General features: G+C 74.3%; 54 protein-coding genes, 1 tRNA gene, 1 pseudogene and 1 riboswitch. Of the genes and pseudogenes, 18 read left to right on the top strand and 38 right to left on the bottom strand.

The genetic code is table 11. From position 1 onward, the window contains the following. Window positions 1–117: 117 nt before the first annotated feature. From FHL79_RS07695 to FHL79_RS07685, 4 genes are all read right to left on the bottom strand, one after another. A complete protein-coding gene (locus FHL79_RS07695) occupies window positions 118–3114 on the bottom strand; it encodes a helix-turn-helix transcriptional regulator (RefSeq protein WP_171058069.1) in 2997 nt (998 codons plus the stop codon). A 44-nt stretch (window positions 3115–3158) separates the two neighbouring features. Continuing rightward, window positions 3159–3287 (bottom strand): hypothetical protein, encoded by a 129-nt coding sequence (locus FHL79_RS26115; protein ID WP_281283860.1) that lies wholly within the window; start codon window positions 3285–3287, stop codon window positions 3159–3161. 133 nt (window positions 3288–3420) lie between these two features. After that, window positions 3421–4713 carry an MFS transporter gene (locus FHL79_RS07690; RefSeq protein ID WP_138758019.1) on the bottom strand — a complete coding sequence of 431 codons (1293 nt, stop codon included), beginning with the start codon at window positions 4711–4713 and terminating at the stop codon, window positions 3421–3423. Window positions 4714–4786: 73 nt separating this feature from the next. Next, on the bottom strand, window positions 4787–5308 hold the full coding sequence (locus FHL79_RS07685) for a DUF7282 domain-containing protein (RefSeq protein ID WP_138758018.1): 522 nt from the start codon (window positions 5306–5308) through the stop codon (window positions 4787–4789). 141 nt (window positions 5309–5449) lie between these two features. Here FHL79_RS07685 and FHL79_RS07680 point away from each other — a divergent pair, with 141 nt between their 5' ends. Continuing rightward, entirely contained in the window at window positions 5450–6871 is a 1422-nt protein-coding gene (locus FHL79_RS07680) for a glucose-6-phosphate dehydrogenase (protein WP_246080488.1), read from the top strand. 278 nt (window positions 6872–7149) lie between these two features. Here the strand turns inward: FHL79_RS07680 and FHL79_RS07675 are convergent, their stop codons facing one another. Continuing rightward, on the bottom strand, window positions 7150–7890 hold the full coding sequence (locus FHL79_RS07675) for a phospholipid scramblase-related protein (RefSeq protein ID WP_138758017.1): 741 nt from the start codon (window positions 7888–7890) through the stop codon (window positions 7150–7152). Between the two features lie 43 nt (window positions 7891–7933). Between FHL79_RS07675 and FHL79_RS07670 the strand changes: the two genes are divergently transcribed. Then, a complete protein-coding gene (locus FHL79_RS07670) occupies window positions 7934–8560 on the top strand; it encodes an HD domain-containing protein (protein WP_138758016.1) in 627 nt (208 codons plus the stop codon). Here FHL79_RS07670 and FHL79_RS07665 read toward each other — a convergent pair. Next, complete coding sequence (locus FHL79_RS07665) at window positions 8532–8807, bottom strand: DUF4031 domain-containing protein (RefSeq protein ID WP_138733872.1); 276 nt, start codon at window positions 8805–8807, stop codon at window positions 8532–8534. The genes FHL79_RS07670 and FHL79_RS07665 overlap by 29 nt on opposite strands. Before the next feature lie 17 nt (window positions 8808–8824). Here FHL79_RS07665 and FHL79_RS07660 point away from each other — a divergent pair, with 17 nt between their 5' ends. Next, window positions 8825–9163, top strand: coding sequence for a VOC family protein (locus tag FHL79_RS07660; RefSeq protein WP_138758015.1), 339 nt, complete (start codon window positions 8825–8827; stop codon window positions 9161–9163). Then, complete coding sequence (locus FHL79_RS07655; protein WP_138758014.1) at window positions 9160–10155, top strand: Gfo/Idh/MocA family protein; 996 nt, start codon at window positions 9160–9162, stop codon at window positions 10153–10155. The genes FHL79_RS07660 and FHL79_RS07655 overlap by 4 nt, the downstream gene beginning before the upstream one ends. Here FHL79_RS07655 and FHL79_RS07650 read toward each other — a convergent pair. After that, a complete protein-coding gene (locus FHL79_RS07650) occupies window positions 10113–10952 on the bottom strand; it encodes a DUF72 domain-containing protein (RefSeq protein ID WP_138758013.1) in 840 nt (279 codons plus the stop codon). The two genes, FHL79_RS07655 and FHL79_RS07650, sit on opposite strands and share 43 nt — an antisense overlap. A gap of 24 nt (window positions 10953–10976) precedes the next feature. On the opposite strand from FHL79_RS07650, the gene FHL79_RS07645 reads away from it, so the two are divergent. Continuing rightward, a complete protein-coding gene (locus FHL79_RS07645) occupies window positions 10977–11336 on the top strand; it encodes a VOC family protein (protein ID WP_138758012.1) in 360 nt (119 codons plus the stop codon). A gap of 75 nt (window positions 11337–11411) precedes the next feature. Further along, a pseudogene (locus FHL79_RS26585) lies at window positions 11412–11744 on the top strand (hypothetical protein); the annotation flags it as partial. Here the strand turns inward: FHL79_RS26585 and groL are convergent. From groL to thrC, 3 genes are all read right to left on the bottom strand, one after another. Further along, window positions 11668–13296, bottom strand: a complete 1629-nt coding sequence (groL, locus tag FHL79_RS07635; protein WP_138758010.1) for a chaperonin GroEL — start codon at window positions 13294–13296, stop codon at window positions 11668–11670. The pseudogene FHL79_RS26585 and the gene groL overlap by 77 nt on opposite strands. A gap of 270 nt (window positions 13297–13566) precedes the next feature. Beyond that, window positions 13567–13767: a cold-shock protein gene (locus tag FHL79_RS07630; RefSeq protein WP_138758009.1), complete on the bottom strand. Its 201-nt coding sequence runs from the start codon at window positions 13765–13767 to the stop codon at window positions 13567–13569. A 229-nt stretch (window positions 13768–13996) separates the two neighbouring features. After that, complete coding sequence (thrC, locus tag FHL79_RS07625) at window positions 13997–15292, bottom strand: threonine synthase (RefSeq protein ID WP_138758043.1); 1296 nt, start codon at window positions 15290–15292, stop codon at window positions 13997–13999. Between the two features lie 18 nt (window positions 15293–15310). Further along, window positions 15311–15438: riboswitch (SAM riboswitch) on the bottom strand. Window positions 15439–15497: 59 nt separating this feature from the next. Here thrC and FHL79_RS07620 point away from each other — a divergent pair. Beyond that, the gene (locus FHL79_RS07620) at window positions 15498–16319 is read left to right on the top strand and encodes an HAD family hydrolase (protein WP_138758008.1); all 822 of its coding nucleotides are present in this window, start codon (window positions 15498–15500) and stop codon (window positions 16317–16319) included. Between the two features lie 40 nt (window positions 16320–16359). Here FHL79_RS07620 and FHL79_RS07615 read toward each other — a convergent pair whose 3' ends face one another. The 5 genes from FHL79_RS07615 to rarD form a co-directional block, all read right to left on the bottom strand. Continuing rightward, a complete protein-coding gene (locus FHL79_RS07615) occupies window positions 16360–17250 on the bottom strand; it encodes an ABC transporter permease (RefSeq protein WP_246080486.1) in 891 nt (296 codons plus the stop codon). Next, window positions 17247–20111, bottom strand: a complete 2865-nt coding sequence (locus FHL79_RS07610; RefSeq protein ID WP_138758007.1) for an alpha/beta fold hydrolase — start codon at window positions 20109–20111, stop codon at window positions 17247–17249. The genes FHL79_RS07615 and FHL79_RS07610 overlap by 4 nt, the downstream gene beginning before the upstream one ends. A 47-nt stretch (window positions 20112–20158) precedes the next feature. Continuing rightward, window positions 20159–21748 (bottom strand): LytR C-terminal domain-containing protein, encoded by a 1590-nt coding sequence (locus FHL79_RS26110; protein ID WP_138758006.1) that lies wholly within the window; start codon window positions 21746–21748, stop codon window positions 20159–20161. A 23-nt stretch (window positions 21749–21771) separates the two neighbouring features. Beyond that, window positions 21772–22131: a DUF3263 domain-containing protein gene (locus FHL79_RS07600; protein WP_138758005.1), complete on the bottom strand. Its 360-nt coding sequence runs from the start codon at window positions 22129–22131 to the stop codon at window positions 21772–21774. A gap of 78 nt (window positions 22132–22209) precedes the next feature. Then, a complete protein-coding gene (rarD, locus tag FHL79_RS07595; protein WP_138758004.1) occupies window positions 22210–23124 on the bottom strand; it encodes an EamA family transporter RarD in 915 nt (304 codons plus the stop codon). A gap of 158 nt (window positions 23125–23282) precedes the next feature. On the opposite strand from rarD, the gene FHL79_RS07590 reads away from it, so the two are divergent. The 3 genes from FHL79_RS07590 (at window position 23283) to FHL79_RS07580 (ending at window position 25951) form a co-directional block, all read left to right on the top strand. Continuing rightward, window positions 23283–24935 carry a Na+/H+ antiporter gene (locus tag FHL79_RS07590; protein WP_138758003.1) on the top strand — a complete coding sequence of 551 codons (1653 nt, stop codon included), beginning with the start codon at window positions 23283–23285 and terminating at the stop codon, window positions 24933–24935. A gap of 49 nt (window positions 24936–24984) precedes the next feature. After that, the gene (locus FHL79_RS07585) at window positions 24985–25383 is read left to right on the top strand and encodes a DUF5313 family protein (protein WP_138758002.1); all 399 of its coding nucleotides are present in this window, start codon (window positions 24985–24987) and stop codon (window positions 25381–25383) included. Window positions 25384–25540: 157 nt separating this feature from the next. Then, a complete protein-coding gene (locus FHL79_RS07580) occupies window positions 25541–25951 on the top strand; it encodes a Rieske (2Fe-2S) protein (RefSeq protein ID WP_218938368.1) in 411 nt (136 codons plus the stop codon). 46 nt (window positions 25952–25997) lie between these two features. Here FHL79_RS07580 and FHL79_RS07575 read toward each other — a convergent pair whose 3' ends face one another. The 4 genes from FHL79_RS07575 to FHL79_RS07560 form a co-directional block, all read right to left on the bottom strand. After that, a complete protein-coding gene (locus tag FHL79_RS07575; RefSeq protein WP_138758001.1) occupies window positions 25998–26219 on the bottom strand; it encodes a dodecin in 222 nt (73 codons plus the stop codon). 89 nt (window positions 26220–26308) lie between these two features. Beyond that, window positions 26309–27115, bottom strand: a complete 807-nt coding sequence (locus FHL79_RS07570; RefSeq protein WP_138758000.1) for an LLM class flavin-dependent oxidoreductase — start codon at window positions 27113–27115, stop codon at window positions 26309–26311. After that, window positions 27112–28083 (bottom strand): Gfo/Idh/MocA family protein, encoded by a 972-nt coding sequence (locus FHL79_RS07565; RefSeq protein ID WP_138757999.1) that lies wholly within the window; start codon window positions 28081–28083, stop codon window positions 27112–27114. Before FHL79_RS07565 ends, FHL79_RS07570 begins: the two co-directional genes overlap by 4 nt. Before the next feature lie 72 nt (window positions 28084–28155). Next, window positions 28156–28227: transfer RNA gene (locus tag FHL79_RS07560), tRNA-Thr, on the bottom strand. Window positions 28228–28307: 80 nt separating this feature from the next. Between FHL79_RS07560 and FHL79_RS07555 the strand changes: the two genes are divergently transcribed. Then, window positions 28308–29174: an NAD(P)-dependent oxidoreductase gene (locus FHL79_RS07555; protein ID WP_138757998.1), complete on the top strand. Its 867-nt coding sequence runs from the start codon at window positions 28308–28310 to the stop codon at window positions 29172–29174. A gap of 22 nt (window positions 29175–29196) precedes the next feature. On the opposite strand, the gene FHL79_RS07550 is transcribed toward FHL79_RS07555, so the two are convergent. Next, the gene (locus FHL79_RS07550) at window positions 29197–29853 is read right to left on the bottom strand and encodes a hypothetical protein (RefSeq protein WP_138757997.1); all 657 of its coding nucleotides are present in this window, start codon (window positions 29851–29853) and stop codon (window positions 29197–29199) included. A 251-nt stretch (window positions 29854–30104) separates the two neighbouring features. On the opposite strand from FHL79_RS07550, the gene FHL79_RS07545 reads away from it, so the two are divergent. Together FHL79_RS07545 and FHL79_RS07540 are read left to right on the top strand one after the other, a co-directional pair. After that, window positions 30105–31601, top strand: a complete 1497-nt coding sequence (locus FHL79_RS07545; RefSeq protein ID WP_138757996.1) for a S1C family serine protease — start codon at window positions 30105–30107, stop codon at window positions 31599–31601. 76 nt (window positions 31602–31677) lie between these two features. Next, window positions 31678–32973: a DUF445 domain-containing protein gene (locus tag FHL79_RS07540; protein ID WP_138757995.1), complete on the top strand. Its 1296-nt coding sequence runs from the start codon at window positions 31678–31680 to the stop codon at window positions 32971–32973. A 78-nt stretch (window positions 32974–33051) separates the two neighbouring features. On the opposite strand, the gene FHL79_RS07535 is transcribed toward FHL79_RS07540, so the two are convergent. Genes FHL79_RS07535 through FHL79_RS07510 form a run of 6 tightly spaced genes read right to left on the bottom strand, consistent with a single transcriptional unit; the run spans window position 33052 to window position 37551 of the window. Beyond that, window positions 33052–33429 (bottom strand): cupin domain-containing protein, encoded by a 378-nt coding sequence (locus FHL79_RS07535; protein WP_138757994.1) that lies wholly within the window; start codon window positions 33427–33429, stop codon window positions 33052–33054. After that, window positions 33426–34406, bottom strand: coding sequence for a 23S rRNA (guanosine(2251)-2'-O)-methyltransferase RlmB (rlmB, locus tag FHL79_RS07530; protein WP_246080484.1), 981 nt, complete (start codon window positions 34404–34406; stop codon window positions 33426–33428). The genes FHL79_RS07535 and rlmB overlap by 4 nt, the downstream gene beginning before the upstream one ends. Beyond that, on the bottom strand, window positions 34388–35785 hold the full coding sequence (gene cysS / locus FHL79_RS07525) for a cysteine--tRNA ligase (protein WP_138757993.1): 1398 nt from the start codon (window positions 35783–35785) through the stop codon (window positions 34388–34390). The genes rlmB and cysS overlap by 19 nt, the downstream gene beginning before the upstream one ends. Then, window positions 35782–36285 (bottom strand): 2-C-methyl-D-erythritol 2,4-cyclodiphosphate synthase, encoded by a 504-nt coding sequence (gene ispF / locus FHL79_RS07520; RefSeq protein WP_138757992.1) that lies wholly within the window; start codon window positions 36283–36285, stop codon window positions 35782–35784. The genes cysS and ispF overlap by 4 nt, the downstream gene beginning before the upstream one ends. A 13-nt stretch (window positions 36286–36298) precedes the next feature. After that, on the bottom strand, window positions 36299–37030 hold the full coding sequence (gene ispD / locus FHL79_RS07515; protein ID WP_138757991.1) for a 2-C-methyl-D-erythritol 4-phosphate cytidylyltransferase: 732 nt from the start codon (window positions 37028–37030) through the stop codon (window positions 36299–36301). A gap of 38 nt (window positions 37031–37068) precedes the next feature. Beyond that, window positions 37069–37551: a CarD family transcriptional regulator gene (locus tag FHL79_RS07510; RefSeq protein WP_014738821.1), complete on the bottom strand. Its 483-nt coding sequence runs from the start codon at window positions 37549–37551 to the stop codon at window positions 37069–37071. Window positions 37552–37686: 135 nt separating this feature from the next. On the opposite strand from FHL79_RS07510, the gene FHL79_RS07505 reads away from it, so the two are divergent. Next, window positions 37687–38553 carry a UbiA family prenyltransferase gene (locus FHL79_RS07505; RefSeq protein WP_246080483.1) on the top strand — a complete coding sequence of 289 codons (867 nt, stop codon included), beginning with the start codon at window positions 37687–37689 and terminating at the stop codon, window positions 38551–38553. Here the strand turns inward: FHL79_RS07505 and FHL79_RS07500 are convergent. Further along, window positions 38550–40127, bottom strand: coding sequence for a cryptochrome/photolyase family protein (locus FHL79_RS07500; RefSeq protein WP_218938367.1), 1578 nt, complete (start codon window positions 40125–40127; stop codon window positions 38550–38552). The two genes, FHL79_RS07505 and FHL79_RS07500, sit on opposite strands and share 4 nt — an antisense overlap. Window positions 40128–40231: 104 nt before the next feature. Between FHL79_RS07500 and FHL79_RS07495 the strand changes: the two genes are divergently transcribed. From FHL79_RS07495 to disA, 3 genes are all read left to right on the top strand, one after another. Beyond that, window positions 40232–40816: a copper chaperone PCu(A)C domain-containing protein gene (locus FHL79_RS07495; RefSeq protein ID WP_138757989.1), complete on the top strand. Its 585-nt coding sequence runs from the start codon at window positions 40232–40234 to the stop codon at window positions 40814–40816. Between the two features lie 66 nt (window positions 40817–40882). Continuing rightward, on the top strand, window positions 40883–42253 hold the full coding sequence (gene radA / locus FHL79_RS07490; protein ID WP_246080481.1) for a DNA repair protein RadA: 1371 nt from the start codon (window positions 40883–40885) through the stop codon (window positions 42251–42253). Between the two features lie 114 nt (window positions 42254–42367). Beyond that, window positions 42368–43450: a DNA integrity scanning diadenylate cyclase DisA gene (gene disA / locus FHL79_RS07485; protein WP_138757988.1), complete on the top strand. Its 1083-nt coding sequence runs from the start codon at window positions 42368–42370 to the stop codon at window positions 43448–43450. 78 nt (window positions 43451–43528) lie between these two features. Here the strand turns inward: disA and FHL79_RS07480 are convergent, their stop codons facing one another. Next, window positions 43529–44227 carry a MucR family transcriptional regulator gene (locus FHL79_RS07480; protein ID WP_138757987.1) on the bottom strand — a complete coding sequence of 233 codons (699 nt, stop codon included), beginning with the start codon at window positions 44225–44227 and terminating at the stop codon, window positions 43529–43531. Between the two features lie 171 nt (window positions 44228–44398). Between FHL79_RS07480 and FHL79_RS07475 the strand changes: the two genes are divergently transcribed. Further along, entirely contained in the window at window positions 44399–45307 is a 909-nt protein-coding gene (locus tag FHL79_RS07475; protein WP_138757986.1) for an HhH-GPD family protein, read from the top strand. A 24-nt stretch (window positions 45308–45331) separates the two neighbouring features. Here FHL79_RS07475 and FHL79_RS07470 read toward each other — a convergent pair whose 3' ends face one another. The 10 genes from FHL79_RS07470 to FHL79_RS07425 form a co-directional block, all read right to left on the bottom strand. Beyond that, window positions 45332–45544 carry a hypothetical protein gene (locus tag FHL79_RS07470; RefSeq protein WP_138757985.1) on the bottom strand — a complete coding sequence of 71 codons (213 nt, stop codon included), beginning with the start codon at window positions 45542–45544 and terminating at the stop codon, window positions 45332–45334. A 142-nt stretch (window positions 45545–45686) separates the two neighbouring features. Then, a complete protein-coding gene (locus FHL79_RS07465; protein ID WP_138735503.1) occupies window positions 45687–48230 on the bottom strand; it encodes an ATP-dependent Clp protease ATP-binding subunit in 2544 nt (847 codons plus the stop codon). 370 nt (window positions 48231–48600) lie between these two features. Beyond that, window positions 48601–48954 carry a histone-like nucleoid-structuring protein Lsr2 gene (locus tag FHL79_RS07460; RefSeq protein ID WP_026847317.1) on the bottom strand — a complete coding sequence of 118 codons (354 nt, stop codon included), beginning with the start codon at window positions 48952–48954 and terminating at the stop codon, window positions 48601–48603. Window positions 48955–49094: 140 nt separating this feature from the next. After that, complete coding sequence (lysS, locus tag FHL79_RS07455; RefSeq protein ID WP_138757984.1) at window positions 49095–50609, bottom strand: lysine--tRNA ligase; 1515 nt, start codon at window positions 50607–50609, stop codon at window positions 49095–49097. A gap of 10 nt (window positions 50610–50619) precedes the next feature. After that, window positions 50620–51432: a type III pantothenate kinase gene (locus FHL79_RS07450; protein ID WP_138757983.1), complete on the bottom strand. Its 813-nt coding sequence runs from the start codon at window positions 51430–51432 to the stop codon at window positions 50620–50622. Window positions 51433–51435: 3 nt separating this feature from the next. Beyond that, the gene (nadC, locus tag FHL79_RS07445) at window positions 51436–52371 is read right to left on the bottom strand and encodes a carboxylating nicotinate-nucleotide diphosphorylase (protein ID WP_138757982.1); all 936 of its coding nucleotides are present in this window, start codon (window positions 52369–52371) and stop codon (window positions 51436–51438) included. Further along, window positions 52368–54038 (bottom strand): L-aspartate oxidase, encoded by a 1671-nt coding sequence (locus FHL79_RS07440; protein WP_138757981.1) that lies wholly within the window; start codon window positions 54036–54038, stop codon window positions 52368–52370. The genes nadC and FHL79_RS07440 overlap by 4 nt, the downstream gene beginning before the upstream one ends. Then, window positions 54035–54448 carry an aspartate 1-decarboxylase gene (gene panD, locus FHL79_RS07435; RefSeq protein ID WP_281283859.1) on the bottom strand — a complete coding sequence of 138 codons (414 nt, stop codon included), beginning with the start codon at window positions 54446–54448 and terminating at the stop codon, window positions 54035–54037. The genes FHL79_RS07440 and panD overlap by 4 nt, the downstream gene beginning before the upstream one ends. Window positions 54449–54456: 8 nt before the next feature. Further along, a complete protein-coding gene (gene panC, locus FHL79_RS07430) occupies window positions 54457–55305 on the bottom strand; it encodes a pantoate--beta-alanine ligase (protein ID WP_138757979.1) in 849 nt (282 codons plus the stop codon). Next, window positions 55302–56240 carry a Rossmann-like and DUF2520 domain-containing protein gene (locus FHL79_RS07425; RefSeq protein ID WP_138758037.1) on the bottom strand — a complete coding sequence of 313 codons (939 nt, stop codon included), beginning with the start codon at window positions 56238–56240 and terminating at the stop codon, window positions 55302–55304. Before FHL79_RS07425 ends, panC begins: the two co-directional genes overlap by 4 nt. Between the last annotated feature and the right edge of the window lie 3 nt (window positions 56241–56243).

Raw genomic sequence — 56243 nt, 5'->3', positions numbered from 1 at the left:
CGTGGGCGCGGGTCCCCACGTCCGGCGTAGGGAAGGAAGTCGGACGATTGTGCTCTGCTCACCATGGTGAGCAGAGCACGAGCGTCCTGAGAGAACCTGCCGGTCGACTCGAGCGGGTCAGGACAACAAGCCGCGGGCGGCGGCCAGGGCGACCGCCTCGGTGCGGCCGGAGGCGCCGAACTTCGCCAGGATGTTGCTGACGTGCACGCTCGCGGTCTTCTCGCTGATGAACAGCTCCGCGCCGATCTGCCGGTTGGTCCGCCCCTGCGCCACCAGCGCCAGCACTTCGACCTCGCGCGGGGTCAGCACCGCCGAGGCCTCCGCCGCCCGCGGCAGCCCGGGCAGCTCCACCCTCCCCCGGCGGGCCAGCGCCTCGACCGCCGTGCGCAGCGGCACCGCCCCCAGCCGCAGCGCCACCTCGTGCGCCGCGGTCAGCTCGGCAGCGGCCCCGGACCGGTCGTCGGCCCCCAGCAGCGCCTCGGCCAGCCGGAACCGGGACCGCGCCTGCTCGAACACGTGCCCGTAGCCGAACAGCTCGACCACCTGCCGCCACGCCTCCGGCGACGCACTCCCGCGGAGCCGGCCCAGCTCCGCCTCCAGCCGCGCGCACCAGGCCTGCGCCTCCACCCCCAGCTCGCCGACGGCCGAGTCGTGCGCGCGCGCCGCCGTCCGCGCCAGCTCCGCGAGCGACTCGCCCTCGGCCAGCCAGCCGGCCAGCGCCTCCTGGTCGCCGCTCCCCCGGGCGGTGGCAGCCGCGTCGGCGACGGCGCCCACGGCGGTCGTCGCCAGCCGCACCGTCGCCGGCCGGTCCTCCCCCCACAGCGCGTGCAGCCGCGCGTCCGCCCAGCGCGCCCGGTCGGCCGCCGTCCGGGCGTCCCCGGCCGCCGCCGCCAGCTCGATCTCGGCCGAGACGGTGGCCAGCATCAACAGCACGTGCGAGTCCCACCGCGTGGTGAGGCCCTGCGCCCAGGCCAGCCGCTCGCGGGCGGCCGGGTCGCCCCGGCCGACGAGCACCAGCAGCCCGTCGGCGCGCACGTGCGCCGCCATGTCGGGCACCCGAGCGAGCTCGTCGGCCGCCGCCAGGCTGCCGTCCCAGTCACCGCCGGTGTAGCGGGCGATGATCTCCAGGTGGCGGAGCTCGGCGCCGTAGAACGACCACTCGACGCCCAGCGCCCGGGCGCGGGCCAGGCCGGCGCCCGCGTGCTCCAGCGTCTCGCCGACCCGGCCGGCCTCGTAGGCGACGATCGCCAGGCTGAACCACGCCCGGGTCTCGACGTCGGCGTCCCCGGACCGCTCGGCCCGCAGCCGCGCCTCGTGCAGCCGGGCACGCACGGTCGGCAGGTCGCCGGCACCCTCCACGCGGGCCAGCGAGACCGCGGTGTCGGCCCAGGCGCCGTCCAGCCCCAGGGCGTCGGCGGCGGCGAGCGCCTCGTCGGCCGCGGCGTCGCCCTCTGCGATGCGGCCCAGCGCGTAGAGCGTGCGGGCGTGGGTGGCCGCCGCCCAGGTGCGCACCACCGACGGCGGCTGCGCCGGCACCAGCTGCATCGCCCGCTCGACCTCGCGCAGCGCGTCGACGGTCTCCTCGATCCGGGTCAGCCCCTGGGCGAGGGTGTAGTGCACCCGCGCCCGCGCCTCCGGGTCGCCGTCGGGGCCGAGCAGCTGCTGCGCCGAGCGGAGCAGCGCCACCGCCCGGTGCAGCTCGCCTCCCGCCCGGGCCGCGGCGGCGGTGTCCAGCAGCAGCGCCCACTGCTCCCGCCCGGCGCGCTCGGCGGCGTCGGGCACGGCGGTCCACAGCGCGAGCGCGGCCTCCAGGTGCTGCAGCTGCTCGGCCGGCGCACCGACCCGCCGGGCGGCGGCGGCCGCCTCCAGCGAGGCGCTCAGCGCACCGGGCAGGTCGTTGCTCTCCCGGGCGTGGTGCGCCCGCTCGGCGGCGGTGCCGGCGGCGGGGTGCGCGGTCAGGTGGGCGGCGACCTCGGCGTGCAGGCGGACCCGCTCCCCGGGCAGCAGGTCGGCGAGCACCGCCTCGCGCAGCAGTGCGTGCCGGAAGCGGTAGCGGCCGTCGTCGGAGACGACCAGCAGGTGGTGGTGCACCGCCTCGCCCAGCGCCCGCTCGGTCTCCTCCGGGGACTGCCAGGAGACAGCGGAGACCAGCTCGTGGCGCACCTGCCGGCCCGCCACCGCAGCGACCCGCAGCACCTGCTGGGCCGCTGGGCTCAGCTGCTCGACCCGGGCCAGCAGGACGTCGGTCAGGCCCATCGGCAACGCCTCGCCGGCCAGCCCGGCCGCCAGCAGCTCCTCGGCGTAGAACGCGTTGCCCTCGGCCCGGGCCACGACGTCGTCCACCGTGCCCTCGGCGACGCCACCGGAGGTGGCCGCCAGCCCGCGGACGAGCGCGCCGACGTCGGCGTCGGGCAGGGGCTCCAGGACCAGCCGTTCGACGCCGGGGAGCCGGACCAGCTCGGCCAGCAGCGGCCGGAGCGGGTGCCGCCGGTGCAGGTCGTCGGCGCGGTAGGAGACGACGACGGTGATCGGCTCGTCGACCAGCCGGGCCAGCAACCGGGCGAGCAGGTAGCGCAGCAGGTCCCGGCTGGAGCGGTCCGCCCAGTGCAGGTCCTCCAGCACGACGAGCAGCGGCCGGCCGGCGGCGACCTCGGCCAGCACCGCGGCGACCGCCTCGAACAGCTGCAGCCGGCCGTCGTCGGTCGGCGGGCGCAACGCGCCCCGGCCCAGCGGGCTGCCCCGGTCGGGGTCGTCCTCCTGCGGTCCGGGAACCGGCGCGCCCGGCCGGCCGGTGAGCAGCCCGGCCAGCACCGGGTGGCCGGCCAGCACCGGGCTCAGCTCGGGATCGGCCGCGACCGGGCGCAGCAGGTCGACGAAGGGCAGGTACGGCAGGCCGACGTCGCCGAGGTCCACGCAGTGCCCGGTGAGCACCCGCACGCCGCGCTCGGCCGACCGGCGGGACAGCTCGTCGAGCAGCCGGGTCTTGCCGACGCCGGCGTCCCCGGCGACCAGCACGGCCGAGGGGCGGCCCCCGACCGCACGGTCGACGTGCGCCATCAACCGGGCCAGCTCGTCGGCACGGCCCACCAGCGGACCCTCGTCCCAGCGCGGCATGCTCCCGATCGTGGCAGAAGCCGGTGACAGGTCCGGGCGCACGCTCAGCGCGTCCGCCGCCGCCGCGACGTCCAGGAGCCGCGCCGGCTGCCGGTGGCGAAGGCCTGCGCGATGCGCTCGCGGCGGTAGGCCAGCTCGGCCTCCAGGGCGGGGTTGGGGTAGTTCGGGGTCATGACCGTCTCCTCGTCTCGTCCGGGTGGGACGAGGACGACGGTCGTCCTGAGGGGGCACCCCGAACATCGGTCGACCGGGCAGTCCTGACGGGTCCCGCGCGTCTGAGGTCCCCGGGAGGACCTCAGACCGACCTCAGCGGAGCTCGCTCCCCCGGGTCTCGGGGAGGGTGAGGATCGCGCAGAACGCCACGACCGCGGCCACGGCGACGTACCAGAAGAACCAGAGCGGGTGGTCGGCCTCGGACAACGCGGTGATGACCAGCGGCGCCGTCCCGCCGAAGACGGCGACCGTGAGGTTGTACCAGGCGCCGATCCCGGTGGCTCGCAGCTCGGTCGGGAACAGCTCGCTCATGATCGCCGGGGCGATGGAGGCCAGCAGCGCGTACAGCACCAGGCCGACGGTGAAGACCACGACCAGCGAGCCCAGGTTGTCCCGCACCAGGAACGACAGCGGGACGATGAGCACCGCGATCGCCGCCGACCACACCAGCATCTGCGGCTTGCGGCCGAACCGGTCCGACAGCGCCCCGAACGGGTAGCAGCACGCGATGAACAGAGCCGTGCCGATCGACAGGGCCAGGAAGACGTCGTTGGCGTCGGCGTCCCGGAAGTTGATCGCGAAGGGCGTCAGCGCGCTGAAGAACGTGTAGTAGGACAGCGTCGACAGCATGGTGAAGGCGCACAGCTGGAGCACCGCCCGCGGGTGCTCCTTGATGGTGAGCAGCAGCGGGTTCTTCGTCGCCCGCGCCTTGGCCGCGTTCTCCTCGAACTGGTCGGTCTCGCTGAGCGACCGGCGCAGCCACAGCCCCACGATCCCGAGCAGGCCACCGGCGGCGAAGGCGATGCGCCAGCCGTAGGACCGGAGCTGGTCGTCGTCGAGCACGTTGGTGAGCAGCACACCGAGCAGGGAGGCGACCAGCAGCGCGGTGCCGGTGGAGATGTAGAAGAAGGCGGAGTACCGGCCGCGGCGGGCCGGTGGGGCGATCTCGGCCAGGTAGGCCGAGGCGTTGGAGACCTCACCACCCAGCGACATGCCCTGGGCGATCCGGGCCAGCAGCAGGAGGACGGGCGCGAGCCAGCCCACCTGCTCGTAGGTCGGCAGGATGGCGATGACCAGCGAGCCGCCGGCCATCAGCAGGATGGTGAGCAGCATCCCGGCCTTGCGTCCGCGCAGGTCGGCGAAGCGGCCGAGCAGCCAGCCGCCCAACGGCCGGAAGAAGAACGCCAGCGCGTAGGCCGACGTGGTGCCGATCAGCGCCAGCGCCTCGTTCTCCTTGGGGAAGAACTGGGTGGAGAAGTAGACGAGGAAGGTCGCGTAGACCGTCCAGTCGAACCACTCCACCGCGTTGCCGATGCTGGCCGAGACCAGCGTGCGCACCGGCAACCGGTGCGGCTCGGGAGGTGCCTGCTGCACCGAGCCGGCCATGTGGACCCCTTTGCTGCGGACGGCGCTGTCCGGAACCACGCTAGTGACCCCGGGCACACGCGGCACCCCGAGGTCAGCGCAGCGAGTACTCGGCCCCGTCGTCGACTACGTCGCTGTCGTCCGAGGTGTCGTCCGAGCTGTCGTCGCCGGAGATCGGCTCGGGGACCGCCTGGTCGGCGCTCGGGTCGAACCCGCCGTCGCCGTCGGTGTCGGCGTACAGGGTCGCGGTGAGGTCGGTGTCCGCGGTCAGCGGCGCGTCCAGCGGCACCTCCGCGTCGTCCGTCGTCCCCACCTGGACCCGCACGGAGCCCAGCGGGACGTCCGACCCCTCGGCGGTGACGACGACGAACCCGCCCTGCGGTGCGGAGACGGTGTCGACGACGACGCTGCTGCCGTCGCCGGACTGGTCCTCGAACTCCAGGTCGGCCTGCTGGTCGCTGCCCGACTGGCCCTCCGGCGCGACGGTCGTCTCCCCGGCGGTCGCCGGCGAGGACGGCGGGGCGTCGCCCTCGGGCGCGTCGTCCCCGCAGCCGGAGAGCAGGATGATCGCTGCGGTTGTGGGTAGGACCAGCAGGGGACGACGACGTCGGGTCACCCTGCACTGCTGCCCGACCGTCCGTGGTCCCACACACAACGCAGTTGCTCCGCGGGTCGTCCACCTCATCGGCGTGGGGACTCACCGTCGGGCACACCGACCACCGAGGGCGCCGCAGCGGCGCCCAGCGAGAGGAGCACCGTGCCCCCCACCGGGACGAACGAACTGACCCCCACCGTGTTCGTGCTGTACGGCGCGACCGGCGACCTGGCCCGCCGGATGGTGCTGCCGGCCTTCTTCGAGCTGGCCCAGCACGGCCTGCTCCCCGAGGACTGGCGGCTGATCGGCAGCGGGCGCGGCGAGCGCACCGACGAGGAGTTCGTCGAGCACGTCCGCGGCGCGCTCGAGGAGTTCGGCCCCGACCCGGGCGACGGCCCGTGGGACGACTTCGCGAAGCGGCTGCGCTTCGCCGGCGGCGGCTTCACCGCCGACGACCCGGGCCAGCTGCTGGACGCCGTCGCCACCGCCCGGACGGAGGTCGGGGACGACGCCCAGCTCGTGCACTACCTCTCGCTGCCGCCCAAGGCCTTCACCGACTACACCCGGGCGCTGGGCGCCCACGGTCTCGGCGAGGGCGCCCGGGTCGTCTACGAGAAGCCGTTCGGCGCCTCCCCCGAGGGCTTCCGCGAGCTCGACGACCTGGTGCACTCGGTGTTCGACGAGGAGCAGGTCTTCCGGATCGACCACTTCCTGGGCAAGGAGGGCACCCAGGACCTGCACGCGCTCCGGTTCGCCAACGGCCTCTTCGAGCCCATGTGGAGCCGCGAGCACGTGGCGCAGGTGCAGATCGACGTCCCCGAGGACCTCGACGTCGCCGACCGGGCCGACTTCTACGACGCCACCGGCGCGACCCTGGACATGCTGGTCACCCACCTGTTCCAGGTCGCCGCCGAGGTCGCCATGGAGCCACCGGTCAGCTTCTCGGCCAACGACATCCTCTCCGCGCGCGAGTCGGTGCTGGCCGCCTTCCGCCCGCTGGCCCCCGAGGACGTCGTGCTGGGCCAGTTCGAGGGCTACCGCGAGCTGGACGGCGTGCCGGACGACAGCGACACCGACACCTACGTGGCCGCCCGGCTGTTCATCGACTCCGGCCGCTGGCGCGGCGTGCCGTTCCTGCTGCGCACCGGCAAGCGGATGGCGGCCAAGCAGCAGCGGGTCAGCCTGGTGCTGCACCGCCCGAAGGGCCCGGTCAACGACGTGCCCGCCAACGGCAACGTGGTCTCCCTGTCGCTGGCCGGCGCGGGTGCCGTCGACATCGACGTGATGGCCAAGAAGCCGGGCCCGGACCTGGCGATGGCGCCGGCGCGGGTCTCGCTGGACCTGTCGAAGATCCCCGGCGGTGAGCCGCTGGCGCCCTACGTCTCGCTCATCCACGACGTGCTGATCGGCGACCGGTCGCTGTTCACCACCAGCGAGGGCCTGGCGCAGACCTGGCGGGCGCTGCAGCCGGTGCTCGACCACCGCCCCCAGGTGCACCCGTACACCCCCGGTTCCTGGGGGCCCGCGGAGGCCAACGCGCTGACCGGCGAGCACGGCTGGCTGCTCGGGCAGACCGAGGCCTGACCGACATGGGAACGGCCCCCGTCCTGGTGGACGGGGGCCGTTCTGCGTCTGGGTCCGGACCGGACGCTGGTCGCCTCGCGGCGGTTTGCACATCCGCGGCTCCAGCCCCCGACCGAGGTCGGGGCGGTGTTCCACGGCGGCAGTTATCTAGTGGAGCCCGGGGACACAGGTCGCCCGGCCCGGACGTCTGCGACTCTACCCCTGGTGACGTGCTGCGGCGGCCCCGGCGCAGGGTCCCGCCGTGAGCCCGCGAACGGCGGGGGCGGCGGGGTCCTTCGTCAGTTGAACCCGCGGTCGTCCTGCTTCAGCGCGGTGTCGACGGTCAGCGCGCTGGCCAGCACCAGGCTGGCCAGCGGCTCCTCCAGCCGCTGGTGGACCTGGACGACGTAGTTGTCCGCGGTGGTGAACAGGGTGCGGGCGAACCCCTCCCACCTCTTGGTGATCCGGGCGACCTCACGCCCCGAGGCGTCACTGATCGCGAAGTCCCAGGCCCGCCAGTTCTCCGCCTGGATGGCCCCCACGAGCGCGCCGCCGACGACGAGGTCGAAGCGGATCCTGCCGAAGACGTTGGCCTGCACGATCTCCCCGACCGGCTCGCCGTCCGGCCGGGCCACCAGCACCCGGGACCTCACCACCTTGGCCGGCCGGGTGAGCACCAGCACCGGGCCGGCGGCGTCGCGGACCTCCAGGTGGTGGGTGAGGAACTGGTCCAGGTTCGACACCAGCCGGAACGCCTTCTTCAGCGAGCTCTGCCCGACCTGGGTCACCGCGCCGAGCTGCTGGCCGCCTCCGTCGAACACCGCGTACTCGTTGGTGAGCTCGATCAGCTTCGTCTTCTGGCTGACCACCAGGACCGGCTGCTCGAGGAGCACCGACCGACGCCGCTCCGGCGTGTACTGCACCGGCGCCGCCGCGGGGTGCTGGAGGTGGTCGGTCCAGCCCTGGCCGTCCCACCAGCGGGTGCCGGGGCTGCCGGCGGGGTCGGGGTACCAGCCCGGCGGGGGCGGTGGAGCGGTCATGGCCCGGGACGGTAACGACCGCCCGTCGTGCCAGACTCCAGGCGTGGCCGGCGTCGACTTCGAGCACTGGAGCGAGCTGGCCGGGGACTCCCCCACGTCCCGCACCGAGTGGGCCGCCGTCGTCGGCGCGTGGAGCGAGCCGCACCGGCGCTACCACGACCTCGCGCACCTGGCCGCGGTCCTCGGCATCATCGACTCCCTCGCCGGGGCCGCCGCCGACCCGGCCGCCGTCCGGCTGGCCGCCTGGTACCACGACGTCGCGTACGACCCGGAACGCAGCGACAACGAGGAGGTCAGCGCCGCGCGCGCCCGGATCGGGCTGGTCGGGCTGGTGGACGACGCGACGGTCGCCGAGGTGGAGCGCCTGGTGCTGCTCACCGCCGGGCACGACCCGCAGCCCGGCGACGCCGACGGCGCCGTGCTCTGCGACGCCGACCTCGCCGTGCTGGCCAGCCCGGCGCCGGCGTACGCGGCCTACGCGTCCGCGGTCCGGGAGGAGTACGGGCACCTCACCGACGCCGAGTTCACCGCCGGGCGGGCAGCCGTCCTGGAGCACCTGCTCGCGCTGCCCGCGCTGTTCCGCACCCCGGCGGCGGCCGAGCGGTGGACCGCTCCGGCGCGCGCCAACCTGGCCGCTGAGCTCAGCCTGCTGCGCGCGCGCCCTTCCTGAGCCGGAGCCCCGCCGCGAGCAGCCGCTGCAGCAGCTCCCGGCTGCCGACCGCCTCCGCGCCGGCGGCGACCGCCACCGCGTACAGCTCCTCCGGGACGTCGTAGTGGTCGCCCTGGAACGCCCGGCGCGGCATGCCCAGGTGCTCGGCCACGAAGGCGTGCAGCTCGTCGTAGTCGGTGTCGCTGACCAGGTGCGACCAGCGCCGCCCCCGCCACGGCCACACAGGGGTGTCGATCAGCACACTCACCGTGCCAGTCTGCCTGCATGACCTCCGAGGTGCGCGCCTCCCCGGTCCTGCCGGTGACCGACCTGGACCGGGCGCTGGCCCACTACGCCGCGCTGGGGTTCACCACCAGCCGGCACGACGACACCTACGGGTTCGCCGCCTGGTCCGGCCTGGAGCTGCACCTGACGCTCGACCCGGACGCGCCCGGTGCGGAGGTGTACCTGCACGTCCCCGACGCCGACGTGGTCGCCTCCTCGTGGGCCGGGCCCGGGACGACGACGCCCACCCCCAAGACCTGGGGCGTGCGCGAGGGGAGCCACGTCGACCCGGACGGCAACCTGCTCCGGTTCGGGTCCCCGCTAGCGTCTGCAGGATGACCGAGGAGATCCGCTGGGGAGTCGTGGGGCCGGGCCGCATCGCGGAGAAGGTGGTCGAGGACTTCGCCGTCGTCGACGGGGCCCGGGTCGTCGCAGTCGCCTCGCGGTCGCTCGATCGCGCGCAGGACTTCGCGGACCGGCACGGCATCGAGCGGGCGCACGGCTCGTACGCCGACGTGCTCGCCGACGCCGGGGTCGACGTCCTCTACGTCGCGACCCCGCACCCGCAGCACCACGCGATCGCCCTGGGCGCCCTGCGCGCGGGCAAGGCGCTGCTGGTCGAGAAGGCGTTCACCGCGACGGTGGCCGGCGCCCGCGAGGTGGTGGCGCTGTCCCGGGAGACCGGCGTCTTCGCGATGGAGGCGATGTGGACCCGCTTCCAGCCGGCCGTCGTCCGGCTCCGCGAGCTGATCGCCGACGGTGCCATCGGTGAGGTGCGCTCGGTGCAGGCCGACCTCGGCGTGCAGCGGGACTTCGACCCGACCGACCGGTTGTTCGCCCTCGAGCTCGGCGGCGGTGCGCTGCTGGACCTCGGCGTCTACGTCGTCTCCTGGGCGCAGATGCTGCTGGGCGACCCGGACACCGTCACCGCGACCGGGTCCCGCTTCCCGACCGGCGTCGACGCGGAGGCCGCCCTGCTGCTCGGCTGGGCCGACGGCCGCTCCGCGACGCTGACGACCTCGCTGCGCAACGCGCTGCCCGGGCAGGCCCGGGTGTTCGGGACGGCGGGCTGGATCGACGTGCTCCCCCGCTTCCACCACCCGCAGACGGTCGTGCTGCACCGGGCCGACGCCGACCCGGAGGAGATCACGGTCCCCCAGCTCGGCGCGGGCTACGCGCACGAGCTGATCGAGGTCACCGAGTGCCTGCGGGCCGGGCGGTCCGAGAGCGCGGTGATGCCGCTGGCCGACACCCTCGCCGTCCAGCAGGTGCTGGAGGACGCCGCCGGTCAGCTGGGTGTGACCTTCGCCGAAGACGACGCCGTCCTCTGACGGGTCTTCGGCGGCGGCTTCGGCGGCCAGGCCGCCCCGCTGGCCTGCTCCATCGTGGGGACCCGGGTGTGCGTGCGGCCGGTCGCGCGGACGGCGCCGGCGAAGGTGACGGCGTCCACGGTGGCCGCGCCGCCGGGGTCGTTGTTGAAGTACACGAGGACGTCGTCGTCCCCGTAGGTGTCGGCGAGGCGCTGCGCCCACAGCTGCAGGGTCTCGGGGCGGTACCCCCAGCCCTCGGCGCCGGTGTGCAGCCGCAGGTAGCCCCAGTCCGCGGTGCGCCACAGCGGTGCGACCGGCTGTTCGGCGCGGTCGGCCCAGCACAGCGCCGCCTGGTACCGCTCCAGCAGGGCGCGCACGTCGTCGGTCCACCAGCTGTCGTGCCGCGGCTCCACCGCGACCCGGGTGCCTGGCGGGAACTGCCCGAGGCAGTCGCTGAGCAGGTCGACGTCGGCCTTGAGCGTGGGCGGCAGCTGCAGCAGGACGACGTCGAGCCGGTCCCCGAGGCCGGCGGCGCGCTCCATCAGCCGGGCGACGGGCTCCTCGGGCTCGCGCAACCGCTTGAGGTGGGTGAGGAAGCGCGAGGCCTTCACCGCCCAGCGGTAGTCCGGCGGGGTGCGGTCGCGCCAGGCCTCGAACGTCGTCTTCTCCGGCAGCCGGTAGAAGGCGTTGTTGCTCTCGACGGTGGCGAAGTGCGTGGCGTGGTGCTCCAGCCACAGCCGCTGCGGCAGCGCCGGCGGGTAGAAGCGGCCGCGCCAGTCGCGGTACTGCCACCCCGACGTCCCGATCACCACCGTCACGCCGACCGCCTACCCTGCTCGGCCATGACCGACTCCCCGGCCCGGTTCCTGGACCTGTGCATCGACGCCCTCGACCAGCAGGAGCTCGCGGACTGGTGGTGCGCGGCGATGGGCTACGTCCGGCGCGACCCCGACGACCGGGATCCCACCGGGCCGGTCGCGATCGTCGACCCGTCCGGGGCCGGACCGCGGATCTGGGTCAACCGGGTGCCCGAGCCCAAGACGGTGAAGAACCGCGTGCACCACGACGTCACCGGGGACACCGACGCGCTGCTCGCCGCCGGCGCCACCCTGGTGCGCCGCCGCGACGACGACGTCCACTGGGACGTGCTCGCCGACCCCGAGGGCAACGAGTTCTGCGTCTTCACCCCGGACGACGGATGACCCGGCGCGGTTTCGCGCGATCAAGCACGCGCGGTTTCGCGCGATCAAGCACGCGCGGTTTCGCGCGATCAAGCACGCGCGGTTTCGCGCGATCAAGCACGCGCGGTTTCGCGCGATCAAGCACGCGCGGTTTCGCGCGATCAAGCACGCGCGGTTTCGCGCGATCAAGCACGCGCGGTTTCGCGCGATCAAGCACGCGCGGTTTCGCGCGATCAAGCACGCGCGGTTTCGCGCGCGAAAGCCTCGAGGTGCCCCGGACGCCGACAGGGGCGGCCCCGCGAGTGCGGGACCGCCCCTGCCGGGCAGTGCTGGTGCTACGAGGTGGCTGGACTCAGAAGTCCATGCCGCCCATGCCGCCGTCGCCACCGGGCATGGCCGGGGCGTTCTTCTCCGGCTTGTCGGCGATGACGGCCTCGGTGGTGAGGAAGAGCGCCGCGATGGAGGCGGCGTTCTGCAGCGCCGAGCGGGTGACCTTGGCCGGGTCGATGATGCCGGCCGCGACCAGGTCCACGTACTCACCGGAGGCGGCGTTGAGGCCCCAGCCGGTCTCGGAGTTGCGGACCTTCTCCGCCACGACGCCGCCCTCGAGGCCGGCGTTGATGGCGATCTGCTTCAGCGGGGCCTCGAGCGCGACGCGCACGATGTTGGCACCGGTCGCCTCGTCACCCTCGAGCTCGAGCTTCTCGAACGCGACGGTGGTGGCCTGCGCCAGGGCGACGCCACCACCGGCGACGATGCCCTCCTCGACGGCGGCCTTGGCGTTGCGCACCGCGTCCTCGATGCGGTGCTTGCGCTCCTTGAGCTCGACCTCGGTCGCCGCGCCGGCCTTGATGACCGCAACACCGCCGGCCAGCTTGGCCAGGCGCTCCTGCAGCTTCTCGCGGTCGTAGTCGGAGTCCGACTTCTCGATCTCGGCGCGGATCTGGTTGACCCGACCCTGGATCTGGTCGGCGTCACCAGCGCCCTCGATGATCGTCGTCTCGTCCTTGGTGGTGACGAACTTGCGCGCCCGGCCCAGCAGGGACAGGTCGGCGTTGTCCAGCTTGAGGCCGACCTCCTCGCTGATGACCTGACCACCGGTGAGGATGGCGATGTCGGCCAGCATGGCCTTGCGACGGTCACCGAAGCCGGGGGCCTTGACGGCGACCGACTTGAACGTGCCGCGGATCTTGTTGACCACCAGGGTCGCGAGGGCCTCGCCCTCGACGTCCTCGGCGATGATCGCCAGCGGCTTGCCGGACTGCATGACCTTCTCCAGCAGCGGCAGCAGGTCCTTGACCGTGGAGATCTTCGAGTTGACGACCAGGATGTACGGGTCGTCGAGCACGGTCTCCATGCGGTCGGTGTCGGTGACGAAGTAGGCCGACAGGTGACCCTTGTCGAAGCGCATGCCCTCGGTGAGCTCGAGCTCGAGGCCGAAGGTGTTGCTCTCCTCGACGGTGATGACGCCTTCCTTGCCGACCTTGTCCATCGCCTCGGCGATGAGCTCGCCGATGGCCGGGTCCGCGGCGGAGATCGAGGCGGTGGCCGCGATCTGCTCCTTGGTCTCGACGTCCTTGGCGGTGGCCAGCAGGTACTCGGAGACCGAGGCGACGGCCTTCTCGATGCCCTTCTTCAGGGCCATCGGGTTGGCGCCGGCGGCGACGTTGCGCAGCCCCTCGCGGACGAGGGCCTGGGCGAGCACGGTGGCGGTGGTGGTGCCGTCACCCGCGACGTCGTCGGTCTTCTTGGCGACCTCCTTGACGAGCTCGGCCCCGATCTTCTCGTACGGGTCCTCGAGCTCGATCTCCTTGGCGATGCTCACACCGTCGTTGGTGATGGTGGGGGCACCCCACTTCTTCTCCAGCACGACGTTCCGGCCACGGGGGCCGAGGGTCACCTTGACGGCGTCGGCGAGGGTGTTCATCCCTCGCTCGAGTCCGCGGCGCGCCTCTTCGTTGAACGCGATCATCTTGGCCATGTGGTGATGTCCTCCGAGCGTGGATCGCTGCACGGCCGGGTCCGGTGCCCGCGACGGACGGCACCCGCGCCGTGGACGCTCCTGCGGCCCACGCGCTGGTACCTCACCGTTCCGACCTGATTGGCACTCAGGGGTGCCGAGTGCCAGCCCGAAGTCTGGCACTCGCCCTGTGCGAGTGCAAGAACGGGGGGTCCACGAGGCTTGTTCCCGGGCCCGGAGACGCAGCGAGGCCCGGTCCCCGACCGGGGACCGGGCCTCGACCTGCTGGTGTCAGGCGCCCTGGACGGCGTCCGCCTGCGGACCCTTCTCGCCCTGGACGACCTCGAAGCTGACCCGCTGGCCCTCTTCGAGGCTCTTGTACCCGTCCATCTGGATGGCCGAGTAGTGGACGAAGACGTCCTGGCCGCCGTCGACGGCGATGAAGCCGAAGCCCTTCTCGGCGTTGAACCACTTCACGGTGCCCTGTGCCACGTGTGCTCCCACGGTCGTGCGTGCGGACGACACCTCTTGATCGAGGAGCCGGGGTCTCGCTCTTCCGCCCGTCAGAACGAACGTGGAACTCGAACCGCGCGGAACGGTACAGGACACAAGACCCCAGGTCACCGGTCCGTTGCACGTCCCGTCACCCGATGTGGTAACGGGTTCTCCGGCCCCTCTGCAGGGGCCTGCGCCGAGCGTGGCGGGCAGCGGGGCCCTCGCATCAGCCGATGAGGCCGGCCTCGCGCAGCGACCTCAGCGACGGCTGCACGTGGTGCGAGGGGCCGACGACCGGGAGCAGCGGGTCGAGGGTCTTCAGTCCCTCACCGGTGTTCAGCACGACGGTCTCCTGCGCCGGGTCCAGCAGCCCGTCCTCGACCAGCTTGCGCAGCACCGCGGTGGTGACGCCGCCCGCCGTCTCGGCGAAGACGCCGGTCGTGCGGGCCAGGTCGCGGATGCCGGCGACGATCTCGTCGTCCCCGACCCGGCCGACCGACCCGCCGGTGCGACGGATCGCGTCCAGCGCGTAGGGGCCGTCGGCGGGGTTGCCGATGTTGAGCGACTTGGCGATCCCGGTCGGCTTGACCGGCTTCACGACGTCCCAGCCGTTGTCGAAGGCGGTGGCGATCGGGTCGCAGCCGGCGGACTGCGCGCCGAAGACCTTCCAGCCGGTGTCCTCGACGATGCCGGCGGCGACGAGCTCGCGCCAGGCCTTGTCGACCTTGGTGAGCAGCGACCCGGAGGCCATCGGGATGACCACCTGGGCCGGGATCCGCCAGCCGAGCTGCTCGGCGATCTCGTAGCCCATCGTCTTGGAGCCCTCGGCGTAGTAGGGCCGGACGTTCTGGTTGACGAAGGCGGTGTCCTCGAACTCGTCGGTCTCGGCCAGCTCGCTGGTCAGCCGGTTGACGTCGTCGTAGGACCCGTCGACGGCGATCAGCGCCTGCCCGTACACCGCGGACTGGACGATCTTGCCGGGCTCGAGGTCGCTGGGGACGAACACGAAGGAGGGCAGCCCCATCCGGGCGGCGTGCGCCGCGACGGAGTTGGCCAGGTTGCCGGTCGAGGCGCAGGCGATCTTGGCGTAGCCGAAGCCCCTGGCCGCGGTGGCGGCGAGGCTGACCACGCGGTCCTTGAAGGAGTGGGTCGGGTTGGCCGAGTCGTCCTTGACCCACAGCCCGCCGGTGATCCCGAGCTCGGCGGCCAGCCGGTCGGCCCGCACCAGCGGCGTCATGCCCGGGTCGAGGGTGACCCGGTCGGCCGGGTCGTGGCCGACGGGCAGCAGGGCCGCGTAGCGCCAGATGTTCTGCGGCCCGGCCTCGATCTGCTGGCGGGTCACCGCCCGCATGATCGCGGGGTCGTAGTCGACCTCCAGCGGGCCGAAGCACTCGGCGCAGGCGTGCTCGGCGATGAGCCCGAAGGTGGCGCCGCAGTTGCGGCAGACCAGGCCGCGGGCCGGGTTCGGGGGAACCGGGCCGCCTTCGGTCACATCTGCCTGGGCGGAACCGGGAGCGGTCATGGTCATACGACGACTACCTCCTCATCTTCCCCGCGCCGGGCCGTCGAGCCGCGCGGGACGGATGTGGCACCTCTCGTGCGCAGGGGTGCGCACGGCGGTTGCCGGGGCTTCATCGGGCCGTGTCCCTCTGCCCCTCTGGATGAGTGGAACGCGCCGAGCCTACCCGGGGCGGCGGGCCCGACCCGGAACCGGTCAGGATGACCGGGTGGCCACCCGCATCGTCTACACCGACCTGGACGGCACGATGGTCGGCCCGCGGGGGTCCTTCTGGCACACCGCCGGTCGCGCCCTCACCCCCACCCCGGCCGACGCCCTCCTCGAGCTGCACCGGGCCGGCGTCGTCCTGGTGCTGGTCAGCGGCCGGACACACGCCCAGCTGGTCGAAGCCGCGCGGATCTTCGCCGCCGACGGCGCGATCTCCGAGCTGGGGTCGCTGGTCAGCTGGTCCGGCGGCCGGGAGACGCACCTGCTGACCGGGGAGCTCCCCGAGCAGTACGCCGGGCGCACGCCGATGTCGGTGATGGCGGAGCTCGGCGTGGTCGAGGCGCTCACCGCCGCGCACCCCGGTCGGCTGGAGTGGCACGAGCCCTGGCACACCACGCACTCGGCCGACGCGCTGCTGCGCGGCCGGGTCGACGCCGCCACCGTCGACGGCTGGCTGGCCGAGCGCGGCTGGGGGTGGCTGACGATGAACGACAACGGCGCCGTCCCGGCGACCCCGCGGATGACCCTGGACGAGGACGCGCTGCCGCCGCACGTCTACCACCTCATGCCGCGCGGGATCTCCAAGGGGACGGCCATCACCTGGGACCTCGCCCGCCGCGGGCTGACCGCGGCCGACGCCGTCGCGGTGGGTGACAGCGTCAGCGACCTGGAGATGGCGGCGGCGGTGGGCCGGCTGTGGGTCACCGCCAACGGGGCGGCCGTCACCGGCATGGGCGAGCTGCTCGCCGCCGTCCCCAACGCCTCGGTGACCGACCGCCCCATGGGCGAGGGCTGGGCCCAGGCCGTGCTCGCCTCGCTCTAGCGGAGTGCCACGGGCGCGTTCTCCGCGCCGTGGCACTCCATCACGAGGTGACGTCCTTGCGGGCGAAGTGGCGGAAGGCCAGCGCGGTGAACAGCGCGGACCAGGCCAGCCCCTGGACGACGCCGCGGAACAGGTCACCGGAGTCGACCGGGGTCTGCAGCAGGTCGGTCCAGGCGAAGTTGAACGCCGTCGGGAACCAGTCGCGGATGCCGCCCAGCTGCTCCACCGCCTCCAGCACCGCGAACACGACGGTGGTGAACACCGCCCCGCCGACCGCCGCCAGCGGGGCGTCGGTCACGGTCGACAGCCAGAACGCCAGCGTGCCGACGACGAGCAGGTGGACGGCGAGGTAGCCGACCATGCCGACCAGCCGGACCAGCGCGGTGCGCTGCTCCAGCGCGACGCCCACCGGCGTCTGCACGTCCCCGAAGCCGTAGGCGATGCCACCGGCGACCAGCGCCACGACGACCAGCAGCACCAGCGCACCGACCGACATCACCAGCGCGGCCAGCCACTTCTGCCGGAGCAGCCGGGCGCGGGGCACCGGGGTGGCCAGCGCGTAGCGCAGCGACCCCCAGGACGCCTCGCTGGCCACCGTGTCGCCGAAGAACAGCGCGAACACCACGACCAGGAAGAAGCCGGCGGTGGCGAAGAGGGTGAACAGGGTGAGGTTCAGCCCGCTCGCCGTGGCGACGTCGACCAGGTTCACCCGGGCGTTCGCCTCGGCTTCCTCCGCGCCGCCCAGCGCCAGGGCGCCGATCAGGATCAGCGGCAGCGCGGCCATCAGCACCAGGACGCCGATGGTCCGGCGCCGCTTGAACTGCCGGCGGAGCTCGACGCCCAGCCGCAGCGTCCGCTCCGGCCGGTACCCCGCCGCCGCGCCGGTCCCCCGGCTCGCCATTGTGGCCACAAAGGCGTTCTCGTCGGTCATGACTCCCCCACCAGCGACAGGAACGCGTCCTCGAGACGGCGGCGCGGGCTGAGCTGGTCGACCGCGACGCCTGCCGCGACCAGCGCGGTCAGCGCCTCCGCGCGTCCGGTCGGCCCCAGGTCGACGACCAGCCCCTCGTCGGTGCGCTCCACCGGGCCGGTGCCGGGCAGGCCGGCGAGGACCTCGGCGGCGCGGTCGGCGTCGGCGTCGTCGGCGAGCCCGATGAGCACCGCCCCCCCGGTGCCGACGATCTCCTCGACGGTCCCCTGGGCGATCTTCGCACCCCTCGCCATGACGACGACGTGGCTGCAGGTCTGCTCGATCTCGGCCAGCAGGTGGCTGGAGACGATGACCGTGCGGCCGGTGTCGGCGTAGGAGCGGAGCACCTCGCGCATCGCGTGGATCTGCGGCGGGTCCAGCCCGTTGGTCGGCTCGTCGAGCACCAGCAGGTCGGGGAGGCCGAGCATCGCCTGGGCGATCGCCACCCGCTGGCGCATGCCCTGGCTGTAGCTGCGCACCCGCTTGTCGATCGCGGTGCCCAGCCCGGCGACCTCGATCGCCTCCTCCATGTGCGCGTCCGCGCGGGGGCGGCCGGTCGCCGCCCAGTACAGGTCGAGGTTGTCCCGGCCGGACAGGTGCGGCAGCAGCCCGGTCCCCTCGACGAAGGACCCCAGCCGGGAGAGCACCGGGGCACCGGGGCGGGCCGCGTGCCCGAACACCTCGATGCGGCCCTCCGTCGGGCGGATGAGGCCCATCAGCATCCGCAGCGAGGTGGTCTTGCCGGCACCGTTGGGGCCGAGCAGACCGAGGACCTGACCGCGGCGCACCTCGAAGGAGAGGTCCCGGACGGCGACGAACCCGTCCTTGTAGGCCTTGCTGACCCCGACGAAGCGCAGCGGCACGTCCTCCCCGTCGGGCGAGGTCACCGCCAGCCGCCGGTCCCGGCGGCGACCCAGCAGCCGGGCGGCCAGCCAGCCGAGCAGCGCGAGCGCAGCCAGCACCGCGAGCAGCACCCACCAGCGGGCCGAGCCGGCGGTCGCCTGGGTCTGGCCGGGGACCTCGGGCACGGCCAGCGAGGTGCCCGCGGTCAGCCCGACGCTGTCGACGGCCGCGTCGGCCGGCAGCGCGTACGCCTGGTCGGTCGAGGAGACCAGCAACCGCATCGTGTGGCCGACCTCGAAGCGGTGCACGATCCCGGGCAGCGTGACCGCGACCTGGGTCGGTGCGGTCGGGTCGGCGGAGAGCCCGGTCAGCGCCAGCGGCGCGACCAGGCCGCTGGGCAGCGTCATCGAGCCGTCGGGGCCGACGTCGTAGAGCTTGGCGAACAGCGTCGCCGTCCCACCGGGGGCGGCGACCTCGAGGGTGACCGTCGGCGCGCCGACCACGTCGACGGCGTCGGTGAGCTCGGCGCTGTCGAAGGCAGCGAACTGGCCGGGGATCTCCAGCGTCGTGCCGCCCAGCGCGGCGGTCACCCCGCCGAGACCGGGCAGGGTGGACAGCGCGGCGGGGCTCCCGCCCGGCGGGGTGACCACCGGCTGGGTCGGCCCCTGCACGGTCACCTCGGTGCGGCGCACCGGGTCGTCGTCGGCCAGCCCGGGGTAGCCGGCGGCGTCGACGGTCTGCTCCCCGCCCTGCACCGCGCCGACCCCGCTGCCGAGCCCGGTGGGTGCCGGGTAGCTGAAGCCGGTGCCCGGGTCGGGGCCGGTGCCGCGCAGGTGGTGGTCGAACCAGCCGGCGACCTGGTCCCGCAGGTCGGCGGTGACGGCGTCGGAGGCGGAGCTGTCGTGGCCGCCGGCGTACCAGACGACCTTGACCTCGGTGCCGTTCGCGGCGATGCCGCGGGCGTTCGCGTCGGCCTCGCCCAGGCCGAACAGCGAGTCCTGGGTGCCCTGCACCAGCAGGGTGGGTGCGGCGATCCGGTCCAGCACCGTGGCGGGGCTGCTGCGGTCCAGGACGGCGGCGACCTCGGGGGTGAGCCGGCCGGTGGAGGCCGCGGACTGGTAGGCCGCGCAGATGTCGGCGCGGAACCGGCCGCAGGTCAGCGCCTGGGTCACCGCTGCGGGGTCGACGGTCGAGAGGTCGGGTGCGGTGCCACCCCCACTGCTGCCGCCGAGCAGTCCACCGAGCACCCCGTCGCCGGTGGGCACCGACCCGGCGCCGAAGAAGAGCCCGGACCACAGCCGCTTGAAGACGCCGGCCGAGCCGGTCCGCGGGGTGGCCGCCGGCGAGGCGGCGTCGTCGACCACGCCGGCCTGGTCGGGGAAGAGCGCGGTGGTCAGCGAGTTCCAGGTGATCTGCGGGGCGATGGCGTCGACCCGCTGGTCGTAGGCGGCCGCCAGCAGCGCCAGCGCGCCGCCGTAGGAGCCGCCGGCGATGCCCACCCGGGGGTCACCGGGCTGGTCGAGCAGCACGTCGTCCCGTTCCGCGAGGACGTCGAGCAGCGTGCTGACGTCGGCCACCTCGTACCGCGGGTCGTCCAGCCCGATCTGGCCGGTGCTGGCGCCGAAGCCGCGCGCGGACCAGGCCAGGACGACGTAGCCCCGGACGGCGAGGTCGCGGGCGTCGCCGGCGACGGAGGCCTTGCTGCCGCCGAAGCCGTGCGCCAGCAGGACCGCGGGGGCCGGGTCGGCGGCGCTGGCCGACCCGGGCAGGTACAGCGTGGTGTCCAGCTCGACGGCGTCCGCGCCCGAGCCCGAGGGGACCCGCGCGACCTCGGTGCGCACGTCCGCCGCGGCCCGCGCTGACGGGGTGCCACCGGCGAGCACGCCGGCCACCGCCAGCAGGACGGTGAGGAGGACGACGAGCCCGGCGCGGCCGCCCGGGCGGGGACCGACCGTCGCCGGCCCTGCTGCGGTGCGCACGACGGCGGCAACGCACGGGGAGGCCCCGTGGTTCCGTCGGCGGGCGATCAGGGCTGCCAGTTCCCGGTGACGACGACGACCAGACCCGGGGCGGTCTCGCCCGGCACGTCGAAGTAGCGGGCCACGGGCCCGGTCACGTCGGGGAACTGCTCGGTCAGCTGGGCGGCCGCCTGCTGCTGCACCGTGTCGCCCTCGGTGTAGTAGACGGTGGTGGTGGCGACGTCCTCCACCGGTGACTTGCCGGTGCCGGTGACCTCCCAGCCGGCGGCGGAGAAGGCGTCGCCGATGTCACCGGCCAGGCCGTTGATCGAGGTGCTGTTCAGCACGGTGATCGGCGCGAACACCGGCCCGACCGGACTCGCGACGACCTCGGCCGAGGGGGCGGCGGTCTCCTGGCTCGGCAGCGAGGCCGCCGAGGTGGCGGGGGCGCTGCCGGTCACCGGGGTCTGCGCGGCCGTCTCCGTCGTCCCGGGCGAGGTGAACGACCAGAAGCCCAGCACGCCGACGGCGACCACGACCGTGGCGACCAGGCCCTGCACGACCCGGCTCGACGAGCGCCGCGGGGCGTCGTCCGGCTCGCTGCCACGGCCGGGACCGCTCTGCGCGGGGATCGCCGGACCGGTGGGCGGCCCGCTGCGCCGGCCGGACTTCTTCCGGGCGGTCTCGGCGGCCTGCCGCTCCAACCGGGCGGCGGCCCGGCCGCCCACCGGCACGTCGGCGCGCCGGCGGACCGGCTCGGCCGCCGGTCCGGCGACGTCGGGCTCCGGGAGGTCCTGTGCGGCCGGGGCTCCGCGGCCGGCCGGCGGTACCGCCGGGGCCGGCGGCCGGGCGGGCGGCTGTGCCGGGCGCGCCGGTCGCGCGGCGGGCGCGGCCGGAGAGGGCGAGGCCACCGCGGACGCGGGGGTCGGCGCCGCACGGCCGGCGACCGGCGTGGCGGGGCCCGAGCCCCACGGCGACTCGGCGGGGGCCTGCCCGGAGACGCGCTGGGTGACGTCGTACGGCGGCGGCGTGGGCGGGCCGGGCTCGGCCGCCCAGCTCGGCATGCCCGTGGTGCGTGGCGCGGCATCCGGCCGCGCGACGTCCCAGGCGGTGGCGCCCGCGGCGGTCGCGCCGGGGGACGTCGCTGCGGCGTCGTCCCGACGCGGCGACGGCGGGGCCGGGCGGCCGGCGCCCGCGATCGCCGGCGAGGCCACCGAGGTCATCGGCCCGGAGGCCGGCTGCGGGACGGCCGGCGCGGCCGGGCGGTCCTGGAGGGCCGGCTGCTCCAGGGGCCGGCGGCGCTCACCCGTCTCCGGTGGGCGACCCGGTGCGGCGGTCGGGTCGAGGTCCGTGCGGCGACGGCCGGCTCCGGGCGGCGGGCCCCCGGCGGGGCGGGCCGGCGGACGACGGATCATCGGGTCCTCGCCGGAGGGGAGCAGCCCCTCCCGGCGGCGGTCGGCCCGACCGGACGGCGGCAGCGTCGTCGGGCCGCCGGTCCTCGGCTCGGACGAGGAGGGGATCAGCACGCGGCGCAGGTCGGCGTCGGCGTCGGTCCGGGGTTCGCGCGCCGGCTGCCCCAGCCGCGCGGGCGCCTCGCCGTCGGGCCGCCGACCACCACCGGTCGCCGCTGGCGGGATCCCGTCACTGCCTGGTGCCACATGCCTCCCCACAGTGAGAGAGGCTAGTCGCGCAGGGGGTCGCTGCCCAGGACCCGGCCGGAGCGCTGCCGCTGGCGCGCCCCCCGCATCCGGCGCAACCGACGCACCAGCAGCGGGTCTGTCGCCAGCGCCTCGGGACGGTCGACCAGGGCGTTGAGCACCTGGTAGTAGCGGGTGGCGGACATCCCGAAGCGCTCCCGGATGGCCTCCTCCTTGGCACCGGCGAAGCGCCACCACTGGCGCTCGAAGGCCAACATCTCCCGTTCCCGGGCGGGCAGACCGGCGGCAGCGCCGTCCCCTGGCGCCCCACCCGTCCCGGCAGCCCCGGCGTCCGGGGCCGGTTGGGGGGTCGCGGCCCGGTCGTCCCGCAGCTCGCTGCTCATCAGGGGTCTGCCTCCGCCGGCGGTCATCGAATGACACGACGGTAGTCCGCCCCGGCGCGCAGCGGAGGGATGCCGTCCTCAGCTGCCGACGGTCACCGGCGCGGCAGCGTCCCTTCGGGTGCTGTGCGCCTGCCGCAGGCTGTCCGCGGTGAAGACGATCAACGCCAGCCAGACGATCGCGAACCCGACCAGCCGGGCCGGCGGCATCGGCTCGCCCAGGACGAACACCCCGATCGCCAGCTGGATCAGCGGGTTCACGTACTGCAGCAACCCGACCGTCGACAGCGGCACCCGGCGTGCCGCAGCGGCGAACAGCAGCAGCGGGACGGCCGTGGCGACACCGGAGGACGCCAGCAGCAGCCCGTTGCCGGCGCCCTCGTGCGCGAACGCGGCCGAGCCCTGCGCCTCGAGCACCACGAGCACCACCAGCGCGGGCAGGAAGACCAGCGCCGTCTCGACGAACAGCCCGGGCGCGGCCTCCACCCGGACCAGCTTCTTCATCAGCCCGTACAGACCGAAGGAGCCGGCCAGGGCCAACGCGATCCACGGCGGGTGGCCGTAGTCGACGGTGAGCACGACGACCGCGAGGGCGGCCAGCGCCACCGCCACCCACTGCAGCCGGCGCAGCCGCTCCCGGAACACCACCACCCCGAGCAGGACGCTGACCAACGGGTTGATGAAGTACCCGAGCGAGCTCTCGACCACGTGCCCGGAGTTCACCGCGAAGACGAACACCAGCCAGTTGACGACGATGAGCACCGCGGCCCCGCTGAGCACCAGCAGCGTCCGCCGGTCGGCGAAGGCGGCGCGGACCTGCGGCCACCCCCGGAGCCCGGTCAGCAGCAACCCGATGAACAGCAGCGACCAGGCGACCCGGTGGGCGACGATCTCCAGCCCGCCGGCCGGCTCCAGCAGCGGGAAGTACAGCGGGAACAGGCCCCAGAGCAGGTACGCGGCGAGACCGGCGGCCACCCCGGTACGGCGTTCGTCCACCGGGGGACCGTACGCCCCGCGCCGAAGGTGCTGAGCAGGGCTCACGACCCCCGTGGGGCCCGTCACGCCGTGCTCGTGCTGCCCGCCGCTCCGGCAGCCCGCACCATGGACGCCGACTTGCCCGGCGGACGCCGCCCGGCAACGGCGAGAGGTGGGGGATGGACGCGGCCGAACTGCTGCTGCTGGCACTCGGCGCGGTGGGGGTGGCGGCGGTGTCCCGGCGGATGGGCTGGCAGACCCCGCTGGTCCTGGTCCTGGTCGGCTTCGTCGTCAGCCTGGTGCCCGGCGTCCCCGAGCTGGCGATCGACGGCGAGCTGCTGCTGGCCACCGTCCTGCCGCCGCTGCTGTACTCCTCGGCGCTGGGGGTCTCCTACGTCGGCTTCCGGGCCCTCTTCCACCCGATCGCGCAGCTGGGTGTCGGCCTGGTGTTCGTGACCGCGATCGTGGTGGCCCTGGTCGCCCGGGTCGTCGTCCCCGGCCTGCCGATGTCGGTCGCCCTCGTGCTCGGCGCGATCGTCGCCCCGCCGGACGCGGTCTCCGCCGCCTCCATCGGACGCAAGCTGGGCCTCCCCCGGCCGGTGATGACCGTGCTCTCCGGCGAGAGCCTGATCAACGACGCCGCCGCACTGACCTTCTACAAGGTCGCGCTCGCCGGGGTGTTCGGTGCCAGCGGGAGCCTGCTCGGCGTCGACTGGAGCTCCGCGGCGGGCACCTTCGCCCTCGCCGTCGTCGCCGGCGTGGCCACCGGGCTGGCCCTGGGCTGGCTGGTGCACACCCTGCGGATGCGGCTGGACGACCCGGTCGTGGAGTCGGTGCTCGGGCTGATCGTGCCGTTCGCCGCCTACCTGCTGGCCGAGGAGCTGCACGGGTCGGGCGTGCTCGCCGTGGTGGCGGCCGGGCTGTACCTCGGGCACCGCGGACCGGAGGCCGGCTACGCCACCCGGCTGCAGGAGCGGCCGCTGTGGTCCTCCCTGGACCTGCTGCTGGAGGCCGTCGTCTTCGCCCTGATCGGGCTGCAGCTGCGCTACGTCCTCGGCGCGGTGCAGGAGTCCGACCGGTCCGACGCCTCCCTGCTGGCCGCCGCCGTCGCGGTGCTCGCCGTGGTCGTCCTCGTCCGGTTCGGCTACGTGTTCGGGTTGGAGCTGCTCCGCCGGTCCCCTCGCCCGTCGCGGTCCGGGCTCACCCGGCCGGAGCGACCGCCGTGGACCTACCAGGCGGTCATCTCCTGGACCGGGATGCGCGGCGTGGTGACCCTGGCCGCGGCCGCGGCGCTGCCGGTCGAGGTCGACGGAGCACCGCTCCAGGACCGCGGCGCCGTGCAGTTCCTCGCCTTCGCCGTCACCATCGGCACCCTGCTGGTGCAGGGCCTGACCCTGCCCCGGCTGATCCGGCGGCTCGGCGTGCAGGACCAGGACCAACCGCAACGGGACGCCGAGGAGGAGCTGCACCTGCAGGAGAAGTCCACCGAGGCCGCGCTGGCCCGGCTCGACGAACTGGTCGCCGTGCTGACGCCCCGGATCGGGGAGGACAAGGCCAGGGAGTGGGACGAGCGGATCCGGCGGCCCCTGCTCGCCCGGACCGAGACGATGCACCAGGCGGTCCGGGCCGACGAGGAGGAGCAGGCCCAGCGCGGACGTCGCCGGGCGCAGACCTTCCGCCGGGTGCGCCAGCAGGTCATCGAGGTGCAGCGCCAGGTGCTGATGGAGGAGCGCGACAAGGGCCACGTCGACGAGGAGGTGGTGCGCGCCGTGCTGCAGGAGCTGGACCACGAGGAGGCCGCCGGCGCCAGCTCCTGGGTCACCCGTTTCTGACCTCCGGGACGGGCCGCACGGGGGGCCGGGTGCGCCTACCGTTGGCTGTGTGGACGCTGGACGCCCGAACCCGGCCCAGTGGCTCTGGTACGCCTACGGCGGCGGCCTGCCGCGATCGCTGTCGCCCTGGGTGCTGGAGGACACCACCCGGCACAGCTGGGTGCTGCGGCACCTGCTGCGGGCGCTCGTGCAGCTCGCCCCGGTCGTCGCGCTGTGCCTGCTGCTGCCCCCGGTCGACTTCGGCGTCCGGCTGACCGCGGCCGGCGGCGGCCTGGTCATCGGCCTGCTGTTCTCCCTGGCGTACATGACCGAGACCACCGAGCACCGCGCGGTGAAGGCCGGCTGGCCGCCGGGGACCACCGCGGCACGCCGGGAGGAGCGCGCCGAGCGCGAGCGGCTGGAGCGGAACGCCCGCTACCGCTCGGGCGGCTCCGGCAGCTTTGATTAGGAAAGAGGTACGGATCCCGGCGCGAGCCGGTCGGCGTGACGAGTGGGGGCCGGAGGCTTCCGCGAGGAGCACCGGCAACAGCTCAACGCAGGCGGGGCACGGCTCCTGGTCGCGGTGCGGCCCGGAGGGTCGCCATGTGGTCGGGCACGATGTGCCGGTGGATCGCTGCTTCTCCCGCCGGGGTCTGCTGGTCGCCGGGGGTGCCGGCGTGGGGGTGGTCGCGCTCGCCGCGTGTGGTGGCGGGACCGACGTGCCCGAGCTCACCGGGGTGGGCCCGGGCGACGTCGTCGTGCCCCTGTCCGAGGTGCCTCTCGGCGGCGCCCACGAGGTGTCGGTCGACGGACGACGGGTGGTGGTCAGCCGGCCCGCCGAGGGGACCGTGGTCGCCTTCGCGGCGCGCTGCACCCACCAGGGCTGCACCGTCCGAGCCACCGAGGAGGGGCTGGTCTGCCCCTGCCACGGTTCCGTGTTCGACCTCGCCGACGGGTCAGCGGTGCAGGGTCCGGCCACCGAACCCCTGGCGCCGGTCGGCGTGGCCGTCCGCGGCACCGACGTCGTCCTCACCTGAGGAAGGACCCCCTCGCCCCCCACCACTCGCGAGCTCGTGCCGGCCCCTACGAGGACGCCTGGTCCTCGACGCGGAAGCCGATCTTCAGGGTCACCTGGTAGTAGGCCACGTCGCCGTCGACGACCTGGCCGCGGATCTCCGAGGTCTGGAACCACTCGATGTTGCGCACCGTCTGCGACGCCTTCTTCACGGCCGTGCGGATCGCGTCGTCGACGCTGGTGGGAGAGCTGCCGACGATCTCGCTCAGCCGGTACACGTGGTCGCTCATGGAGGTCCTCCTCGAGATCGGCTGCCCGAACGGCAGCAGTCGCCTGCGACCCTGGCACACCCCGCAGGCGGCCGCGCGTCGCGATCGGCTCAGCCGGGACCGGCCCGGACCACCCGCCGGACCTCGGCGAGGTCGAGGTCGTAGGGGCCCAGCCGGGTGAGCACCCAGGTCGCGCCGGCCGCGGCCCACGGCTGCGGGTCCTCCCCCACCGGCAGGTCCACGACGACGTCGAAGCCCGCCAGCCCCTCGGCCCGTGCCGCGGCGACCGTCTCGCGGACCTGCGCCAGCCCCACCGGCTCGGGCACCGAGATGACGAACGCGCCCTCGTGCCGGGCGGCCCGGCGCAGCGGCGCGGCGTTCGGCCAGCGCCCACCGATCCAGAACGGGATGCCGCCGGGCCGGGTCGCCGTGGGCAGGAACTGCACGCCGCGGGCCGTGAAGTGGGTCCCGTCGTGGTCGACCTCCGCGCCGGACAGCAGCCGGCGGAGCAGCTCCAGCCCTTCGTCCAGCCGGGCGGCGCGCACCCGCGGCTCGAGCTCCTCGCCGAACCGGGAGAGCTCCCCCACCCCGCCGTCGTCGCCGAGCCCGAACCCGAGCACCAGCCGGCCGTCGGACAGCTGGTCCAGCGCGGCGGCCTGCCGCGCCAGCACCTGCGGACGGCGCCGGGTCAGCGGCGTCACCATCGGGCCGAACCGGATCCGCGACGTGCGGACGGCGATCGCGGCGCAGCAGGTCCACGGGTCGGAGATCGCCGTGACCGGGTCGGCGTAGAGCAGGTGGTCCCAGAGGAAGACCCCGTCCCAGCCGGCCTCCTCCGCCTCTCCCGCGACCTCGGCCACCAGCCGTGGGTCGGCCAGCACGTCGAAGGGCGCGAGGAAGAGCCCGCGCCGGCTCATCGTGCTGCCGCCCGCACGAGGTCGATCGCCTCGGCGACCGCCAGGGAGGACTCCAGCGCGGTGTGCCGCGGCGCCTCCTCCCCGGCCAGGACGGCGTCGACGTGCCGCAGCGCGGCGGTGAACGAGTGCTGGTCTCGGGTCGGCCGCTCGACCACCGGGTCCGCGCCCGGACGGCGCAGTTCGACGGTGCTCCCCGGACGAGGGTGGTACGGGTCGTCGATCCGGATGGTGCCCTCGGTGCCGCTGAGCACCGTCGTGGTGTCCGCACTGCGCCGGAAGCCGCAGGACAGCAGCAGCAGCCGGTCGTCGGGGTAGTCGACCAAGGCGGCGAGCTCGGTCTCGACCTCGGCGCCCCGGACGGCGGACGCGGCAGCCGTCAGCGCCGGGCTGCCGAAGAGCTCGGCGGCCAGCCGCAACGGGTAGCAGCCGACGTCGGCCAGCGCGCCGCCGGCCGTCGCCGCGGACAGCCGGATGTCGTCGGTGCCGCGGAGCTGGAAGTGGAAGGCACCGGAGATCTCGCGCAGTTCGCCGATCGCGCCGGTGGTCAGCAGCTCGACCAGCCGCTGGTGCTGGGCCTGGAACGGGAAGACGAACGCCTCCCACAGCGGCAGCGCGGCCCGCTCGGCCACCGCCAGCACCCGGCGCGCCTGCTCGGCGTCGACGCACAGCGGCTTCTCGCAGAGCACCGCCTTGCCTGCCTCCAGCGCTGCGACCGCCCACTCGGCGTGCAGCGGGTTGGGCAGCGGCACGTAGACCGCCTGCACGGCCGGGTCGGCCAGCACGGCCGCGTAGCCGGCGACGCCTCGGGCGACGCCGTGCGCCGCCGCGAACTCGGCCGCGCGGGTGCCGTCCCGGCTGCCCACGACCACCGCCTCAGCACCGGCCTCGGCCAGCGCGGGGAGGAAGCGGGACCGGGCGATGGAGGCGCCACCCAGCACACCCCAGCGGGTGCCTGCGGACGACGTCAACGGGCTGCCGAGGTGTGCACGGGAGCATCCTGCCCTGCCCGGCGGCGACCCAGGAGGGCCGGCCGGGGAGCGAGCCCCATGTCCGGATTGAACGGACGACCTTTCGCTTACAAGGCGAGTGCTCTACCACTGAGCTAATGGGGCGGGACGGAGCCGTCCACGAGGTTACCGGGAGCCGCTGCGGCCGGGCTGCCGCGTCGGCCGACGCGGGTGAGGATCAGGCCATGACGAACCCGGTGGTGGCTGTCCTCGGCACGGGCACGATGGGCGCGGGGATGGTCCGGTCGCTGCGCCGGGCGGGGATCCCGGTGCGAGCGTGGAACCGGGACGCGGCGAAGGCCCAGGCGCTCACCGACACCGGCGCCGAGGCCCACGGCTCACCCGCCGAGGCGGTCGCCGGGGTCGACGTCGTCCTGACCATGCTCTTCGACGCGGACGCGGCGATCGACGTGGTCCGCCGGGCGGCGCCGGCGGCCGGCACCACCTGGCTGCAGTGCAGCACCGTCGGGGTGGAGGGCGCCGAGCGCACCGCGGCGGTCGCCGCCGAACTGGGCCTGGCGCTCGTCGACTGCCCGGTGCTCGGCACCAAGGAGCCCGCCGAGAAGGGCGCGCTGGTGATGCTCGCCTCCGGTCCGGAGCAGCTCCGCGAGCCCCTCGCCCCGGTCCTGGACGCCCTCGGCTCCAAGACGCTGTGGCTCGGGAGGGCCGGGGCTGGGAGCCGGCTGAAGATGGCCTGCAACGCGTGGCTGTTCATGATCACCGCCGGAGCGGCGCAGTCGATCGCGCTGGCCCGCGGTCTGGGTGTCGACCCGCAGCACTTCCTGGCCGCCATCGAGGGCGGACCGCTGGACACCCCGTACGCGCACGTCAAGGGCGGGCTGATGATCGACGGGCGCTTCCCGGTCAGCTTCGGGCTCCCCGGCGCGACCAAGGACGCGCGGCTGATCTCCGACGCGCTCCGGTCCGCCGGCGTCTCCGACCGGCTGGACGCCGCGGTGCTGGAGACGATGGAGGCCGCGGCGGCGGCCCTGGACGACCCGGACGCGGCCGACGTCAGCGCGGTGATCGCCGGGCTGACCGACCCGCGCTGACCGACCCGGTCGAGCGCCCTGGTCAGGCCGCGTCGTAGCCGGCGGTCGGGTCGCCGGAGACGTAGCGCGACGGGTCGCTGTCCACGGTCGCGCCCTCGGCCAGCCACCGGTTGAACCCGACGGGGTCCCGCCGCTCGAGCTCGTCGAGCGCCTCCTCCCGCCGCTCGACCAGTGCCTGCCGCACGGCGGCGTCCCGGGCCTGGGCCAGTGCTGCGGAGGTGCGCAGCCACTCCCGGCCCAGCGCCTCGACGGTCAGCGTCGCCACCGGGCCGATGCCCGCTCCGGCGCCCGGCAGCGGGAGCACGGTGGCCCCGGTGCCGCGCGAGGTCGTGCGGGCCGACCGCACCGCCCAGCGCAGCAGCGCGCCGCCCACGGCCACGCCGGCCAGCAGTGCGGTCAGCGCACCGCCGGCCAGCACCACGCAGCCGCTGAGCACGAGCAGCACCGCCACCGTGGTGACCGCCGCACGCCAGGCGGTGTCGACGGCGGCCTGGCGGGGGCGCGGTGAGTCCCCGTCGCGGACGATGCCCGCTGCCAGGCAGGCGGTGACGATCGCAGCCAGCACGACGGCGACGAGCCCGGCCCCGCCCAGGGACACCCCACCGATGGCGGCGAGCGCGGCCAGCAGCAGCACCAGCACGGCGAGGGCGGAACGGGTGAGGAGTGCTCGAACCGGCACCGACGGCCTCCGGGACGGGAGAGGGGGCGTGAGGGACGACGGGGGCCGACCGCCCCTCCCCTTCCCCTGGCCTCGCATGATCACGCGCGCGCACGCCAGGAAACCAGCCGGCCGCGGAGAGTTGCTGGCCGTAGCGGCCGTGTCGCGTCCAGACAACTCACAGCGGACCACCAGTTCCGGACCAGTCCGCGGGCGCACAGTGGGGTCATCGCGACGGGGAAGGCCTGTCGGGACGTGGGGAAGGACCACCAGTGACTGAGCACAACCGCCCGGCCGACGAGACCGGACACGGCACGGACCGGAACGCGGCCGCCGGCGCTGGCTGGGCCGCGCAGCAGCCGGCCGCGCAGCAGCCGACCGCGCAGCAGCCCGGCGGCGCGACGGCTCAGCCCCTCGGTGGTCAGCCGGCCGCGCAGCCGCACCCGGGCGCCCAGCCCGGCCAGCAGCCCGTCCTGCCGCTCGGGCAGCACCCCACCCAGCAGTTCGGCCAGCCCGCCGCCGCGGCGCACCAGCCGTGGCCGCCGGCCGGCTACGGGACTCCCGGGTACCACCAGGCGCACGGTCAGCCCGCCGCGGGCGCGGTCCCGCCGGCCTTCCAGCCCCCGCTGCAGCCCGGGGTCCCTGCCCAGCCGGCCCGACGGCCCGGTCGCTGGCGGCTCGGCGTCGCCGCCGGTCTGGTCGGCGCGGCGCTGATCGGCGGCGGAGCCGGTGCCGGCGTGATGGCGCTGACCGACGACGGCGGCGTGGCGACCGCCAGTGGGACGTCGGCGCAGAGCGTCGTCATCAAGGACGCCGAGAACGCCACGAGCACCACGGCCGCGGCCGCGAAGGCGGCGCCCAGCGTCGTCACCATCTACGTGAGCGCCGGCTCGGGGTCCGGGTCCGGGTCCGGCGTCGTCCTCTCCGCCGACGGCTACGTGCTGACCAACAACCACGTGGTCACGCTCGACAGCTCGACCGACCAGGCGACGGTGCAGGTGCGCACCTCCGACGGCACGCTCTACGACGCCACCGTCGTGGGCACCGACCCGACCTCCGACCTGGCCGTGGTCAAGCTCAGCGACGCCAGCGGGCTCACCCCGGCCACGTTCGCCGACTCCGACGACGTGCAGGTCGGTGACCTGGCGGTCGCCATCGGTGCGCCACTGGGGCTGTCGAACACGGTGACCGACGGCATCATCAGCGCGACCAACCGCGCGGTGGCCACCGGCTCGAACACCGACCAGGCGGTGATCGACGCGCTGCAGACCGACGCGGCGATCAACCCCGGCAACTCCGGTGGTGCGCTGGTCGACGCCCAGGGCCAGGTCATCGGCATCAACAGCGCCATCGCCACCGTCGCCAGCTCCGACCTGCCCGGTCAGGAGGCCGCCCAGAGCGGCAACATCGGGGTCGGGTTCGCCATCCCGGCCAACACCGCCAAGCGGATCGCCCAGCAGATCATCGACACCGGGTCGGCCACCCACGCCCTGCTCGGCGTGAACGCCACCACCGCGTCGGACAACGCCGACTCGGCGGTCGGCACCGGCGCCCAGCTGGTCTCGGTGCAGGACGGCTCCCCCGCCGCCGACGCCGGGCTCCAGGCCGGCGACGTGATCACCGCGGTGGGCGACCGGTCGGTCACCAGCTCCACCGAGCTGACCGCCGCCGTCCGCAGCGCGCAGCCCGGTGACGAGGTGACCCTGACCATCCGCCGCGGCTCGGACAGCTCGAAGGTCGGCGTCACGCTCGACGCCGCCTCGAACTGAGCTGGGACCCCTCTGCCCCCCACCCCTCCCGAGCTCGGGGTGGGGCCCGGCAGAGGGGCCGCCTAGGCTCGGTCGGGTGCCGAGCCCGCAGCTGCCCAGCCACCAGCTGACCGTCCCCCTCACCGGCTCGCTCGACGACCCGCAGCGCGCCCGCGACCTGACGAAGATGAAGCGGCTGGCCACCGGCCTGTTCCTGCTGGCCGCGGCGGTCTTCCTGGTCTGCGTGCTGATCGGGGACGAGACCGGGGCCTGGGTCGGCTACGTCCGGGCGACCGCCGAGGCGTCCATGGTCGGTGCACTGGCCGACTGGTTCGCCGTCACCGCGCTGTTCCGGCACCCGATGGGGTTGCCGATCCCGCACACGGCGGTCATCCCGCGCAAGAAGGACCAGATCGGCACCAGCCTGGGCACCTTCGTGCAGGAGAACTTCCTGACCCGGCACATCGTCGAGGAGCGGCTGGACAGCATCGACGTCCCCGGCAAGCTGGGTGCCTTCCTGGCGGCCCCCGGCCGGGCCGAGCGGCTGGCCGATGACGCCGGTGCGGCGTTGGGCGCGCTGAGCGACCTCATCGCGGACGACGAGGTGCAGCAGACGGTGTCCGCGTTCGTCGACCGGAAGCTGCGCGAGACGCCCGCCGCGCCGGGGCTGGCCCGGGTGCTCGAGCTCGCCGTCGACGGCAACCGGCACCAGGAGGTGCTCTCCGCCGGGCTCTCCGGACTGGCGGAGTTCCTCGCCGACAACCGGCTGGTCTTCCGCACCCGGCTGGGCGACGCCTCGCCGGCCTGGGTGCCCGACTGGGTCGACGACAAGGTGTTCGACCGGGTCTTCGAGCTGCTGCGGAGCTTCCTCGCCGAGGTCGGCGCCGACCCGGAGCACCCCGTGCGCGAGATGTACGACCGACGGCTGCGGGCCTACGTGGCCAGGCTGCGCACCGACCCCGAGGCCGCCGCCCGGGTCGAGCACTTCAAGCTGGAGGTGCTGGAGCACCCCGCCGTCCGCACCTGGTCCGGCTCGCTCTGGACGACGGCGAAGGACTCCGTGCTCACCGCCGCCGCCGACCCGGACTCCGACCTCCGGGCCCGGATGGTGTCGGTGATCCGCTCCGGCGCCCGGCTGCTGACCGACGACCCCACCGTGCGCGAGCTGGTGCAGCGGCAGGCCCGCCGCGGCGCCGGCTGGGCGGTCGAGCGGTTCGCCGGGGACGCCGCCGAGCTGGTGGGCACCACGGTGGCCCGCTGGGACACCGAGGAGACCAGTCGGCGGATCGAGCTGCAGGTCGGCCGCGACCTGCAGTGGATCCGGGTCAACGGCACCGTCGTCGGCGGACTCGCCGGCCTGGTCATCTACACGATCGCCCAGCTGCTCTCCTGACCCCCGGGGGCAGAAGTGGCCACTTCTGCGATCTCGTGGCCTCGCGGCCCGGGGTGACCACGAGATCGCAGATGTCGCTCAGCCGAGGCTGAAGCCACTCCACTCGAAGCCGGGCGAGACGACGCAGGTCACCAGGACCTCCTCGTCCGCAGGTGCGGTGCACTGCCGGCGCCCGGCCGGCACCAGCAGCTGGACGGCGTCCGGTCCCAGCGTGTGCTGCTCGTCGGGGTCCTGGAGGTGCAGGGTCACGGTGCCCGGCCCGTGCCAGAGCCACAGCTCGTCCGCATCGACCCGGTGCCACACCGAGCGCTCACCCGCCGCCAGCAGGAAGAGGATCGCGGTCGCCGCCGGGCGGCCACCGGCAGCGGTCGGCGAGGTCCAGGTGCGCCGGTACCAGCCGCCCTCGCGGTGCGGCTCGAGCCCGAGCCGCACCGCCGCGGGCGGCCGTGCGCTCACCGGCGGGCGGAGGCCGCCGCGAACAGGGCGATGCCGGCGGCGACGCTGACGTTGAGCGACTCCGTGGACTTCGTGATCGGGATGGAGAGCACCACGTCGCAGCGCTCGCGGACCAGCCGCGACAGCCCGGCTCCCTCGGCCCCGACCACGAGCGCGATCGGGTCGCCGAAGCCGTCGTAGTCGTGGATGCTCATGTCCCCGTCGGCGGCCAACCCGATCGTCTGCAGCCCGGCGTCCTGGTAGGAGCCCAGCGAGCGGGCCAGGTTGGTGGCCCGGGCGACCCTCAGCCGGGCCGCGGCGCCGGCGCTGGTGCGCCAGGCCGAGCCGGTCATGCCGACCGCGCGGCGCTCGGGCACGACGACGCCGTGGGCGTCGAAGGCCGCGGCCGAGCGGATGATCGCGCCGAGGTTCCGCGGGTCGGTCACGCCGTCCAGGGCCACCAGCAGCGGCGGTCGCCCGGAGTCCCGGGCGATGTCCAGCAGGTCGTCGGGGTGCGCGTACTCGTACGGCGGCACCATCAGCCCGATGCCCTGGTGCAGCGCCCCGGCGGACATCCGGTCGAACTCGGCCTTGCCCACCTCGAGCAGCGGCAGCCCCCGGTCGGCGGCCAGCTGCACGGACTCGGCGATCCGCTCGTCGGTACCGCCCCGGGTCGTGTCGCCGGTGACGACGTACAACGCCGTCGCCGGGATCGCCGCCCGCAGGGCCTCCAGCACCGGGTTGCGGCCGAGCAGCAGCTCGGGCTGCTCCTCGTTGCGGCGCTGGACCCGGGCCCGGTTGTCCCGGCGCGCCGCGTCGGCCTGGGCCTTCTTGTAGGCCGGGTGGTGCGGCCGGGCGGAGGCCGGTGGGGTCGCGCCCCGGCCGGCCAGGGACCGGCGGTTCTTGCCACCGGTCCCGGCGGTGGCGGTCTTCTTGCCGGCGCCGGCCGAGCGGCCGCGTCGTTGGCTGTTGCCGGCCATCAGGTGGTCAGCTCCCATCGTGTGCCCTGGGGGGTGTCCTCGACCTGCACGCCCAGGGCGCCGAGCTGGTTCCGGATCGCGTCAGCTGACGCGTAGTCCTTGCGGGCCCGAGCGGCGGTGCGCTGCTCGAGGGCGAGCTGCACGAGGCCGTCGGTGACGTCCACGAGGCGTTCGCCCCCGCCGGCCCAGTGCGGGTCGAGCGGGTCGAGCCCCAGGACGCCGAGCATCGCCCGGACCGTGCCCAGCGCGGCGGCGACGCCCTCGTGGTCGTCGGCGGCCAGGGCGGTGTTGCCGGCGGTGACCGCCTCGTGCACGGCGGCGACCGCGGCCGGGGTGGCCAGGTCGTCGTCCATCGCGGCGGTGAACGCCTCGGCGAGCACCTGCTTGCCGGCGTCCGCGCCGACCCGCTCGGCGGCCCGGCGCACGAAGGACTCCAGGCGCCGGTAGGCGACCCCGGCCTCCTCGAGCGCGGCCTCGGTGAACTCGATCGTCGAGCGGTAGTGCGGGGCCACCAGGTAGTACCGGAGCTCCACCGGGCGCACCCGCTGGACGACCTCGTCGACCAGCAGCGTGTTGCCCAGCGACTTGCTCATCTTCTCGCCGCCCATGGTCACCCAGGCGTTGTGCAGCCAGTAGCGGGCGAACCCGTGACCGGCGGCCTGCGACTGGGCCCGCTCGTTCTCGTGGTGCGGGAAGCGCAGGTCGAGCCCGCCGCCGTGCAGGTCGAACTCCGGCCCCAGGTACTTCTCCGCCATCGCCGAGCACTCCAGGTGCCAACCCGGCCGGCCGCGGCCCCACGGCGTCGGCCACGAGGCGGTCTCCGGCTCACCGGGCTTGTGCGCCTTCCACAGCGCGAAGTCGCGGGGATCGCGCTTGCGCTCGTCGGTCTCGGTGTCCGCGGCCGGCTGCAGCTCACCGAGCCGCTGACCGGACAGCTCGCCGTAGCCGGGGAAGGACCGGACGTCGAAGTAGACGTCACCGTCCACGGCGTAGGCGTGGCCGCGGTCGATGAGCTGACCGATCAGCTCGACCATCTCCGGTACGTGCCCGGTCGCCCGCGGCTCGTACGTCGGCGGCAGGGTCCCCAGCACCTCGTAGGCCCGGGTGGCGGCCCGCTCGTTCTCGTACGCCCAGGCCCACCACGGCTCCCCGGCGGCCGCGGACCTGGCGAGGATCTTGTCGTCGACGTCGGTCACGTTGCGGACGTAGGTGACGTCGTGGCCGCTGTGCTGCAGCCATCGCCGGAGCACGTCGAAGGCCAGCGCGAACCGCACGTGCCCGATGTGCGGCGGGCCCTGCACGGTCAGGCCGCAGACGTACATGGAGACCTGTCCTGCACGCAGGGGCGTGAAGTCGCGCACGGCACGTGCGGCCGTGTCATACAGGCGGAGGGTCACCCTGCGGATTCTACGGGCGGCGCACCAGTGCTCCGGACCACGAGCGCGGTGGCCACCGCCGCCCGCCCCTCACCGCGCCCGGTGAGCCCCAGGCCGTCGGTCGTGGTCGCGGTGACACTGACCGGTGCGCCGAGGGCCGCCGACAGCACGGCCTCGGCCTCCGCCCGCCGCGGCGCGGCCTTGGGGGTGTTCCCGATCAGCTGCACCGAGGCGTTGCCGACCTCCCAGCCGGCGGCGGTGAGCACCTCCCGGACGTGGGCGAGCACGTGGGCCCCGCGTGCACCGGCCCAACGGGGATCGTCGGTGCCGAGCAGGCCGCCGATGTCACCGAGCCCGGCCGCGGACAGCACGGCGTCGGTGAGGGCGTGCGCGACGACGTCGCCGTCGGAGTGCCCCGCGCAGCCGTCGGCACCGGGCCACTCCAGCCCGGCGAGCCAGCAGGCCCGGCCGGCCTCGATCGGGTGCACGTCGGTGCCGATCCCCACCCGCAGCAGGCTCATGCCCGCACCTGCGTCACGGTTCGCCTCCGGGCTCGTTCCGCTCCTCGGCCGCTGGCGCTCGCTGCGATGCTCGCTCACCCGTCGCCTGCACGGTCAGCTCCGCCAGCGCCAGGTCGTGGGCCACCGTGATCTTGGCAGCGCGCTCGTCACCGGCGACCGTGTGCACCGGGATGCCGGCGGCACGGACCACCGAGGCGTCGTCGGTGAACTCCGCGGCGCTGCCGTGCGCGGCTGCGTAGGCGGCGACCAGGGTCGCCCGGTCGAACCCCTGCGGGGTCTGCACCCGGCGCAGGTGGGCGCGGGCGACGTCGGCGGCAACCACGCCGTCCTCGTCCACGACCACGGTGGTGTCGACGACCGCCAGCACCGGGACGACGGCGGTCGCGCCGGCGGCCAGCGCCGACAGCACCCGGGCCACGACGTCCGGCGGGGTCAGCGGCCGGGCGGCGTCGTGGACCAGCACGGCGTCGGCGTGGCCCCGCGCGGCGGCCAGCGCGGCCCGGACCGAGGCGGTGCGGGTGTCCCCACCGAGGACGACGTGCACGTCGCCGGGGAGGACGGCGGTGAAGGCGGCCCGCTGCGGCTCGGGGACGGCGACCACGACCTCGGCCACCCCGCCGGCGCGCAACGACTCGACGGCCCAGCAGACCAGGGGGCGGCCACCGAGCGGGACGAGCGCCTTGGGCAGTTCTGCGCCCAGACGCAGACCACTCCCGGCCGCTGCGACGATGCCGACAGCGTGCACGGGAGTGGTCTGGGTGTCTCGGGGGTGGTGCAGGGCGATCAGGAGGCGAGGACCTCGTCGAGCAGCAGCTCGGCCTTGTCCTCGTTGGTCCCCTCGGCCAGCGCGAGCTCGCTGACCAGGATCTGACGGGCCTTCGACAGCATCCGCTTCTCGCCCGCGGACAGGCCACGGTCCTTGTCGCGGCGCCAGAGGTCACGCACGACCTCGGCGACCTTGTTCACGTCTCCGGAGGCCAGCTTCTCGAGGTTGGCCTTGTAGCGTCGCGACCAGTTCGTCGGCTCCTCGGTGTGCGGCGCGCGCAGCACCTCGAAGACCTTGTTCAAGCCGTCCTGGCCGACGACGTCGCGGACACCGACGATCTCGGCGTTGTCGGCCGGCACGCGCACGGTCAGGTCGCCCTGGGCGACCTTGAGCACGAGGTAACGCTTTTCGACACCCTTGATGGTCCGCTGCTCGATCGCCTCGATGAGCGCAGCGCCGTGGTGCGGGTAGACAACGGTCTCGCCAACAGTGAAGCCCATGTGGATGTGACCCCTTTCGCTACCCCTAGGTTACCACGGCAGAATGCCGTCCGGCTCGGCGAAGTCCGACAAAAGCGCAGGTCAGCGGCCCGGCCGCGGTCAGCTCGCTCTTGACAGGAGGCGGTGGGTGTGCAGGTGACCGACGCCGCAGGACGTGCGGGCCCGGTGCGGCGCGGGATCGCGCTGGCCCGCGCGACGCACCTCGAGCCGGCCCTGGCGGTGAGCACCGTCGCCGTCCTGCTGGCGGTCGCGGCCGGGGTCGGCCCGGGGCGGACCGTCCTGCTCGGCGCGGCCGTCCTCGCAGGTCAGGCCTCGATCGGCTGGTGCAACGACTGGCTGGACGCCGACCGGGACCGCGCGGTCGGCCGGCAGGACAAGCCGGTCGTCCAGGGCGTGGTCACACCGGCGACGCTGCGTACGGCCGCGCTGCTCGCAGCCTCCGCAGCCATCGTCCTGTCCCTGGCGCTGGGCGTCGTCCCCGGCCTGCTGCTGCTGGTGCTCGTCGGCAGTGGCTGGGCCTACGACGCCGGGCTCAAGCGGACGGCGATCTCGCCCCTCCCCTACCTCACCGGCTTCGGCGCCCTGCCCGCCGGCGTGGTCGCCGCGGCGCCGGGCACGCCGGTTGCGCCGTGGTGGCTGGTCGCCGCCGGCGCGGCGCTGGGCGGGGCCGCGCACGTGGCCAACGTGGCCCCCGACGTCGCCGACGACCTCGCCACCGGGGTGCGCGGCCTGCCGCACCGGGTGGGCCCGGTGCCCTCGGCGGTCGCCGGCGCGGTACTGCTGGGCGTGGCGTCGCTGCTGCTGGTGCTCGGCCCGGCCGGGCCGCCCAGCGCGCTGGGCTGGACGGCCGGCGTGCTCGCGGCACCGGCCGTCGTGGTCGCCGCACTGGCCGGCAGCCCACAGGCCCGGCGGCTCGCCTTCCCGGCCGTGCTGCTGCTGACCGTGCTCGACGTCGTCCTGCTGCTGGCCGGCGGCGCCGCGCTGGGCGGTCAGGTCGCCTAGGGCGCCTCGGTGCCGCGCACCCGCTCCTGCTCGACGACCTCCTCGAGGCCCTTCAGCCGGCCCAGTCCGGCCAGCGGCTGGCGCATCCGCCGGTTGCCGGCCAGCCGTTCCCGGTTGCGCTCCAGGAAGGCCCAGTAACCGGCGGTGTAGGGGCAGGCGTCCTCGCCCAGGCGCTTCTTCGGGTCGTACCGGCAGCTCCCGCAGTAGTCGCTCATCCGGTCGATGTAGGCCCCGCCCGCCGCGTAGGGCTTGGTCGCCAGCACGCCGCCGTCGCCGTGCTGGCTCATCCCGACGACGTTGGCGACCATCACCCAGTCGTAGCCGTCGACGAAGACGCGGTGGAACCAGTCGGTCATCGCCAGCGGCCGGATGCCGCGCTGCAGCGCGTAGTTGCCCAGCACCATCAGCCGCGGGATGTGGTGCACCCAGCCGCGGTCGCGCACGTCGGCGACGACGGAGGACAGGCAGTTGGCGTCGATCGCCCCGGCGTCCAGCTCGCCGAGCCAGTCCGGCACCTCCTCGGTCGCGGCCAGCGCGTTGCCGTGCCGGTAGTCCCGGCCCAGCTGCCAGTAGAGGTGCCAGATCCAGTCCCGCCAGCCCATCACCTGGCGGACGAAGCCCTCCACGGAGTTCAGCGGCAGCGGGTCGCCGGCCGCGACCGACTCGCGCCAGGCCAGCTCGGCGCGGTGCACGACGTCGGCCGGGTCGGCCAGGCCGAGGTTCAGCGACGCCGACAGCATCGAGTGCGCCAGCCACGGGTCGCCGGCCAGCATCGCGTCCTCGTGCGGGCCGAACGCCCGCAGCCGGTGGGTCAGGAAGTCGGTCAGCCGCTCCTCGGTCTCGGCGGCGGTGACCGGGAACAGCCGGGGGCCGTCGTCGCCGACGAAGGCCACGTCCCCGTCGGCCACCCAGCGGTCCAGGTCGGCGCGGACCTGCTCGTCGATCTCGTCCTCGACCGGCAGCCAGGGCGCCGGCACGGGGACCCGCCCGTCGGCCGGCGGTGGCTCCCGGTTGTCGTGGTCGAGGTTCCAGGTGCCGCCGGCCGGTTCCGCGCCGTCCATGAGGACGTCGTGCACGCGGCGCGCCGTGCGGTAGAAGTCGTCCATCAGCAGCCGCTCGCGGGTACGACCGCCCGCCCAGCGTCGGAAGTCGGCCTGCCGGGTGACGAACCCGCGGGCCTCCAGCACGGTCAGGTCGCGACGGCGCAGCACGAAGTCGCGGGCCGGCCAGGTGGTCGGCGCGCACACCGACAGCGGCCCCGGCACCTGGTCCAGCGCCTCGGCGTAGGTGTCGGTGCGCAGGAAGACCGCCTGGTCGCCGAGCTCGGCCGCGCGGTGCCGGAGGGCCGACAGCAACAGGTGCGCCTTCTGCCGGTGGAACCGGCGCCGGCGGAAGACCGACCGCGACTCGACCAGCAGCACGGGCTGGTCCGGGGCGTCCAGGAAGTGCGGCCCCAGCTGGTCGGCGAACAGCCACCGCCGGGTGTCCGGAGCCCGGGCGGGGAAGTCGCCGAGCGCGGGGTCCCCGTCGCCCGGCATCTCCCCGCCGCCACCACTGCCCGACCGTGCCGCCATCTGCCGCACCTCCCAGCGGACATCCTGTGCGGACCGTTAGGCTCAGCGCGACTCGTGTCATCGGAGCACTCGGTGACCGGCACGTCCTCTGGAGGTCGACCCCTGTGAACCGCGGACTGCGCGCTGCCGCGACGGCTGTGCTCTTGCTCTCCCCCGTGGCGCTGGGCGCCTGCAGCGCCGGTCAGGTCGCCCAGACCTCCGAGCAGAACCGGGACAAGGTCGGCGCCATGACCGGCGTCGGGGACCTCGCCCTGCGCGCGGTCGAGCTGCCCTACCCGACCGGCGGGGTGTACCCGCAGGGCAGCAGCGCCCGGCTGCTGGCCGCGGTGGCCAGCTCCGCCGAGACCGACGACACGCTGGTCCGCATCGAGGGTGACCAGTTCGACAGCGTCGAGGTCGTCGACCCGCAGGCCGTCGCCGAGCCCGCCACCAACAGCGGCTCGCTGGACCTCGCGGTCCCGGCCGGCGGGATCCTGTACCTGGGCAACGGCACCGGCCCCTCGGTGACCCTGGTCGGCCTCGCCGACGACCTGGGCGTGGGCCAGTCCGTCAACGTGACCTTCACCTTCGAGCAGGCCGGCTCGGTCACCGCCCAGGTCCCGGTCGGCACGTCGCCCCGCGACCTGCCCCGCGGCGAGCCCTTCGACTTCCACACCGAAGCGGGCGTGGAACAGCAGGCGGGCGGCTGAGCCGCAGGGCTCCCGCCTCCTCCGCCCGTCCCCCGGACTGTCGTACCCCGCTGCCACGCTGACGGCGTGCCAGCATCCGGTGTGAAGTCCACCCGCCCCGCCCATCGCTGCACCGAGTGCGGCTACACCTCGGCGAAGTGGGTCGGCCGCTGCCCCGAGTGCCAGGCCTGGGGCAGCATCACCGAGGTCGGCGCCGTCGGCTCCTCGCCGCTGCGGTCGGTCTCGGCCGGCCCGGTCAGTGCCAAGGCCAGGCCGATCGGCCAGGTCGAGCTGGCCGGGGCGCGGGCCGTGCCCACCGGCATCACCGAGTTCGACCGCGTGCTCGGCGGCGGTCTGGTGCCCGGGGCGCTGCTGCTGGTCGCCGGTGAGCCCGGCGTGGGCAAGTCCACGTTGCTGCTGGAGGTCGCCCACCGGGTGGCCGCCGCGAACGGGCCGACGCTGGTCGTCTCCGGCGAGGAGTCAGCCGCCCAGGTGCGGCTGCGTGCCGAGCGGATCGGCGCGCTGCACGACGACCTCTACCTCGCCGCCGAGACCGAGCTGTCCGCCGTCCTCGCCCACGTGGAGGACGTCGCCCCGACGCTGCTCGTGCTCGACAGCGTGCAGACCGTCCGCTCCCCCGCCGTCGACGGCACCGACGGCGGCGCCACCCAGGTCCGCGCCGTCGCCACCGCGCTGAGCGCGGTGGCCCGCAGCCGGAACATGACCGTGATCCTGGTCGGCCACGTCACCAAGGACGGCGCGATCGCCGGCCCGCGGGCGCTCGAGCACCTGGTCGACGTGGTGATCTCCTTCGACGGCGAGCGGCACTCCACCCTGCGCCTGGTGCGGGCCACCAAGAACCGGTTCGGTCCGGCCGACGAGATCGGCTGCTTCGAGATCGGTGACGGCGGCGTGGTCGGCGTCCCGGACCCCTCCCACCTGTTCGTCTCGCGTCGGTCCGCCCCCGTGCCCGGCAGCTGCGTCACCGTGACGATGGAGGGCAGCCGGCCGCTGCTGGCCGAGGTGCAGGCGCTGGTCGCCTCCTCCGGTGGCGGGGGCTCGCCGCGGCGCGCGGTGAGCGGGCTGGACTCCCAGCGGGTGGCGATGGTCAACGCCGTCGTCGAGCGCCGCGGCGGGGTGCGGCTGGCCGACGCCGACGTCTTCGCCGCCTCGGTCGGTGGCGTGCGGATCATCGAGCCGGCCGCCGACCTCGCCCTCGCCCTCGCCATCGCCTCGGCGTCCAAGGACCGCCCGGTGCCCGCGGGGCTGATCGCGCTGGGCGAGGTCGGCCTGTCCGGGGAGATCCGCCGGGTCGGCGGCACCGCCCGGCGGCTGGCCGAGGCCGCGCGGCAGGGCTACACGGCCGCCCTCGTCCCGGAGGACTCCGGCCCCGCACCCAAGGGCATGCGGCTGATCGAGGTCCCCGATCTGGGTGCCGCCATCGCGCGCCTCTGGTGACGCTCCGCGAGCACCTGCGGGCCAGGTCACACCCGCGGGGGACCCGAGGTGGTCGGCGGCTCGCCCCCGCCCCGTAGAATTGGCCGCCGTACCGCCCGACCGTCAGGAGCGCACGTGCCCCCCGCTGTGGACCCTGAGGCCTCGTTGCGGGAACTGCTCGGCCGGATCGCCCCCGGCACCGCTCTCCGGGACGGTCTGGAGCGGATCCTGGCCGGCCGGACTGGAGCGCTCATCGTCCTCGGCTACGACCGTGTCGTCGAGTCGCTGTGCACCGGTGGCTTCGCCCTCGACGTGGCCCTGTCGGCCACCCGGCTCCGCGAGCTGGCCAAGATGGACGGCGCGGTCATCGTCTCCTACGACGGCACCCGGATCGTCCGCGCCGGGGTGCACCTGATGCCCGATCCGACGATCCCGACCGAGGAGTCCGGCACCCGGCACCGCACCGCCGAGCGGGTGGCGCTGCAGACCGACTTCCCGGTGATCTCGGTCAGCCAGTCGATGCACATCATCTCGGTCTACGTGGCCGGCCGCCGGTACACCCTGGAGCACCCGACCACGATCCTGGCCCGGGCCAACCAGGCGCTGGCCGCCCTCGAGCGCTACAAGCTGCGGCTGGACGAGGTCGCCTCCACGCTGTCGGCGCTGGAGATCGAGGACCTGGTCACCGTCCGGGACGCGATGAGCGTCAGCCAGCGGCTGGAGATGGTCCGCCGGATCGCCGACGAGATCGAGGGCTTCGTCGTCGAGCTCGGCACCGACGGCCGGCTGCTCGCCCTGCAGCTGGACGAGATGCTCGCCGGCGTCGAGGAGGACCGCGGGCTCCTGGTCCGGGACTACCTGCCCAGCGGGCGGCGCAACCGCTCCGGCGAGGAGGTGCTCGCTGACCTGCGGGCGCTGTCCGCCACCGAGTTGCTCGACCTGTCCGCGGTCTCCCGGTGCTACGGCCTGCCCACCTCCCCGGACGCGCTGGACTCCCCGGTCAGCCCGCGCGGTTACCGGCTGCTGGCCCGGGTGCCCCGGCTGCCGGCCGGGATCATCGACCGCCTGGTGACGCACTTCGGTGGGCTGCAGAAGCTGCTGGCGGCCACCATCGAGGACCTGCTGGCCGTCGAGGGCGTCGGTGAGGCCCGCGCCCGCGGCATCCGCGAGGGGCTGTCCCGGCTCGCCGAGACCTCCATCCTCGACCGCTACTCCTGAAAGGACCCCGCTGCCCTACGGCCCCCTCGCAGGGACCCGCTGCGAGTGGCGAGTGGCGGGGGGCGAGGGGGTCCTTCGTCACGTGAGCAGGAAGGTCGCGTCGCCGCTGGCCTTGGTGTCCAGCCGGCCGCGGAGCACGTAGCTGCCCGCGCCGGGCGCCGTGCGGTCGGCCGTGCAGCCCGGCGCGCTGCTCAGCCCGCTCCAGAGCACCGGGAACACCACGGCTTCCCCCGGCTGCAGCGTCCTGGTGTCCGAGCTCGCCTCCGGGAAGCAGTCGTTGCTGCCCCACAGCCGGTTGCCCGCACCGTCGAGCAGCACGATCTCTTGCAGGCCCTTGTCCAGCGTCCGCACGCAGGCGACCGGCGAGACGTTGGTGACCACGAGGTCGAACGTCGGCTTGCCGCCCACCGGGCTGCTCGCGGACTCCGGGCGGACGTCGACCGTGATCATGTCGTCGGTGCACGGCCCCCCGGCGACCGGCCCGGCCGGCGCTGTGCTGGTCACCGGCGCAGCGGCCGATGTGGTCGGGACCGCGGTGGGGACCTCGACGGCGGCCAACGACGGCAGCACCTGCTCCAGTGCGGGCGTCGGCGCGTCGCCGGTCGCCCCGGCCGCGGCCACCGTGCTCGACGCCGGGTCCGAGCCCCCCGGGTCGCCGGTGGCCACGGCGACGCCGAGCCAGCCACCTCCGCCGAGCACGCCCAGGGTGCCGACGAGCACCAGCAGGCGCCGCCGCCAGTAGACGGCGGTGGGCAGCGGGCCGACCGGGTGGAGCACGTGGCGACGCTAACCGGCGGTCCGCTCGCTGGCCGCACGCCACGCCACGCCATCTCCGAGCCCGTCTGCGCAGGTCACACGGTTGTCACTCGATCGCACGGACTCGATCACCCACCGTGGCGGACGGGTCCCGCGCGGGTCTCGTGGACGAGCGGGGCAGACTGCGTGGTCGTGAGCAGCACGTCCCCCGCAACCCCCGCCCCCGGTCCGACCGACGAGCCGGTGGGTGAGGTCGTCGTCGACTGGTACGCCGGTGCCGCGCGAGACCTCCCGTGGCGAGAGCCGGACACCGACCCCTGGGCCGTCCTGGTCAGCGAGGTGATGCTGCAGCAGACCCCCGTGGCGCGCGTGGAGCCCGTCTGGCGGGAGTGGCTGGCCCGGTGGCCCACTCCCACGGCGATGGCGGCAGCGAGCCCGGCAGAGGTGATCCGCGCCTGGGGGAAGCTCGGCTACCCCCGCCGTGCGCTGCGCCTGCGGGAGGCAGCTGTCGCGATCACCGAACGGCATGCCGGCGCGGTCCCCGCCGAGGTCGACGACCTGGAGGCGCTGCCCGGGATCGGGACGTACACCGCGCGGGCGGTCTCCTGCTTCGGTCACGGACGACGTCAGCCGGTGGTGGACACCAACGTCCGCCGGGTCGTCGCGCGGCTGGTGCACGGGCGGGCCGAGGCGGCGCCCGCCCGCGCCGCCGACCTGCTGGACATCGCCGCGCTCGCTCCCGCAGACGACGAGCGGGCCGTGCGCTTCTCGGTGGCCGTCATGGAGCTGGGCGCGCTGGTCTGCGTGGCCGGGAGGCCCCGCTGCGCCGCCTGCCCGGTGCGCGACCGCTGCGCCTGGCGGCTCGCCGGGTCCCCGGCGCACGACGGTCCGCCGCGGCGGGTGCAGCGCTTCGCCGGCACCGACCGACAGGTGCGGGGTCGGCTGCTGGACGTCCTGCGCGCCGCCCACGAGCCGGTCGAGCCCGACGCCCTGGTCCCGGCATGGGAGGACGCCGTCCAGCGTTCCCGCTGCCTGGACTCGCTGCTGGTCGACGGTCTCGTCGTCCAGACCGAGGATGGCCGGTTCGCTCTCCCCGGGTGACGGCCCTCGCGGCAGCTGCTGACCTCAGCGGCGGGGTCTCCGGGGCGGGGTGCGGTCCCGGAGCGTGAGCAGGGCTCCGACCAGGACGGCGACGACGGCCACCGTGTAGACCACGACCCGCGCCCAGCCCGGCCAGCTCCGGTCGCCCGTGACGGCCAGCGTGGCGCCGATCATCGCGGCGGCGATCAGCAGCCCGCCGTAGACCGGCGTCCGCATCGGGTGGTCACCACGTGCCATCCCCGCACCCCCCGGGTCCTCGGTCGAGCGCAGGCACGTGATCGCGGGTACTTGATCGCGCGAAAGTGCAGGTGTGCGGCGACGACGGAGGGCCGCCACCCGCGGTGCGGGTGACGGCCCTCTGTGCCGTGCTGGCTCCGGGTTACTCGGCGGCCTGTGCCGCCGGACCGTCGTCGTCCACGTCGGGGGCCGTGAGGGCCACCGGCGGGGTGTCGGGCAGGTCGACCGGCTTCGCCTCACCGCGGAAGGTGAAGGTCGACGCGGTCGGGTCCGCGTTCTCCTCGACGTCCACGACGATGATCTGCCCGGAGGTGATCTCGCCGTAGAGGATCTTCTCCGACAGCGTGTCCTCGATCTCGCGCTGGATCGTCCGACGCAACGGACGGGCACCCAGCACCGGGTCGAACCCACGAGCCGCCAGCAGCTTCTTCGCCGCCGGGGTGACCTCGAGCGACATGTCCTTGTTCGACAGCTGCGTCTCCACCCGGTTGAGCATCAGGTCGACGATGTGGACGATCTCGTCCTCGGTCAGCTGGTGGAACACGACGATGTCGTCGATGCGGTTGAGGAACTCCGGCCGGAAGTGCTGCTTGAGCTCCTCGTTGACCTTCTGCTTCATCCGGTCGTAGTTGCTGGCCGTGTCGTTCCCGGACTGGAAGCCCAGGCCGACCGCCTTGGAGATGTCCCGCGTCCCGAGGTTCGTGGTCAGGATCAGGATCGTGTTCTTGAAGTCCACGATCCGGCCCTGGCCGTCGGTCAGCCGGCCGTCCTCCAGCACCTGCAGCAGCGTGTTGAAGACATCGGCGTGCGCCTTCTCGATCTCGTCGAAGAGGACCACCGAGAACGGCTTGCGCCGGACCTTCTCGGTCAGCTGGCCACCCTCGTCGTAACCGACGTAGCCGGGAGGGGCACCCACGAGCCGCGACACGGTGAACTTGTCGTGGAACTCGCCCATGTCGATCTGGATGAGCGCGTCGTCCTCGCCGAACAGGAACTGGGCCAGCGCCTTCGCCAGCTCCGTCTTACCGACACCCGAGGGGCCGGCGAAGATGAAGGAGCCACCCGGACGACGGGGGTCCTTGAGGCCCGCCCGCGTGCGCCGGATCGCCTGGCTGACGCTCTTGATGGCCTCTTCCTGGCCGATGATCCGCTTGTGGAGCTCGTCCTCCATGCGCAGGAGGCGAGTGGTCTCCTCCTCGGTCAGCTTGAAGACCGGGATGCCCGTCCAGTTCGCCAGGACCTCGGCGATCTGCTCGTCGTCGACCTCGGCGACGACGTCCATGTCGCCGGCCTTCCACTGCTTCTCGCGCTCGGACTTCTCGCCCAGCAGCTGCTTCTCCTTGTCGCGGAGAGACGCGGCCTTCTCGAAGTCCTGGGCGTCGATCGCCGACTCCTTCTCGCGGCGGATGCCGGCGATCCGGTCGTCGAACTCGCGCAGGTCCGGCGGTGCGGTCATCCGCTTGATCCGCATCCGGGCGCCGGCCTCGTCGATCAGGTCGATGGCCTTGTCCGGGAGGAAGCGGTCGGAGATGTACCGGTCGGCCAGCGTCGCAGCGGCCACGAGGGCGCTGTCGGTGATGCTGATCCGGTGGTGCGCCTCGTAGCGGTCGCGCAGGCCCTTGAGGATCTCGATCGTGTGGGCCAGCGTCGGCTCGCTCACCTGGATCGGCTGGAACCGGCGCTCGAGAGCGGCGTCCTTCTCCAGGTGCTTGCGGTACTCGTCGAGCGTGGTGGCACCGATGGTCTGCAGCTCACCACGGGCCAGCATCGGCTTGAGGATGCTCGCCGCGTCGATCGCGCCCTCGGCAGCACCGGCACCGACGAGGGTGTGGATCTCGTCGATGAACAGGATGATGTCGCCGCGAGTGCGGATCTCCTTGAGGACCTTCTTGAGCCGCTCCTCGAAGTCACCGCGGTAGCGGGAACCGGCGACGAGGGCACCCAGGTCGAGGGTGTAGAGCTGCTTGTCCTTCAGCGTCTCGGGCACCTCGCCCTTGACGATCGCCTGGGCCAGGCCCTCGACGGCGGCGGTCTTGCCGACGCCGGGCTCGCCGATCAGGACGGGGTTGTTCTTGGTGCGGCGGGACAGCACCTGCATGACCCGCTCGATCTCCTTGGCCCGGCCGATGACCGGGTCGAGCTTGCCGTCGCGGGCGGCCTGGGTCAGGTTGCGACCGAACTGGTCGAGGACCAGCGAGGTCGACGGCGTGCCCTCGGCGGGGCCGCCGGCGGCGGCCGGCTCCTTGCCCTGGTAACCGCTCAGCAGCTGGATGACCTGCTGGCGGACACGGTTGAGGTCGGCACCCAGCTTGACCAGGACCTGGGCGGCGACGCCCTCGCCCTCACGGATCAGGCCCAGCAGGATGTGCTCGGTGCCGATGTAGTTGTGGCCGAGCTGCAGCGCCTCGCGCAGCGACAGCTCGAGGACCTTCTTGGCACGCGGGGTGAAGGGGATGTGCCCGGACGGCGCCTGCTGGCCCTGCCCGATGATCTCCTCGACCTGCTGACGCACGCCCTCCAGCGAGATGCCGAGGGACTCCAGCGCCTTGGCAGCGACGCCCTCACCCTCGTGGATCAAGCCCAGGAGGATGTGCTCGGTGCCGATGTAGTTGTGGTTGAGCATCCGGGCCTCTTCTTGGGCCAGGACGACCACGCGACGGGCTCGGTCGGTGAACCGTTCGAACATCTGCTGCTTCTCCTCTGACCGGCTGGACCTGCTGTGCTCGTGCCCCCCTCGCAGGGGACGGTGGACACCCGACGTTCGTCGGCGCGCTGGGCACCGGTCGTTCCACTGTAGTTCGCACCACCCACCCGGCGTCGAGATGATGCCGTCGGACCGGCGGGGTGGCTCGATGGAGACAACTGTCGTCCCACTGAGGGTGTTCCGCCGCCTTTACGCCGTCAGCGGACGACTGCCCCGCCAGCCCCACCCGCACCAGCCCCGGACACCACGACGGCCCGGCTCCCCGTGACGGGGAACCGGGCCGTACGCAACACGGAGGACCTGCCTGCCCCCACCACTCGCGCGCTCGCGGCGGGGCCCTGCAGCCAGGCCGTCAGTGGGCGGCTTCGAAGGCCTCGACGACGCTGGCCGGGATGCGGCCGCGGTCGCTGACCTCGTGGCCGTTCTTGCGGGCCCACTCACGGATGGCGCCGGCCTGCTCGCGGTCCATCCGGCCACCGCCACCGGTCGCCCGGGACCGGCCGGCACCGGAGGCACGGGTGCCGCGGCTGCTCACCTTGCGGGCGGCCGAGACGTACTTGCCGAGCACATCGCGCATCTCGTTCGCGTTCTTCTCGGAGAGGTCGATCTCATACGTCGTCCCGTCGAGGGCGAAGGAGACGGTCTCGTCAGCGGAGATGCTGTCATCGAGGTCGTCGCTCAAGATGACCTGGACCTTGCGTGCCATTTGTCTGCTGCTTCCTGTTGCGCCGGACATGCGGACTGTCGTATTGCCGCCCCGTGATCGACGGCCCATTCCACCACATCGGTCGGCTGTGACACCAATGCCGGTGCAAATGCCGACAGAATGCCCCCGAACAGGTGACGCTATTGGTGCAGCGGGCGCACGAGGGGGAACAGGATCGTCTCCCTGATGCCCAATCCGGTGAGCGTCATCATCAGCCGGTCGATGCCCATCCCGACACCGGCGGTCGGCGGCATCCCGTACTCGAGGGCCTCCAGGAAGTCCTCGTCGAGGGCCATCGCCTCGGGGTCGCCGGCGGCGGCGAGCAGCGCCTGCTGGGTGAACCGCTCCCGCTGGGCCACCGGGTCCACCAGCTCGGAGTAGCCGGTGCCGCGCTCGATCCCGCCGATGTAGAGGTCCCACTTCTCGGCAAGACCCGGCGTCGAGCGGTGCGCCCGGGTCAGCGGGGAGGTGTCCAGCGGGTAGTCGATGACGAACGTGGGCGACTGCAACGTGTGCTGCACCAGCGCCTCGAACACCTCCTCGACCACCTTGCCCGGCAGCCACGCCGGGTCGACCCCGATGTCGTGGGCAGCGGCGAGGGCGCGCAACTGCTCGACCGGGGTCTGCGGGGTGACCTCCTCCCCCACTGCCTCCGACACCGCGGTGTAGAGCGGGATCTGCGGCCACTCTCCGGACAGGTCCAGTTCCGTGCCGTCGTGATGACGCGCCACGTGGTCGCCGAACAGCGCCGCACAGCATTCCTGGACGAGCTCGCGGGTGATGCGCGCGCCGTCGGAGTAATCGCCGTACGCGGCATAGAACTCGAGCATCGCGAACTCCGGCGAGTGCGAGGAGTCGGCACCTTCGTTGCGGAAGTTGCGATTGATCTCGAAGACGCGGTCCAGGCCGCCCACGATGCAGCGCTTGAGGAACAACTCGGGCGCGATGCGCAGGTAGAGGTCGAGGTCGAAGGCGTTCATGTGCGTGCGGAACGGACGCGCGGCAGCGCCGCCGTGCACCGTCTGCAGCATCGGGGTCTCGACCTCCAAGAAGCCGCGACCGGTGAGCCCCGCCCGCAGCGAGCTCATCACCGCCGCCCGTTCCTGGACGGTCCGCCGGGCCTCGTCGCGCACGATGAGGTCGACGTACCGACGGCGGACCCGCAGTTCCTCGCTCATCGGCTTGTGCGCGACCGGCAGCGGGCGCAGCGCCTTGGCCGCGAGCACCCACGAGTCGGCGAAGACCGACAGCTCACCGCGCCGCGACGTCCCCACCTCACCGGTGACGAGCACGTGGTCACCGAGGTCGACGTCGGCCTTCCAGGCGGCGAGCGCCTCCTCCCCCACCCGGTCGCGGGAGAGCATGACCTGCAGCTCGGTGTCTCCCTCGCGCAGCGTCGCGAAGCAGAGCTTGCCGGTGTTGCGGGAGAAGATGACTCGGCCGGTGACGCCCACCTGCTGGCCGGTCATGGTGTCCGGCTCGAGGTCGGGGTGCTCTGCGCGCACGTCGGCCAGGCTGGCGGTGCGGGCCACGACGACGGGATAGGGGTCGATCCCGGACTCCCGGAGCCGGTCGAGCTTGGCCCGCCGGACCCGGAGCTGCTCGGGCAGCTCGTCCTCGGGCGCTGCGACCTGGCCGGGGGGTTCCTCACTCACGGCGACGAGACTACGGGCGGGACGACGGTGGCCCTCCACCGCTGGCCTGGTGCCGCTCGAAGGCCAGCCGCAGTCCGTGCACGGTGAGATCGGGGTCACGCTCGCCGATCGACCGGCAGCTGTCCACCACCAGCGGGTGCAGCCCACCGGTGGCCACGACCACCGGGGAGGCGCCGAACTGGTCGATGAGCTCTGCGGCGATCCGCCCGACCAGCCCGTCGACCAGACCGGCGAAGCCCAGCACCACGCCGGACTGCAGCGCCGCGACGGTGTTCTTGCCGATCGCGTGGGTCGGCACGGTCAGCTCGACCGAGCGCAGCTGCGCCGCCCGGTTCGCCAGCGCCTCCAGGCTCACCTCCAGCCCAGGCGCCAGTGCCCCGCCGAGGAACTGCCCGTCCGGCCCCACGGCGTCGACGTTGGTCGAGGTGCCGAAGTCGACGACGACGACCGGCCGCCCGCGCCCGTCAGGCCGCTTCCCGTACAGCTCGTGCGCGGCGAGCGCGGTGACCACCCGGTCCGCGCCCACCTCCCGCGGGTTGTCCACGTGCAGCGGGACGCCGGTGCGCACCCCCGGGCCGATCAGGGTGACCGGGACGGCGAGGGACTCCAGCAGCCGGCGCAGCGCCGGCAGCAGTGCCGGGACGGTCGAGCAGGCGGCCACGCCGGTGACCTCGGTGTCCCGCAGCAGCCCGCGCCAGAGCATGAGCAACTCGTCGGAGGTCGCCCGCGCGTGCGTGGTGACCCGCCAGCAGCCGACCCGCCGGTTCCCGTCGAAGGTGGCCAGCACGGTCTGGCTGTTGCCGACGTCCACGGCGAGCAGCACCGCTCACTCCTCCCGCAGGTCGAGGGCGAGGTCCAGGATCGGCGAGGAGTGGGTGAGGGCGCCGACGGAGAGGAAGTCCACGCCGGTGTCGGCGACCTCGCGGGCCAAGGCGAGGGTCAGCCCGCCGGTGGCCTCCAGCTCCACGTCGAGGTCACCCACGAGCGCGACCACCGCCCGCAGCTCGTCGGGGGTCATGTTGTCCAGCAGCAGGAAGTCCGCGCCGGCGTCCACCGCCTCGGTGACCTGCTCCAGCGTGTCGCACTCGACCTGCACGGTGATCCGCGGTGCGCGCTCGCGCACCAACGCGACCGCGGCGGCCACCGACCCGGCGGCCGCGACGTGGTTGTCCTTGACCATCGCGACGTCGTAGAGCCCCATGCGCTTGTTCGACCCCCCGCCGCAGCGCACCGCGTACTTCTCCAGCGGGCGCAGGCCCGGGGTCGTCTTGCGGGTGTCCAGGACGACGGCGCCGGTGCCGGCCACCGCGTCGGCCCAGGCGCGGGTGTGCGTGGCGATGCCGCTGGCCCGGCTGGCGATGTTCAGCGCGCTGCGCTCGGCGGCCAGCAGCGCCCGCACCGGGCCGCGGACGGTGAGCAGCACGTCCCCGCGGCGCACCCGGTCGCCGTCGGTCGCGCCGGCGGTGAGCGCGGCACCCGGGGCAAGCCGGGTGAAGACGCGGGCGGCCACCGGCAGCCCGGCGACCACCCCGTCGGCCCTGGCCACCAGGTCCGCCGTGCCGAACTGCGCGCCGGACACCGTGGCCGCGCTGGTGACGTCGTAGCCGACCGCGATGTCGGGCTCGCGGGGCAGCGGGGCGCCGCCGGTGAGGTCCTCGGTGAGGGTGCGCTCGACCAGCTCGTCGACCCAGCCGGCGGTCAGCCCGGTCCCGGTCAGGTCGGTCGGGTCGGCGGGCAGCGACCGGTGGACCGGCTCGCTCACCAGGTCACCTCCACCGGCTCACCGACGGGGCGGCGGGTCAGCGCCACCTCGCCGTCGCCGTCCAGCCGGACGTCCAGGTGCACGCGCCAGTCCTCCTCCGCCTCGGGATGGTCCTCGCGCCAGTGGCAGCCGCGGGTCTCCTCGCGCGCGGCTGCCGCGGCGGTGATCGCGGTCGCGACGGTGAGCAGGTCGGTGGTCTCCCAGCCGGGCACCCCGGGGTCGGCGGTGGTCCGCTCCCCCAGCGCGGCCAGCCGCTCGGCGGCCGCCGCCAGCCCGGTGCCGCTGCGCAGCGCGCCCACCCGCGCGGACATCGTGCCGGTGAGGTCGGCGCGGGCCGCGGCGTCGACGAGCCCCTCGGGACGGGCGTCGGCCGGCTCGCCGGCCGTCGGCACCGGCAGCTCCCGGGCCAGGGCATCGCCGATCCGCCCGGCGAAGACCAGCCCCTCCAGCAGCGAGTTCGACGCCAGCCGGTTGGCACCGTGCACGCCGGTGCAGGCCACCTCGCCGCAGGCGTAGAGCCCGGGCACCGTGGTGCGGCCGGACAGGTCGGTGGCCAGCCCGCCGGAGGCGTAGTGCGCAGCGGGGGTGACCGGGACGAGAGCTGTCGCCGGGTCGATGCCGGCCTCCCGGCAGCGGGCCACGATGGTCGGGAACCGCGCGGCCAGCCCGGGGACCTCCCGGGCGTCGAGCCACACGTGGTCCACGCCGTCGCGCAGCTGCACCCGGGTGATCGCCTTGGCCACGACGTCGCGCGGCGCCAGCTCGGCCGACGGGTGGGTGCCGACCATGAACCGATCACCGGCCCCGTCGCGGAGCACTGCGCCCTCCCCGCGCAGCGCCTCGGAGACCAGCGGCTGCTGGCCGCGCGCGCCCGGCCCGAGGTAGAGGGCGGTCGGGTGGAACTGGACGAACTCCAGGTCGGTGGCGACCGCACCGGCGCGCAGTCCGAGAGCGACGCCGTCGCCGGTGGAGACCGCGGGGTTGGTGGTGGCGGCGTACACCTGGCCCATCCCGCCGGTGGCCAGCACGACGGCCCGCGCCCGGACGGCCCCGACCCCGTCGGCGCTGCCCTCGCCCAGCACGTGCAGGGTGACGCCGGCGACCCGGCCGGCGACGTCCCGGACGACGTCGAGCACCATCGCGTGCTCGATCAGGGTGGTCCCGGGGTCGGCGGCGACGGCGTCCCGGAGGGCGCGCTGCACCTCGGCGCCGGTGGCGTCGCCGCCCGCGTGCACGATCCGGTCGGTGGAGTGCCCGCCCTCACGGGTGAGCAGCAGGTGACCGGCGCCGTCCCGGTCGAAGGCGGCGCCCCAGGTGATCAGCTCGTGCAGCCGGTCCGGTCCCTCGGTGACCAGGGCTCGCACCGCCGCCGGGTCGCACAGCCCGACGCCGGCGACCTCGGTGTCCCGGGCGTGCGCAGCGGGGGTGTCGGTCGGGCTGAGGACGGCGGCGATCCCGCCCTGCGCCCAGCGGGTCGAGCCGTCGTCCACCTCGACCTTGGTGACGACGGCGACCGACAGCCCCGCCGCGCGGGCGTGCAGCGCCACGCAGAGACCGGCGACGCCGGACCCGACGACGCAGACGTCCGCGGTCAGCTCCCAACCCGGTTCCGGCGCCCGCAGCCGCGACGGCAGCCCGGTGGCCCGGGCGAGCGCCGACCCGGTCAACGGACCGGTACGCCGAGCGCGCTGCGCTCCTGGTCGGGAGCGCCGGGCACCGGGGCGGAGGGATCGGCGCCGAGCTCGACGACCCGGTTCGCGCCGTCGACGTGCACGACCCTGGGGAGGAAGGACTTCGCCTCGGTCTCGTCCATCAGGCCGTAGCTGATCAGGATGACCAGGTCGCCGGGGTGCACGAGGTGCGCGGCGGCGCCGTTGATGCCGATGACCCCGGTGCCCCGCTCACCGGGGATCACGTAGGTCTCCAGCCGGGCGCCGTTGGTGACGTCGACGATCGCCACCTGCTCGCCGGGCAGCAGGTCCGCGGCGTCCAGCAGGTCCTCGTCGATGGTCACCGAGCCGACGTAGTGCAGGTCGGCCTGGGTCACGGTCGCCCGGTGGATCTTGCTCTTGAGCATGGTGCGCATCATCGGGGGTCCCCCAGGTCGATCTCGGTGTTGTCGATGAGCCGGGTGCCGCCGGCGCGGGCGGCGACCAGCAGGCGGGCGGGTCCGGTGCCCGGCACCGGGCCGAGGTCGGGGTCGGTGAGCTCCAGGTAGTCCGGCACCAGCCCCGGTGCGGCGGCCAGCACGGACCGGGCAGCGGCCAGGACGGCGTCCGGCCCGTCCGGTCCGGCGGCTGCGCCGGCCCGCAGCGCGGCGGAGATCGAGGCGGCGGCGGTGCGCTGCTCCACGCTGAGGTACCGGTTGCGGCTGGACAGCGCCATGCCGTCGTCCTCGCGCACGGTCGGCACGCCGACCACCTCGACACCCAGCGCCAGCTCCCGGGCCATCGCCCGGACGAGGGTCAGCTGCTGGTAGTCCTTCTCGCCGAACACCGCGACGTCCGGGCGGACCAGGCCGAGGAGCTTGGCGACCACGGTGAGCACGCCGGTGAAGTGCCCGGGGCGGACGGCGCCCTCCAGCACGTCCCCGAGCGGACCCGGCTGCACGGTCACACCGACCGCTCCGGGCGGGTAGACCTCGTCCACCGGCGGGTGGAACACCAGGTCGGTGCCCTCCTCCGCCAGCGCGGCGAGGTCGGCGTCCCAGGTGCGCGGATAGCGGTCGAAGTCCTCGCCGGGGGCGAACTGGGTGGGGTTGACGAACACCGAGACCACCACGCTGCCGCCGAGCGCCCTGGCCGCCCGGACCAGGGTGCGGTGCCCCTCGTGCAGCGCGCCCATGGTGGGCACCAGCACGACCGGGCCCGGCAGCTCGTCGCGGAGCTTGCGCAGGTGGGCGGTGGTCTCGGCGACAGCAGGCGTGGTGTTCATCGCGCGGCCTCCTCGGCCGACCCGTCGAGCAGGTCGAGCAGCGGTGCGCCCTCGTGCCGCTTGAGCCGGCCGGCGGCCAGCGCCCGCTCGGTCGTGCGCCGGGCGAGCGCGACGTAGGCGTCCACGGACGACGGCGCCCGCTCGGTGAGCGTCTGCAGGTGCGCGGCGACGGTGCCGACGTCGCCGCGGCTGACCGGCCCGGTGAGGCCGCGGTCGCCACGGCGCAGCCCGTTGTCCAGCGCGGCGGTCAGCAGCGGGGTCAGCACCCGGGCCGGGTCGGTGACGCCGGCGGTCCGCAGCAGGTCGGCGGCCTCGGCGACCAGGGTGACCAGGTGGTTGGCGCCAGTGACCAGCGCTGCGTGGTAGAGCCCGCGGTCGGACTCCGCCACCCAGAACGGCTCCCCGCCCATCTCCAGGACCAGCGTCTCGGCGACCGGGCGGTGCTCGGGGCGGCTGGTGACCCCGAACGGGGCGGCCACCACCCGGTGCAGGTCCTCGGGGCCGCCGGAGAAGGTCATCGCCGGGTGCAGCGCCAGCGGGAGGACCCCGGCCTGCTCGGCCGGTGCGAGCACGGTCAGCCCGTGCGCGCCGGAGGTGTGGAAGAGCAGCTGGCCGCGGCGCCAGGCACCGGTCTCGGCCAGGCCGGCGACGAGACCGGCGAGGATGTCGTCGGGCACGGCCAGGACGACGAGGTCGCTGGCGGCGACCACCTCGTCGGCGGGCAGCAGCGGGACGCCGGGCAGCAGCCGGGAGGCGCGCAGGTGCGAGGCGGCGGACAGGCCCGAGGCGGCGACCACCTCATGACCGGCGGCGGAGAGCGCGGCACCGAGGACGGCACCGACCCGGCCGGCACCCACGACGCCGACGCGGAGTCGGGCGGGGGCCTCGTCGGCCGGGAGCAGCCCGGGGGCAGGCACTGCGCCGGGGCGGGACACGGT

The sequence above is a fragment of the Modestobacter altitudinis genome (genome assembly GCF_005930475.1).
GTDB lineage: Bacteria > Actinomycetota > Actinomycetes > Mycobacteriales > Geodermatophilaceae > Modestobacter > Modestobacter altitudinis.
This window is presented reverse-complemented; position numbering and strand designations above follow the sequence as displayed.

Excerpts from the sequence above, each read along its gene's own strand:
- FHL79_RS07695 (WP_171058069.1), bottom strand. The coding sequence starts at position 3,114 with ATGCCGCGCTGGGACGAGGGTCCGCTGGTGGGCCGTGCCGACGAGCTG.
- FHL79_RS26115 (WP_281283860.1), bottom strand. The coding sequence starts at position 3,287 with ATGACCCCGAACTACCCCAACCCCGCCCTGGAGGCCGAGCTGGCCTAC.
- FHL79_RS07690 (WP_138758019.1), bottom strand. The coding sequence starts at position 4,713 with ATGGCCGGCTCGGTGCAGCAGGCACCTCCCGAGCCGCACCGGTTGCCG.
- FHL79_RS07675 (WP_138758017.1), bottom strand. The coding sequence starts at position 7,890 with ATGACCGCTCCACCGCCCCCGCCGGGCTGGTACCCCGACCCCGCCGGC.
- FHL79_RS07660 (WP_138758015.1), top strand. The coding sequence starts at position 8,825 with ATGACCTCCGAGGTGCGCGCCTCCCCGGTCCTGCCGGTGACCGACCTG.
- FHL79_RS07655 (WP_138758014.1), top strand. The coding sequence starts at position 9,160 with ATGACCGAGGAGATCCGCTGGGGAGTCGTGGGGCCGGGCCGCATCGCG.
- FHL79_RS07645 (WP_138758012.1), top strand. The coding sequence starts at position 10,977 with ATGACCGACTCCCCGGCCCGGTTCCTGGACCTGTGCATCGACGCCCTC.
- groL (WP_138758010.1), bottom strand. The coding sequence starts at position 13,296 with ATGGCCAAGATGATCGCGTTCAACGAAGAGGCGCGCCGCGGACTCGAG.
- thrC (WP_138758043.1), bottom strand. The coding sequence starts at position 15,292 with ATGACCGCTCCCGGTTCCGCCCAGGCAGATGTGACCGAAGGCGGCCCG.
- FHL79_RS07615 (WP_246080486.1), bottom strand. The coding sequence starts at position 17,250 with ATGACCGACGAGAACGCCTTTGTGGCCACAATGGCGAGCCGGGGGACC.
- FHL79_RS07600 (WP_138758005.1), bottom strand. The coding sequence starts at position 22,131 with ATGAGCAGCGAGCTGCGGGACGACCGGGCCGCGACCCCCCAACCGGCC.
- FHL79_RS07590 (WP_138758003.1), top strand. The coding sequence starts at position 23,283 with ATGGACGCGGCCGAACTGCTGCTGCTGGCACTCGGCGCGGTGGGGGTG.
- FHL79_RS07575 (WP_138758001.1), bottom strand. The coding sequence starts at position 26,219 with ATGAGCGACCACGTGTACCGGCTGAGCGAGATCGTCGGCAGCTCTCCC.
- FHL79_RS07570 (WP_138758000.1), bottom strand. The coding sequence starts at position 27,115 with ATGAGCCGGCGCGGGCTCTTCCTCGCGCCCTTCGACGTGCTGGCCGAC.
- FHL79_RS07555 (WP_138757998.1), top strand. The coding sequence starts at position 28,308 with ATGACGAACCCGGTGGTGGCTGTCCTCGGCACGGGCACGATGGGCGCG.
- rlmB (WP_246080484.1), bottom strand. The coding sequence starts at position 34,406 with ATGGGAGCTGACCACCTGATGGCCGGCAACAGCCAACGACGCGGCCGC.
- ispF (WP_138757992.1), bottom strand. The coding sequence starts at position 36,285 with ATGAGCCTGCTGCGGGTGGGGATCGGCACCGACGTGCACCCGATCGAG.
- FHL79_RS07510 (WP_014738821.1), bottom strand. The coding sequence starts at position 37,551 with ATGGGCTTCACTGTTGGCGAGACCGTTGTCTACCCGCACCACGGCGCT.
- FHL79_RS07500 (WP_218938367.1), bottom strand. The coding sequence starts at position 40,127 with ATGGCGGCACGGTCGGGCAGTGGTGGCGGCGGGGAGATGCCGGGCGAC.
- FHL79_RS07470 (WP_138757985.1), bottom strand. The coding sequence starts at position 45,544 with ATGGCACGTGGTGACCACCCGATGCGGACGCCGGTCTACGGCGGGCTG.
- FHL79_RS07465 (WP_138735503.1), bottom strand. The coding sequence starts at position 48,230 with ATGTTCGAACGGTTCACCGACCGAGCCCGTCGCGTGGTCGTCCTGGCC.
- FHL79_RS07460 (WP_026847317.1), bottom strand. The coding sequence starts at position 48,954 with ATGGCACGCAAGGTCCAGGTCATCTTGAGCGACGACCTCGATGACAGC.
- panD (WP_281283859.1), bottom strand. The coding sequence starts at position 54,448 with ATGCTCAAGAGCAAGATCCACCGGGCGACCGTGACCCAGGCCGACCTG.
- panC (WP_138757979.1), bottom strand. The coding sequence starts at position 55,305 with ATGAACACCACGCCTGCTGTCGCCGAGACCACCGCCCACCTGCGCAAG.